The following is a 57671-nucleotide window of genomic DNA, read 5'->3' on the forward strand; positions in this document are numbered from 1 at the left end:
CGCCGGGGCCGCCGGGACCGCCGGGACCGCCGGGCGGTGCGGGGTAACCGGCGCCCGGGCCGCCGCCGACGCCGGGGCCGCCCGGGCCGGGGCCCATCGGCGCACCGGGGCGCGGCCCTGCCGGGCCCTGGGCGTAGCCCTGCTGCGGGGGCCCGTCGAAGCGCGGGCCGCCGGCCTGGACCGGGGCGGGACCGGGACCACCGGGACCGGGACCCATCGGCGCACCGCGACCGGGGCCCATGGGAGCGCCGGGACCGGGACCCATGGGAGCGCCCTGGCCGGGAGCCATCGGCGCACCCGGACCGGGACCCATCGGCGCACCCGGACCGGGACCCATCGGCGCACCCGGACCGGGGCCCATCGGCGCGCCAGGACCGGGGCCCATCGGCGCACCGGGGCGCGGCCCTGCCGGGCCCTGGGCGTAGCCCTGCTGCGGGGGCCCGTCGAAGCGCGGGCCACCGGCCGGAGCCGGAGCCGGTCCGCGCCCCGGGACCGGGGCGGGAGCCTGCCCCGGGGCGGGCGGGGAGCCCGCCTTGCGCGGTGCGAACCAGTTGCTGGGCACGCCTTCGCCCGGACCCGGCTCGGGCGCGGCCGGCGGGGCGACCGGCTCGGGCGCCTGCCCGGCCTCGCCTTCGGGCATGGTCTGGCGTACGACCACGGGCGGAATCGGCCGCGAACCCGGGATGTTGATCCGGATCCGGGTCGTCAGCTGGGTCTCCGTCTTCGGCCCGTCGGAATCGGGCGCGGACGGCTTCGCGGGCGGTGCGGTCACTGAACTCTCCTCCGGAATGGTCGCCGCACCCGGACGGGGGGCACTGCCGTGGTCGGATACTGGCCTGATCCGTACGGAGCCGCGCCCGAGGGGTGGGCGGCTCCGCCGGGCCCGTTGGGCCCGGAGGACGGACTGTCAGTATCACGACTCAAAGCAGGTTCTCCCGATCGGCTCCGCCGCCCGTCATTGGGTGCGCGGGCAGCTCGGCGGCCGGTCCACCATACTGGCCGCCGCCCTCGCGCACCCGGCCGCCGGGAACGAAGGGTTCCCCTTGACCTCCTGTGCGCCCCCTCCGCACCCCTCCTGAGCACCTGTCGCCCGGCCGCGGCGGGTCCGTGGACGCGGCGTCCGAACCGCTCGTCAAGGCGTCGTGCGCGGCCGACGCCGCGTCACTTGGCGTTCCTGGCGGCCGAAAGCGGCCGGTCCTCCGGAAGGCTCATCGTGGCGCACATCACAGCGAGCACCACTCCACCCAAAAGGTAGACGTACATGCTGATTCCGGACGAACCGAGCAGGAAGTCCCCCTCCGGCCGCGGCACGCCGAGGATGACGTAGGAGAGGAACCAGCCACCCGTGGCCGCTCCGACGCCGATGCCGGTACCCAGGGCGATCCGGCCGCCGAGGAACAGGCCGAAGAGCGCGAGGAGCGCGAGCGCCAGTCCGCCCGGGAACCACAGGTCGACGACGAGCCAGCCGGCGACGCCGACCACCACCCCTGCCGCCAACAGGCCCAGCAGGGCGCCGATCCGCCCCGCGTTCCACGCGCCGGTCATTCCCGCACCCCCGCGAAGAGGTCGCGCTCGCGCTCGCCCGCCGGGGCGCCCGGCGTGCCCACGGCCAGCTCGTAGTACTCGTGGGTGAACAGCGGTTGCGCCAGGTCGTTGGAGAGGGCGAAGAAGGGCCCGTCCACGGCGATCTGGGTGGCGTGGGCGCGCATCGCGGCGGTCTTGGCGGCCACGAACGCCTGCTCGGCGGCCTCGTCCCCGCCGATCTCGGCGGTGATCCGCTCGTCGGCGACCACGCCCGGCACGTCGTCCGGCGTGGCCGGCTCCGGGAAGGGCACCTCGCTCCCGGCCTCGTGCAGCCGGGCGAAGCCCTCCTCGACGACCGTGCGCGGGACCCGGTTCCAGTAGAGCTTCTCGATGGCGTGCGGTGCGCCGAGGTCCCGGCGGTAGGCGGGTTCCGCGGCCAGTTCGGCGGCGCGCGTGGCGACGCGGTGGGCCTGGATGTGGTCGGGGTGGCCGTAGCCGCCGTCCGGGTCGTAGGTGACGAGGACCTGGGGGCGCAGTTCGCGGATCACCTCTACGAGGTACCCCGCGGCCTCGTCCACGTCGGCGGACCAGAACGCACCGGGCCGGTGGTTCTGTTCGGCGCCCATCATCCCGGAGTCCCGGAAGCGGCCGGGGCCGCCGAGGAACCGGTGGTCGGCGACGCCCAGTTCCCTCATGGCCTCGGCGAGCTCGCCGATGCGGTGGGCGCCGAGGGAGTCCTCGCGGTCGGCCGTCAGGTGGGCGAGGTCGGCCGGGATGACCTCACCCTCCTCGCCGAGCGTGCAGGTCACCAACGCGACATGGACGCCCTCGGCCGCGTACTTGGCCATGGTGACGCCGTTGTTGATCGACTCGTCGTCCGGGTGCGCGTGCACGAGCAGGAGCCGACGGGCGGGAAGACCGTTCATGGGCCCACCCTACGAGGACCAGAGGACCCGCCGCCCGGAACCCCACGCGGCGACCCCTGCGGCACCCGGAACTTGAGGCCGTTAGAACTTGAGGCCGCTGATCATGCTCGCCACGTTGTTGGTCAGCTGGGAGAGCGTCGGAGCCACGGTCGAGCTCGCCAGGTAGAAGCCGAGCAGTACACAGACCACTGCGTGACCCGCCTTCAGGCCCGAACGCCGGACCAGCAGGAAGACGACGACTGCCAGCAGCACCACGGCCGAGATCGATAGTGCCACGGCGTTTCACCTCCACGTCGAGCGGACATCGGGTTCGCGTACTCGCAACTCGGTGCTCGGCAGAGTCATACCCACCGTGCGCTACGGATCATAACTATCCGTACCCCGACATCGATCGATTCCGGCAGCACGAGGGGCGCATGCCGCGCACGTCCGGGGTCACAGGAGTGCCGGCCGGGGAAGTTGTACGCCTCCCCGGCCGGCTGTCGGCACCCGCACGGCCGCACGGGATCAGGCTGCCGGGCCCAGATCTCGGGACAGAAACGGTCAAGTTGCCTACGTGTTAACCGAGTTGCCGGTCCACCGGGTGCCGTTCACAGCTGTGGCGAGAAATGAGCGGTCACGGGGGCCCGTGGCTCACTCCTTGGTCGGCGGTCCCGACGGCGGTCCCGGCTGCGGTCCCGACTGTGATCCCGAAGGCGGTCCCGGCGGCGGGCCCGGCGGAAGGACGGCCCGCTCGGATGCGAAATGGCACGCCGAGGGGTGGGCCGTCGGGCCGCCCGGGAGGAAGGCCGGGATCTCCAGCAGCGGGACCTCCGAAGCGCAGCGCGCCTCGGCCTTCCAGCAGCGGGTGCGGAAGCGGCAGCCCGAGGGCGGGTTCGCCGGGGAGGGCACGTCTCCGGAGAGGATGATCCGCTCGCGGCCCGCGCGGGCCTCCGGGTCGGGAACCGGAACGGCGGAGAGCAGCGCCTGGGTGTACGGGTGGGTGGGGTGGTCGTAGATCTGGGTGTCGGTGCCGATCTCGACGATCCGGCCCAGGTACATGACGCCGACCCGGTCGGAGATGTGGCGGACGATCGAGAGGTCGTGCGCGATGAACACGTAGGAGAGGTTGAACTCGTCCTGGAGGCGCTCCAGGAGGTTGACCACCTGGGCCTGGACGGAGACGTCGAGGGCGGAGACGGGCTCGTCGGCGACGATGATCTCGGGCTGGAGGGCGAGGCCGCGGGCGATGCCGATGCGCTGGCGCTGGCCGCCGGAGAACTGGTGCGGGTACCGGTTGATGTACTCCGGGTTGAGGCCGACCACGTCCAGGAGCTCTTGGACCTTGCGGCGGCGGTCGCCCTTGGGGGCGACCTCCGGGTGGATCTCGTACGGTTCGCCGATGATGTCGCCGACCGTCATGCGCGGGTTCAGCGAGGTGTACGGGTCCTGGAACACCATCTGGATGTTGCGGCGGACGGCCTTCAGGGCGCGGCCGGACAGCTTGGCGAGGTCCTCGCCCTTGTACGTGATCGCGCCCGCCGTCGGGCGTTCGAGGTTGACCAGCATCTTGGCGACGGTGGACTTGCCGCAGCCCGACTCCCCGACGATGCCGAGGGTTTCGCCGGCCCGCAGGTCGAAGGAGACCCCGTCGACGGCCTTGACGGCGCCGACCTGCTTCTTGAAGAGGATGCCCTGGGTCAGCGGGTAGTGCTTGACCAGGTCCTCCACCACGAGGATGGACTCAGCCACCGAGGCACTCCTTCCAGAAGAAGCACGCACTGGCGCGGTCCGGTCCGACCTCGGCCAGCGGCGGTACGTCGGTGCGGCAGACGGCCTGGGCCATCGGGCAGCGCGGGTTGAAGGCGCAGCCGGGCGGGATGGCGAGCAGGTTGGGCGGCAGGCCCTTGATGGCGTAGAGCTCCTGGCCCTTCTGGTCCAGGCGCGGGATGGAGTCCAGCAGGCCGCGGGTGTACGGGTGCGCGGGGTTCCTGTAGATCTCGTGGACGGGGGCCGCCTCGACGATCCGGCCGGCGTACATGACGGCGATCTTGTCGGCCACGTCGGCGACGACGCCGAGGTCGTGGGTGATCAGGATCAGGCCCATGTTCAACTCGCGCTGCAGCTCCGCGAGGAGGTCCATGACCTGGGCCTGGACGGTGACGTCCAGGGCGGTGGTCGGCTCGTCCGCGATGATGAGCGAGGGTTCGAGGGCCATCGCCATGGCGATCATGATGCGCTGGCGCATGCCTCCCGAGAACTGGTGCGGGTAGTCCCCCACCCGCTCCCGCGCCGCCGGGATCTTCACCCGGTCCATCAGCTCGACGGCCTTGGCCCGGGCGTCCTTGCGGGACATCCCGCGGTGGACCTCGTACATCTCGCCGAGCTGCGCGCCGACGCTCAGGACCGGGTTGAGGGAGGACAGGGCGTCCTGGAAGATCATGGCCATCTCGGCGCCGCGGACCTTCCTGCGCTCCTCCTCCTTCATCTTCAGCAGGTCCCGGCCCTTGAAGAGGATCTCGCCGCCCGCGATGCGGCCCGGGGGCATGTCGAGGATGCCCATGACGGCCTGGGCGGTGACCGACTTGCCGGAGCCGGACTCGCCGAGCACGGCGAGGGTCTCGCCTTCGGCCACGGAGTAGTTGACCCCGTTGACGGCTTTGGCGACTCCGTCCCGCGTCTTGAATTCCACGTGCAGATCGCGCACTTCGAGCAGCATGTGCGGGGCTCCTCAGCGCAGCTTGGGGTCGAGGGCGTCGCGCACCGCGTCGCCGAGCATGATGAACGCGAGCACGGTGATGCTCAGCGCGCCCGCCGGGTAGAGCAGCATGTGCGGGGCGTTGCGGATCTGGGAGGCGGCGTTGGAGATGTCGATGCCCCAGGAGACCGTCGGCGGGCGCAGGCCCACGCCGAGGAAGGACAGGGTGGCTTCCAGGGCGATGTAGGTGCCGAGCGCGATGGTGGCGACGACGATGACGGGTGCGATGGCGTTGGGTGCCACGTGCCGCAGCAGCATCCGGCCGTTGCCGGCGCCGAGCGCCCGCGCGGCCTGGACGTAGTCGTTCTGTTTGGCGGTGATGACCGAGCCGCGGGCGATGCGGGCCAGTTGGGGCCAGCCGAGCAGCACGATGAAGCCGACGACGGGCCAGACGGTGGTGCTGGTGACCACGGACAGGAAGACCAGACCGCCGAGGACCACGGGGATTCCGAAGAAGATGTCGGCGACCCGGGAGAGCAGTGAGTCGCCCCAGCCGCCGAAGAACCCGGCGAGCCCGCCGAGCGCGGAGCCGAGGAGGGCCGCGCCGAGGGTGGCGCAGATGCCCACGGTGATGGAGGCGCGGGCCCCGTAGACGGTTCGGGTGTACACGTCGCAGCCCTGGGTGTCGTAGCCGAAGGGGTGGCCCGGGGAGGAGCCCTGCTGCGATTTGGACAGGTCGCACTGGAGCGGGTCGCCGCTCGCGATGAGCTGGGGCCAGATGGAGATGACCACGAGGAAGAGGATCAGGAGCGTGGAGACGAGGAAGACGGGGTTGCGGCGCAGCTGGTGCCAGGCGTCGGACCAGAGGGAGCGGGCCTTCTCCTGGGGGCCTACGGGGGCTCCCCCGAGCTCCTTCTCCAGTGACTCCCCCTCTTCCAGGGCGAGATCCATGGCCCCTCCCTGGCCGGTGGGGGCGATGGACTCGTGGGGGCCGGGTCCCAGCGGATCGTAGGCGGCGCGCTCGGGCTCGGGCTCAGGCATAACGGATCCTCGGGTCCAGGACCGCGTAGAGCAGGTCGACGAGCAGGTTCGCCAGCAGGAAGACGATCACGAGGATGGTCACGAAGCCGACCACCGTCGGGGAGTTGTTGCGCAGGATGCCCTGGTAGAGCTGGTAGCCGACCCCGTGGATGTTGAAGATCCGCTCGGTGACGATGGCTCCGCCCATCAGGGCGCCGATGTCGGTGCCGATGAAGGTGACCACCGGGATCAGCGAGTTGCGCAGCAGGTGGCGGGTGACGACCCGGCGCCGGGGCAGGCCCTTGGCCACGGCGGTGCGGATGTAGTCGGCCTTGACGTTCTCGGCGATGGAGGTCCGGGTGAGCCGGGTGACGTAGGCGAGGGAGACCAGCGCGAGCACGATGCCGGGCAGGATCAGCTCGTTGAAGGGGGCGTCCGGGGAGACGGTGGGCCGCACCCAGCCCCATTTGACGCCGAAGAGGAACTGGAGCAGGTAGCCCGTCACGAAGGTGGGCACCGAGATCACCACGAGGGTGAGGACGAGCACGCTGGTGTCGACGGACTTGCCGCGCTTGAGGCCGCTGATCACGCCGAGGGTGATGCCGACGACGATCTCGATGGCGATCGCGACGATGGTCAGGCGCAGGGTCACCGGGAAGGCCGAGGCCATGAGTTCGGTGACCTTCTGGCCGTTGAAGGCGGTGCCGAAGTCGCCCTTGAAGATCTGGCCCATGTAGTGCAGGTACTGCTTCCACAGGGGCTGGTCGAGGTAGAGGTCCTTGCGGATGCGTGCGGCGGTGGCGGGGTCGGGGGCCTTGTCGCCGAAGAGGGCGGCGACCGGGTCACCGAGCGCGTACACCATGAAGAAGATCAGGAACGTGCTGCCGATGAACACGGGGATCATCTGGAGCAGTCGCCGGATCACATAACGTCCCATGGACTGCTCCAGGATCGATCCGCGAGAGGGGTCAGCTGACCTTGATCTGGTCGTACACGGGGACGCTGAACTGGTTGAGCGCCACGTCCGAGATCCGCTCCGAGTGGCCGGCGCTGCCGTTCTGGTACCAGAGCGGGATGGACGGCATCTGGGCGGCGAGGATCTTCTGCGCCTCCTGGAACGTGGCGGTCGCCTTGGCGGTGTCGCTCTCCCGGTTGGCCTCGTCGACGAGCTTGTCGAAGTCCGGGTTGCTGAACTTGCCGTAGTTCGAGGAGGCGCCGGTGTAGTACAGCGGCTCCAGGAAGTTCTGGATCAGCGGGTAGTCGGCCTGCCAGCCGGAGCGGAAGGGGCCGGTCAGCTTGAAGCTGCTCTGCTGGTTGCGGAAGTCGGCGAAGGTGCCGACGGGGTTGACGGTGCAGACCGGGCCCTCGCCCAGGGCGTTGTTGATGCTGTTGCAGACGGCGTCCATCCAGTCGCGGTGCGAGCCGGTGTCCACGTTGGAGGTCAGCGTGACCTTGCCGCCGGGCAGTCCGCCGGCCTCCTGGATGAGCTTCTTGGCCTCGGTGGGGTTGAAGGAGCAGGCCTCGCCGCAGGCGGTGGCGGAGAAGCCGCCCTTGTCGCCGAGGGCCGGTGAGGTCCAGTCCTTGGCCGGGGTGCGGGTCTCGCGGAAGATCTGCTTGGTGATCTCGTCGCGGTTGATCGCCATCGAGATGCCGCGGCGGACCTTCTCCATGCCCTCCTTGCTCCACTGCGGGTCGTACAGCGGGAAGGTGAGGGTCTGGATGATCAGGGCGGGCTGGTTGATGTAGCGGTCGCCGAGGTCGTTCGCGACGTTCTTCAGCTGCTGCGCCGGGATGTCGTCGACCAGGTCGAGGTTGCCGGAGATCAGGTCGGTGTAGGCGGTGTTGTTGTCGGTGTAGACCTTCAGGTCCACTCCGCCGTTGACCGCCTTGTCCTCGCCCGTGTAGGCGTCCCACTTGCGCAGCTTCATGCCGGTGCCCTTGGTGTACGAGTCCACCGTGTAGGGGCCGTTGCCGACGGGCTTCTTCAGCCAGCCCTCGTGGTCGGTGAAGAAGGACTTGGGCAGGGGGGAGAACGCCTGGTAGCCGAGGGTCTCGGGCCAGGTGGAGAACTTCTCCTTGAGGGCCACCGTGAAGGTCTTGGGGTCCTTGACGACCAGGCCGGACATGGTCTTGGCCTTGGGGTCGCCCTTCTCGGGGTGGACGTCCGCGTAGCCGACGATGTCGGAGAAGAAGGGCGAGTTGTTCTGCTTCTTGCTGACGTCCGCGCCGTAGTTCCATGCGTCCACGAAGGACTGCGCGGTGACGGGCTCGTCGTTGCTGAACTTCCAGCCGTCCTTCAGCGTGATGGTGAAGTTCTGGCTGTCGGTGGTCTCGATCTTCTCGGCGAGGAAGTTCTTCGCCTCGCCGGTCTTGGGGTCGTACCGCTTGAGCCCCCGGAAGATCATGTCGAGGACCTTGCCGCCCTGGACCTCGTTGGTGTTGGCGGGCTCCAGCGGGTTCTGCGGGTCACCCCACGAGGAGCTGACGATTCCCGCCTCGCCGCCCCCGCCGCTGTCGCTTCCGCCGCCGCAGGCGGTCGCCGCGAGGGCGACGGCCGCCGCACATGCGGCCCACTTGGCGTGGGTGGCTCCGCGCATGGAGTGCCTCCTCATGGATCCCAAGACTCACTTAGGGGCCAATGTCACCCTATGTGGGGTCCCGCACACTCCTGGTTGGACCGATTGCACCCTCGCGCCCCTCGCCTGTCACCCCTGCGAGTGCAAAGCGGGGGGCTCCCGGCGCGGGGTCACAGCGTCAGCTCCCAGGTGACCACGGCGTAGTGCACCCCCATGCCGTGCGCCTCGTACAGGGCGAGCGCTCCGGTTTCGTTGGCGACGTCCACGCCGAGACCCACGGTGGAGCGGCCGCGCGCCGCGTGGGCGGCGAAGCCGTGGCGCAACAGGAAGCCGCCGACGCCCCGGCCGCGCGCGTCCCGGCGCACGCCGAGGTGGCTGACCCAGCCCATGCTGGTGCGGTCGTCGCGGGTCAACAGGACCCCTACGTCGCCCAGCTCGGGCAGGCTCGCGATCCACACCAGCGACCAGTCCAGGCCCCGGCCGTCGATGTGGTCCAGCCAGGGTTCGTACGGGCGGTCCACGTGGCCGAAGTGCTCGGCGAAGGTTTCCTCGATCAGGGCGTGGGCGCGGCGGCGCTCCGCCTCGTCGCCGTCGCAGGGGCGCAGGGTGAGCCCCGCGGGAGGGGCCGGGGGCAGCTCGGCCCGGTCCACGGCGCGGGTCATCACGTGGTAGCGGCGCACGGTGCGGTAGCCGCGGCCCGGCAGCAGGTCGGCGTCGAGGGTGGGCGCGACGTTGAGCTGGAGCCGCAGGAAGGCGCCGGGTGCACCCGCGGCGAGTTCGCGGGCCCGGACCTCCATCAGCTCCAGCAACCGGACGGCGGCGGCGCGGTGCCCCGGCAGGACGTAGTGCTCGGCGTCGACGCGGCCCGGGCCCGAGTCGGCCCACACCAGGGCGTAAGCGACGAGCCGGCCGCCCTCGAAGGCGAGCCAGGAGTCCCTCGCGAGGTCGACGTCGGGGTGGTTCAGGTCGGCCTCGACGGCGGCGAGGTCGGTTTCCGGGCGGCCGATCTCGATCAGGTCGACGGCGTTGAGGAGGCCGCAGATGTCCTCGGCGTCCGAGGGCCCGGCGGGCCGCAGGGTCAGCAGGTCGCTCATCGGACCACTCTCGGACCGGCGGGGGCGGGCCCGCAACCGGCTTTCCCCGCGCGGTGGGTGCGCGGGCGGCGCGCGGACCCGTGCGCACCCCGCCGCGCACGCGCAGGCGCCCGGTACCGGGGAGATCCGGTACCGGGCGCCTGCGGTGCTTCGTGCGACGCGGGATCAGACCGCCAGGACGGCCTTCTCCTCGGCGAAGTGGCAGGCCGACTCGTGCGCGGCCAGGGACTTGACGCCCTTGAAGCGCTCCGGGACGGCGAGCAGCGGCTCCTCCGTGGAGCACTTCTCCTCGGCCTTCCAGCAGCGGGTGCGGAAGCGGCAGCCCGACGGCGGGTTGGCCGGCGAGGGGACGTCACCGGTGAGGATGATCCGCTCGCGGCCCTCGCGGGCGGCCGGGTCCGGCACCGGCACCGCGGAGAGCAGCGCCTGGGTGTACGGGTGGGTCGGGTGCTCGTAGATCTGCTCGTCGGTGCCGATCTCGGCCATCTTGCCGAGGTACATGACGCCGACGCGGTCCGAGATGTGCCGGACGATCGACAGGTCGTGCGCGATGAAGATGTAGGAGAGGTTGAACTCCTCCTGCAGCTTCTCCATCAGGTTGATGACCTGGGCCTGCACCGACACGTCGAGCGCGGAGACCGGCTCGTCGCAGATGATGATCTCCGGGTTGAGCGCGAGGCCGCGGGCGATGCCGATGCGCTGGCGCTGGCCGCCGGAGAACTGGTGCGGGTACCGGTTGATGTACTCCGGGTTGAGGCCGACGACGTCCAGGAGCTCCTGCACCTTGCGGCGCCGGTCGCCCTTGGGGGCCACCTCGGGGTGGATGTCGTAGGTCTCGCCGATGATGTCGCCGACCGTCATGCGCGGGTTCAGCGAGGTGTACGGGTCCTGGAACACCATCTGGATGTTGCGGCGGACGGCCTTCAGGGCGCGGCCGGACAGCTTGGTGATGTCCTGGCCCTTGTAGAAGACCTCGCCGGCGGTGGCGCGTTCCAGGTTCATCAGCAGCTTGGCGACGGTGGACTTGCCACAGCCGGACTCGCCGACGATGCCCAGAGTCTCGCCCTGGTACAGGTCGAAGGAGATCCCGTCGACGGCCTTGACGGCGCCGACCTGCTTCTTGAACAGGATTCCCTGGGTCAGCGGGAAGTGCTTGACGAGGCCCCGGACCTGGAGGATCGGCTCGCGCGCGGGGGCGTTGGTGAGCTCAGCCATGGAGCTGCTCCTTCCAGAAGTGGCAGGCGCTCTGACGGCCGGCCAGCTCGCTGCCGTCCTGCTCGCTGACGGGCTGCAGGGCGGGGATCTCGGACCGGCAGATGTCCTGCGCGGCGATGCAGCGCGGGCTGAACGAGCAGCCGGTGGGCAGGCGCAGGAGGTTCGGCGGCAGGCCCTTGATCGCGAAGAGCTCCTGGCCCTTCTGGTCCAGGCGCGGGATCGAGTCCAGCAGACCGCGGGTGTACGGGTGCGCCGGGCGCTTGTAGATCTCGTGGACCGGAGCGGTCTCGACGATCCGGCCCGCGTACATGACGGCGATCTTGTCCGCGACGTCGGCGACCACGCCGAGGTCGTGGGTGATCAGGATCAGGCCCATGTTGAGCTCGCGCTGGAGCTCGGCGAGCAGGTCCATGACCTGGGCCTGGACGGTGACGTCCAGGGCCGTGGTCGGCTCGTCCGCGATGATCAGGTCGGGCTCCAGCGCGATCGCCATGGCGATCATGATGCGCTGGCGCATACCGCCGGAGAAGTGGTGCGGGTAGTCGTCGACCCGCTGGGCCGCCGCCGGGATCTTGACCTTCTCCATCAGTTCGATGGCCTTGAGCCGGGCGTCCTTCTTCGACATGCCCTCGTGGACGCGGAACATCTCGCCCAGCTGGTAGCCGACGGTGAGCACCGGGTTCAGGGAGGACAGGGCGTCCTGGAAGATCATGGCGATCTTCCGGCCGCGCAGCTTGCGCCGCTCCTCGAAGCTCATCTTGAGCATGTCCTGGCCGCGGAAGAGGATCTCGCCCTGCGGGATCTTGCCGGGGGGCATGTCGAGGATGCCCATGATGGCCTGCGCCGTCACGGACTTGCCGGAGCCGGACTCGCCGAGCACGGCGAGGGTCTCGCCGGCGCTCACCGAGTAGTTGACGCCGTTGACTGCCTTGGCGACGCCGTCGCGGGTGTGGAACTCGACGTGCAGGTCGCGCACTTCGAGGAGCGGCGTCTGCGGGTCCCCGTCACGCGGGGAGGGAAGGCTGGAGGTGTTGTCCATGGTGATCACTTACGCCCTCCTCAGCGCAGCTTGGGGTCGAGGGCGTTGCGGACCGCTTCGCCGAGCATGATGAAGGCGAGGACGGTGATGCTGAGCATGATCGAGGGGTACAGCAGGATGTGCTGGGCCACTCGGATCTGCGAAGCACCAGCGGAGATGTCCACGCCCCACGAGATGGTCGGCGACGCGAGGCCCAGACCCAGGTAGGACAGGGTGGCCTCGGCCGCGATGTAACCGCCGAGCGCGATCGTGGAGACCACGATGACCGGGGCCATGGCGTTCGGCAGGATGTGCCGGAACAGGATCCGGGTGGTGCCCGCGCCCAGCGCCTTGGCGGCGTGCACGTAGTCCGCCTGCTTCACGGTGATGACCGCTCCGCGCATGACGCGGTTGATCTGCGTCCAGCCGAGGAAGGCCAGGGCGAAGACGACCGTCCACACGGTGCGCTCGGTGAAGGCCTGGAGGACGACCATCGCGCCGAGCAGGAAGGGGATGCCGAAGAAGACGTCGGTGATGCGCGACATGATCGCGTCGGTGACACCGCCGAAGTAGCCGGCGATCATGCCGGTGATGCCGCCGAGCACGGTGACGATCGCGGTGACGGCGATCGCGACGATGACCGAGGCGCGGGTGCCGTAGATGAGGCGCGCGTAGACGCTGCGTCCCTGGCCGTCCCAGCCGAGCCACTCGGGAGAGCCGACCTTGCCCAGTTCCGGCTTGCCGAGGAAGTGGTGGACCAGGTCGCCCTTGGTGGGGTCGATGCTGGTGAACCAGCCCGGGAAGGCGGCGATCACGAGGAGTACGAAGATCAGCGCCGAGGAGACGACGAAGTACGGGTTGCGACGGAGGTCGGCCCAGGCGTCGCCCCAGAGGCTGCGGGCCTTCTCGGCCTTCACCGGCTCCACCGGGGCGCCGGGCGCCGCGGAGGTTTCGGCCGCCACGGTGTCGGTCTTGGTCAGATCAGGCATACCGGATCCTCGGGTCCATGACCGCGTAGAGGAGGTCGACGAGCAGGCTGGCTATCAGGTAGACCACGACGAGGACGGTGACGACACCGACCACGGTCTGGCCTTCACGGCGGACGACCGATTCGTAGATCAGACCGCCGACGCCGTGGACGTTGAAGATGCCTTCGGTGACGAGGGCACCACCCATCAGGGCGCCGATGTCGGTGCCGAGGAAGGTGACCACGGGGATCATCGAGTTGCGCATGAGGTGCACACCGATGACGCGGCGCTTGGGCAGGCCCTTGGCCACGGCGGTGCGGACGTAGTCCGCGCGCAGGTTCTCGGCCATCGAGGTACGCGTCAGGCGGGCCACGTAGGCGAGCGAGAGCGAACCCAGCACGATGGCCGGCGCGAGCAGTTCGCCCCAGGTCTCGTCGTTGCTGACGTTCGGTTCGATCCAGCCGAGCTGGAAGGCGAACACCGACTTGACGATGAAGCCGAGGACGAAGACCGGCATCGAGATGATCAGCAGCGTGAGGATCAGGATCAGGTTGTCGACCAGCTTGCCGGCCTTGAGGCCGGCGACGATCCCGAGGGCCAGGCCCAGGACGATCTCGATCGCGAACGCCAGGAAGGCCAGGCGCAGGGTGACCGGGAAGGCGGCCCCGACGACTTCGGTGATCTCACGACCACTGCGGATCTGGGACCCGAAGTCGAAGTGGAACAGGATGCCGGTGATGTAGTTCCAGTACTGCTGCCACAGCGGCAGGTCCAGGCCGTGCTGGTGGCGCAGGGCGGCCAGCGTTGCGGGGTCGGTGCCCTTGTCCCCGAAGAGTCCGGCCACGGGATCGCCGGGCAGGCTGTACACCATCAAAAAGATGAGCAGGGTCGTCCCGAAGAAGACCGGGATCATCTGGAGCAGTCGTCGTGCGACATAGCGCCCCATCATGCCTCCGTAGAAGATGCGGCAGGCGCAGCCGGACGGGCCCTTTCGCCACGCACGCGCGTGACGGTTCCGTCACTGCGTCGCGAAAGGGCCCCCCGGGCGCTGCATGTTAGGCCCGGATGTGGGCCGGCTCCCCGCCGGCCCACATCCGTCGAAAGGAATTACGCGGTAGGACTTACTTCTTGACCTCGACCTGGTCGAGGATCGGGTCGCCGTCCTGGGCGTACTTCACGTTCTGGACCTTCTCGGAGTAGCCCGCGTTGACCTTGTAGTACCAGAGCGGGATGGAAGGCATGTAGTTGACGAGGTCCTTCTCGATGGCCTGGTAGGCCTTCACGGACTCGTCGAGCGTCGCGGCGCTGTCGGCCGCGGCGATCTTGGCGTCGAGCTCGGGGCTGGTGAAGCCACCCTGGTTGCCGCCGGCGCCCGTACGGAACAGGTCGCTGATGAAGTTGGCGTTCACCGGGTAGTCGAGGACCCAGCCGGAGCGGTAGATCGACTTGACCTGCTTGGACTTGCGGGCCTGGAGGTCGGCCTGGAAGTCCGGCTTGGCGTCGCCGGTGCACTTGACGCCGGTGGCCTGGGTGATGCTGCCGCAGACGGCCTCGACCCATTCCTTGTGACCGCCATCCGAGTTGAACTGGATGAAGATCTCGTTGTTCGGGACGCCGCCGCCCTCGGCGATGAGGGCCTTGGCCTTCGCCGGGTCGAACTTGGTGACGTCACCGGAGCCGGTCGGCGTGTAGCCGAGGACGCCCTTGGCGACCCAGCCGGTCGCCGGCTCACGGGTGCCCTGGAGCACGGTCTTGGTGATGGTGTCGCGGTCGATCGCCATCGACAGACCCTGGATGACCTTCGGGTCGACCTTCTTCGGGGTCTTCCACTGGTCGGCGTAGTACGCGATGGCCAGCGTCTGGACGGCGGAGTACGCCTGGTCCACGGCGCGGTCACCGAGGTCGGCGCGGTAGACCGGGAGGTCCTTCGGGCTGATCTGACGCAGGACGTCGACGTTGCCCGACTTCAGGTCCTCGTAGGCGGTCTCGAGGGTGGTGTAGTTCTTGAGAATCACACCGCCGTTCTTCGCCTTGTCTTCGCCCTTGTAGTCGTCGAAGCGCGTGAGCTCGATCTGCTTCTTGTGCTCCCACGACTTGAACTTGTACGGGCCGTTGCCGACCGGCTTCTCACCGGCGGCCGCGGGGTCCGCGTAGAACGAGGCGGGCAGCGGGGAGAAGACCTCGTAGCCGAGCTTGTACGCGAAGTACGGCACCGCGTTGGCGAGCTCGATGGTGAAGGTGTTCTCGTCGACGATCTTCAGACCCTCGAGAGCGTCACCGGTGGGCTTGGCGCCCTCGGCCTCGGGGTGCAGGGCCTCGAAGCCCTTGATGTCGGCGAACCAGGACGCGTTGCCCTGCTTGTTGTTGATGTTCGCGGCCCAGTTCCACGCCTTGACGTAGGACTCGGCGGTCACCTTGGTGCCGTCGTGGAAGGTCCAGCCCGGCTTCAGCTTGACGGTCCAGAGCTTGCTGTCCGCGCTGGTGACCGACTCGGCGTTGACGTTGACGATCTTGCCGTCGGCGTCGTAGTCGACCAGCTGGGAGAACAGACCCGACATCGCGATCGAGCCGTTGGACTCCATCGTGTCGGCCGGCTGGAGAAGCTTCTCCGGCTCGCCAACCTCGATCGAGTAGATGCCGTTCGGGTCAACCTCACCCTTGGCGCCGGCGTCCTTGCCATCACCGCCGCCACAGGCAGTCGCTGCCAGGGCGACGACAATCGCGCCCGCTACCCACTTGGCGCTCTTGGCACCGCGCATGGGTTTCCTCCTCATGAGTCCACTGTCTGATGTGAAGGACACAGGTGTGCTTCGCCGACACCCCTGACGGCGATAGGACCGGTGTCCCGAGTGTGCTCGTGAGTCGACGCTCCCCACAGCGTGTGACCCATTGACCCGAGCTCAATGGAGCCATCCTCAGGGACTGCTTGACCGTAAACCACACTTAAGTGGTCTCGTTTTCACAACATCGCACTACGGCTAAAACCCGAAATCCGGACAAACGGATAGGAGACAGACATGAACGAAACGGACTGTTAGCTCTTCTTCCGGAGTGTCACGGTCGGTATGCGGACACCGGACCGAAACAATCCGCTTGACAAAAGCGAACAGCCCCCTTCGTCACGGTGTACGTGACGGAGGGGGCTGTTCACAAAAGCCCGTACCGGGCAGGACCCGGGTGTGACCCAGGTCCTACGCGACTACTTGCCGGACTTGGCGCGCGAAGCGGTGCGCGAGCGGTCCTTCTGGTCCAGGACGACCTTGCGGATGCGGACGGCCTCCGGGGTCACCTCGACGCATTCGTCGTCGCGGCAGAACTCCAGGGACTGCTCCAGGGAGAGCCTGCGCGGGGGCACCACGTTCTCGGTGTTGTCCGCGGAAGCCGCACGCATGTTGGTGAGCTTCTTCTCCTTGGTGATGTTCACGTCCATGTCGTCGGAGCGCGAGTTCTCGCCGACGATCATGCCCTCGTACACCTCGGTGCCGGGCTCGGTGAACAGGACACCGCGCTCCTGCAGGTTGATCATCGCGAACGGCGTGACCGAACCGGAGCGGTCGGCGACCAGCGAACCGTTGTTACGGGTCACCAGCGGGCCGAACCACGGCTCGTGGCCCTCGTGGATCGAGTGGGCGATGCCCGTACCGCGGGTGTTCGTCAGGAACTCGGTACGGAAGCCGATGAGGCCGCGCGACGGGACGACGAACTCCATGCGGACCCAGCCGGAGCCGTGGTTCGACATGTTGTCCATGCGGCCCTTGCGGACGCCCATGAGCTGCGTGACCGCGCCCATGTGCTCCTCGGGGACGTCGACCGTCATGCGCTCGACCGGCTCGTGCACCTTGCCGTCGACGATCTGCGTGACCACCTGCGGCTTGCCGATGGTCAGCTCGAAGCCCTCGCGGCGCATCTGCTCGACCAGGATGGCGAGCGCGAGCTCACCGCGGCCCTGGACCTCCCAGGCGTCCGGGCGCTCGGTGTCGAGCACGCGGAGCGAGACGTTACCGATCAGCTCGCGGTCCAGACGGTCCTTGACCTGGCGGGCGGTGACCTTGCGGTCCTTGACCGCGGACTTGGCGTCCGCGCCCTTGCCGCTGCCGCCGCGGCCGACCATCGGGGAGGTGTTCGTACCGATGGTCATGGAGATCGCCGGCTCGTCGACCGAGATCAGCGGGAGCGCGATCGGGTTCTCCGTGTCGGCCAGGGTCTCGCCGATCATGATGTCGGGGAAACCGGCGACGGCACAGATGTCACCCGGGCCCGCCACCTCGGCCGGCTTGCGGGTGAGCGCCTCGGTCATCATCAGCTCGGTGATGCGGACGTTGGAGATGGTGCCGTCACGCTTGATCCACGCGACGGTCTGGCCCTTGCGGAGCTCGCCCTGCTCGACGCGCACCAGCGCGATGCGGCCGAGGAAGTTGTCGGCGTCCAGGTTGGTGACGTGGGCCTGGAGGGGCGCCTCGTCGTCGTACACCGGGGCCGGCACGTGGGCCAGGATGGTGGAGAAGAAGGGCTCCAGGCTGTCGCTGTCCGCGGGGACGGTGCCGTCCTCCGGCTTGGTCAGCGAGGCCACGCCGTCACGGCCACAGGCGTAGACGATCGGGAACTCGATCTGCTCCTCGGTCGCGTCCAGGTCCAGGAACAGGTCGTACGTGTCGTTGACGACCTCGTCGATCCGGGAGTCCGGGCGGTCCGTCTTGTTGATGCAGAGGATGACCGGCATGTTCGCCTGCAGGGCCTTGCGCAGGACGAAGCGGGTCTGGGGCAGGGGACCCTCGGAGGCGTCCACCAGCAGGACGACGGCGTCCACCATCGACAGACCGCGCTCGACCTCACCACCGAAGTCGGCGTGGCCGGGGGTGTCGATGATGTTGATCGTGATGGGCGCCCCGCCGTCCTTGGGGTGGTACTTCACCGCCGTGTTCTTGGCGAGGATCGTGATGCCCTTCTCACGCTCCAGGTCGTTCGAGTCCATCATGCGGTCGTCGAGGTGCTGGTGGGCGGCGAAGGCACCGGCCTGCTTGAGCATGGCATCGACGATGGTCGTCTTGCCATGGTCGACGTGGGCGACGATGGCGACGTTACGGATGTCGTGGCGCGTGGGCACTTCGGCGCTTCTCCCGGGATCGTGGATGGCGACGCGTACGGTCCGGCACGCGCGCCTCGACCGGGCGGAAAACCTGCCACGGCCTTACCCCATCGTACGTCGGCTGGCGGGAACTGCCTGCCGGGGGGTCTGTCAAGAGGCCGGACGACTGAGCAGGACCGGGTCCTGGGTGGGGGGACTCGATCACGGGTGGAACCGGTAAACACGCGGGTCAACGGGTATCTACGACCTTGCCCGCCGGGTGATCCGGCGGGCAAGGGACTTGAGTCACATCTGAGCTTGAGACCTTCGAATCAACCCCGGATGCACCCGTTCGTCATCACTTCTTCGCCTTGGTTCCTCGTCGTGGTTCTTCCGGGTGCTTCGCCTTAGTTCTTCGGGTTCTTGTCCTTGGCCGCGGCCGGCTTCTTCCAGCCGATGTCCTGGTAGCGCGGGGCTCCGAGGCCGAAGGCTCCGGCATTGGCCAGACCCGGCTTCACGGCCACCAGCTCGGGGCGCTGGTAGAGCGGGATGGACCCGGCCGTCGCCCAGATCCGGGCATCGGCCTTGCGCATCAGGTCGCGGGAGGCCGCCTCGTCCAGCTCGCCGAGCGCCTGGTCGAAGAGCTGGTCGATGTGGTCGGTGCCGACCCGGGTGTAGTTCTGCTCGACCAGCAGCGAGCCGTCCGCGGCCGGCTCCGGCTTGGCGAAGATGGGCCGGGCGTCGGTGGCCGGGTAGGCGGTCGCGGGCCACGAGTAGAGCGCCAGGTCGTACTGGCCCGAGGCGATGTGGTCCTTGAAGAAGCTCTCGTCCGCCACCTTGGTCAGCTCTGTCTGCACACCGACCTTCTGCAGCATCTGCGCGATCCGCTCTCCGACCGTGCGCAGCGCCTCCGAACCGGGGCCGGCCGGCAGGACGAAGCGCAGGGCGAGGGGCTTGCCGTCCTTGGCGAGCATGTTCCCGGAGGTGCGTACGGCCTGCTTGGCGGGGGCCGGGGCGGTGCTCGCCTTGGCCGGGTCCGCCGGTTCGGCGGCGGCCTCGGCGTCGAGGGCCGGGCTGCGCTTGCCGTCGTCCACGGCGTCGGCCTGGGCCGCGGCCTGGGCGCGCAGGTGCTGCTCCTGGAGGTCCGCGAACGGCTCCGGGGCGAGCACCGGGGAGGGGCGGTTCTGCGCGCCCCGGCCGTCCTGCCCGCTCGCCGCGAAGGCGTCCGCGTCGACGATCTCGCCGTCGTGGGCGGAGCGGTACCGGCCTTCGGGCAGGTCCGCGCCCGCCGGGTCCTCGGGGCCCTCGGGGCGGTCTGGGCTGTCGGCGGGGAGGGTGTCGCGCAGGGCGGCCACGGCCCGGGCGGCGTCCCCGGGCTTGCCGTCGTCCTGGCCGACGATGTAGAGGCCGTCGTTCCCGGTGCCCGGGCCCGCGGCGGGGCCCGCGGCCGGGCCCGCGGGAGTCTTGGAGTCGTCCGTCTCCTTCGCGGCCTCCGCGCCGGCCTTCGCGCCCGCCGGCTCGGTGATCTTGCCGCCGCGGCGCCAGCCGGCGTCCGCGAGCAGGGCCTGCGAGGCCTGGGTGTCCTGGCCGCCGAGGGCGTCGCTGTTGTCGGCGTACGCCTGCTGCCCGGCCAGCGCGAGGTGGCTGCCCACCGGCTTCGCGGGCAGGCCGAGCGGCTTCAGGACGATGTCGGCCAGCGCCTGGCGGTCCAGGGCGCGGGCCACGGCGCGGCGTACCCGTTCGTCGGCGAGCGGGCCGCTCGCCCCGTTCATGGCGAGCTGGGTGTAGGCGGGCTCCAGGGACTTGCGGACGGTGAAGCCGCGCAGGGCGCTCTGCTCCTCGGCGTACCGCTTCACCGACTCCGCGTGCTTCTGCCGGGTGGCCTGCGCCTCCTTGGCCTTGTCCTCGTCCAGTCCGAAGGCGAGCGCCCACGACAGGGTGGCCTGCGCGGCCGTCACCGAGGCGGCCGGGCCGTGGGCCCCGTCGGCCTTGGCGGCGTCGCGGCGGGCCAGGGCGATCCGGTCGGCCCCGGTGCGGTCGATCTCCGCGAGGTCGAGCTTGCCGGCGGCCAGTGCGGCCGGGCGTTCGGAGCGGGGCACCGCGGTGAGGACCAGGGTGTCGAGCTTGGCGGGACTGCCCCACCAGCGCGGGTTGCGGGTCAGCGAGGCCGTCCCGGTCTTCTTGTCGATGGCGCCCAGTCCGAAGGGTCCGGCGGTGACCTTCAGGGCTCCCCGGGCCCCCTCGTTGAAGCTCTCCGGGGTGCCGGTGACCTGCTTGGGATAAAGGGGACTGAACAGGGAGCGCCAGTCGGCGTACGGCCTGACGAAGGTGACCTTGACCTCCAGGTCCGTCTTGCCGCGCTCGATCTTCTCGATCCGGTCGTAGCCGGCGTTGCGCGCCGTCCAGTACGCGGAGTCCTTGCCGTTCAGGGCCCGCCACTGGGCGACGAAGTCGGCGGCGCCGATCTCGCGGCCGTCGCTCCAGACCGCCTGCTGGTTGAGCTTGTACAGGACGACCTGCTTGGGCTCCCGCTCGACGACCTCGGCCTTCTCCAGGTAGTCGGGATTGGCCACCGGCCGCCCCTTGCCGTCCAGCACGAACAGCTGGGGCAGTACCGCCCCGGCGATCCGGTTGGTGGTGGTGTCCGCATCGGCCTGGAAGGCGTTGAGGGTGCCCGGCATCGAGTCCACGGCCCACCGCAGCACCCCGCCGTCCTTGACCTTGTCGCGGGTGGCGGCCGCGATGTCCTGCCCGGCGGCGGCCGGGCCGCCCTCGTCTTCACCCGCGCCGCAGCCCGCGAGCAGCGGCAGTGCAAGAACTCCCGAGGTCAGGAGCGCCAAGGACCTGCGCCTTCTCTGGGACATGGGTGGTACCTCCGGGACGGGGCGTGGGGGGAGCCGTGAAAGGGGATGTTTTGATCACGTTCGGCGGTATATGGAGCTGATCACACTGGGTGCCGAAACCCACTGAAATCGACACCCCGCCGTACCCGTCGCAGCCGACCCCCGCCACGCCGCGAACCCCACCCGTGCGGACCAATCCGGCTTGCGTTCCGGGCGGGCGTTCCTCCGTAAGAGGGATGAAAATGGGGGCAGGGAGGGGCGCACGGTTCGCGCCTGCGCGCCCGCAATCGCTGCACGTCCCTTCACAACGGGGGACGGGAGGCGCGACACTCGCAGGCGCACATGAGCGTTGCCACCGCACTCAAGCGGAAGTGAGGGCAAATCATGTCCCTGCAAGACGATTTGACCGCCGTACGGCGCAACCTGAACGAGCTGGTCCGCTCCGTGGAGCAGCTGGAGAGGGATGTCGCGCGGCAGGCGCCGGCCGCCTCCCGGCCTCCCGGCGCGGGCCCGATGGTCAGCGTCCCGGACACCCCGTACGACAGCACGCTGTGGACGGACTCCGACGACGAAGGTCTCGGCGCCCGCGACCGCCGCGCTCCCTGACCCACCCGCTCCCGCACACCCCGCGACCCCGCCGGACCCGGTCACCCGCAGCGACGGCGGCCGGGTCCCCGGGGCACCCCTCATCACTCCACCCGGAGTCCCTCTTGGCCACAGGCACCCAACCATCCCCACAGCGGCCCGGCGGCGTCCACGACGCCTCGCGGGCCGCGATCGCGGCCCGGCACCTGCGGACCGACCGGTGGTGGCTCTCCCCCGCCGGCACCGCGGCCGGGCTGCTCGCCTTCATCGTCTACTCGACCTGGCGGGCCTTCGCCAACGCCGACTACTACGCGGCGCCGTACGTCTCCCCGTTCTACTCCCCGTGCCTCGCGGAGAACTGCGCCGAGATGCGCGGCGGCCCGAACCTCGACCTCTTCGGCAGCTGGTGGGGCCTGTCCCCCGCGCTGCTGATCCTGGTCTTCCCGCTCGGCTTCCGGCTGACCTGCTACTACTACCGCAAGGCCTACTACCGGGGCTTCTGGGCCTCGCCGCCGGCCTGCGCGGTGGCCGAGCCGCACGCCTCGTACAGCGGTGAGACCCGCTTCCCGCTGATCTTCCAGAACATGCACCGGTACTTCTTCTACGCGGCGCTGCCGGTCGCGGGCATCCTCACCTACGACACCGTGCTGACCTTCCGCGACGAGCACTACGCGTGGGGCCACATGGGCCTGGGAACCGTGTTGTTCCTCGTCAACATCGGGCTGATCTGGGCTTACACGCTGTCCTGCCACTCCTGCCGGCACATCATGGGCGGCCGCCTGAAGCACTTCTCCAAGCACCCGGTCCGCTACCGGCTGTGGGGCTGGATCAGCCGCCTCAACACCCGTCACATGCAGCTGGCGTGGGCCTCGCTGATCAGCGTGGCCCTGTGCGACTTCTACGTGTACCTGCTGGCCAGCGGCGCCTTCACCGACCCGAGGATCTTCTAGTGACCCAAGTGGAACGGCAGCAGTGGGACGTGGTCGTCGTCGGGGCCGGCGGCGCCGGGCTGCGCGCCGCGATCGAGGCGCGCGAGCGGGGCGCCCGTACGGCCGTGATCTGCAAATCCCTCTTCGGCAAGGCCCACACCGTGATGGCGGAGGGCGGGATCGCCGCCTCCATGGGCAACGTCAACGAGGGCGACAACTGGCAGGTCCACTTCCGCGACACGATGCGCGGCGGCAAGTTCCTGAACCAGTGGCGGATGGCGGAGCTGCACGCCAAGGAGGCCCCGGACCGGGTCTGGGAGCTGGAGACCTGGGGCGCGCTCTTCGACCGCACGCCCGACGGGAAGATCTCGCAGCGCAACTTCGGCGGGCACGAGTACCCGCGGCTCGCGCACGTCGGCGACCGGACCGGGCTGGAGCTGATCCGCACCCTCCAGCAGAAGATCGTCCAGCTCCAGCAGGAGGACTTCAAGGAGTACGGGGACTACGAGGCCCGGCTCAAGGTCTTCCAGGAGTGCACGGTCACCCGGGTTTTGAAGGACAGCAGTCTGAAGGGCGGGCAGCGGGTCTCGGGGGCCTTCTGCTACGAGCGGGAGACCGGGCGGTTCTTCGTCCTGGAGGCCCCCGCGGTGGTGCTGGCCACCGGCGGCATCGGGAAGTCCTTCAAGACCACGTCCAACTCGTGGGAGTACACCGGCGACGGCCACGCGCTGGCGCTGCTCGCCGGGGCGCCGCTGCTGAACATGGAGTTCGTGCAGTTCCACCCGACCGGCATGGTCTGGCCGCCCTCGGTGAAGGGCATCCTCGTCACCGAGTCGGTGCGCGGCGACGGCGGGGTGCTGCGCAACAGCGAGGGCAAGCGGTTCATGTTCGATTACATCCCGGACGTGTTCAAGGAGAAGTACGCGCAGTCCGAGGAGGAGGGCGACCGCTGGTACGAGGACCCGGACCACAACCGGCGACCGCCCGAGCTGCTCCCCCGCGACGAGGTGGCCCGTGCCATCAACTCCGAGGTCAAGGCCGGGCGCGGGTCCCCGCACGGCGGGGTGTTCCTCGACGTGTCCACCCGGATGCCGGCCGAGAAGATCAAGCGGCGGCTCCCGTCGATGTACCACCAGTTCAAGGAGCTGGCGGACGTGGACATCACCGCCGAACCGATGGAGGTCGGCCCGACCTGCCACTACGTGATGGGCGGCATCGCGGTCGAGTCCGATACGGCCGCCACCCTCGGGGTGCCGGGGCTGTTCGCCGCCGGTGAGGTCGCCGGCGGGATGCACGGCTCCAACCGGCTCGGCGGGAACTCCCTCTCCGACCTGCTGGTCTTCGGCCGCCGGGCCGGGCTGCACGCGGCCGAGTACGCGGCGCGCGACGCCCCGGCCGTCGGCGGGCGGCCCGAGGTGTCCCAGGCGCAGATCGACGCGGCCGCCGCGGAGGCGCTGGCCCCGTTCCATGCCGCCGAGGGCGCGGAGAACCCGTACACCCTCCACCAGGAGCTCCAGACGGCCATGAACGACCTCGTCGGGATCATCCGCCGCGAGGGCGAGATGGCCCAGGCCCTGGAGAAGCTCGCGGGCCTGCGCGTACGGGCCGCACGGGCCGGGGTCGAGGGGCACCGGCAGTTCAACCCGGGCTGGCACCTGGCCCTGGACCTGCGCAACATGCTGCTGGTCAGCGAGTGCGTGGCCCGCGCGGCCCTGGAACGCACCGAGAGCCGGGGCGGGCACACCCGCGAGGACTGCCCGGCGATGGAGCGGTCCTGGCGGCCGGTGAACCTGCTGTGCCGGCCCGTCGACCCTGCTCCCTCGGATCCGGCCGCGGACCGGATCGAGCTGACCCGGGTGCGCACCGATCCCATCCGATCCGACCTGCTCGCGCTCTTCGAGAAGGAAGAGCTGGTCAAGTACCTCGCCGAAGAGGAGCTCTACGAGTGAGTACCTACGATGCCGCGTTCCGGATCTGGCGGGGCGACGCGGAGGGCGGTGAGCTGCGCGACTTCACCGTGGAGGTGCACGACGGGGAGGTGGTGCTGGACATCGTCCACCGGCTCCAGGCCACCCAGGCGTCCGACCTGGCGGTGCGGTGGAACTGCAAGGCGGGCAAGTGCGGTTCGTGCAGCGCGGAGGTCAACGGGCGGCCGCGGCTGATGTGCATGACGCGGATGTCGACCTTCTCCCGCGAGGAGACGATCACCGTGACCCCGCTGCGCGCCTTCCCGATCGTCCGCGACCTGGTGACGGACGTGTCCTTCAACTACCAGAAGGCGCGCGAGGTGCCCGCGTTCGTGCCGCCCGCGGGGGTGGCGCCGGGCGAGTACCGGATGCAGCAGATCGACGTGGAGCGCTCGCAGGAGTTCAGGAAGTGCATCGAGTGCTTCCTGTGCCAGGACACCTGTCACGTGGTGCGTGACCACGAGGAGAACAAGGGGGCCTTCGCCGGTCCGCGCTTCCTGATGAGGGTGGCGGAGCTGGACATGCACCCGCTGGACGCGGCGGCCGAAGCGGGCCTGGACCGCAAGCGCACGGCGCAGGAGGAGCACGGGCTCGGCTACTGCAACATCACCAAGTGCTGCACGGAGGTCTGCCCCGAGGGGATCAAGATCACCGACAACGCCCTGATCCCGCTGAAGGAGCGGGCCGTGGACCGCAAGTACGACCCGCTGGTGTGGCTGGGGAGCAAGATCGGGCGGCGTTCCGGCACATAGCCGCCCCCAGCTGTTCACTTCGCACGACAGAATGCCCCCTGAGCAACGTCGTTGACGTCATGTCAGGGGGCTTTCGCGGTGCGGGTGGGGGATCAGCTGGCGGGCCGGTACCGCCTCGAACAGCGGCTCGGCAAAGGCGGCTTCGGCGAGGTGTGGCGGGCGCACGACACGGCGCTGGACCGGGCCGTGGCGGTGAAGGTGCTCCTGGAGACGGCCATGGCCGACGAGGCCGTCGCCCGCTTCCGGCGCGAGGCCACCATCGGGGCGCGGCTCCAGCATCCCGGCATCACCGTCGTGCACGACGTGGGACAGGAGGAGGGCCGGCTCTTCATCGTGATGGAGCTGCTGGAGGGCGAGGACCTGCGCAGCACGCTGTCCCGGGTGCCGGGCGGGCTGCCGGTGCCGGTGGCGCTGGAGCTGGCCGCCCAGGCCGCGGAGGCGCTGGCCGCCGCGCACGAACGCTCCGTGATCCACCGGGACTTGAAGCCGGCCAACCTCTTCCTGATGCCCGGCGGGCGGGTCAAGATCTGCGACTTCGGCATCGCGCACTCCTCGGACGCCACGGCCGGCTGGACGGTCACCGGCCGGATCTTCGGGAGCCCGCCGTACATGGCCCCCGAGCAGTGGCGGGGCGAGCGGGTGGACGCCCGGTGCGATCTGTACGCGCTGGGGTGCGTGCTGTACGCGCTGCTGAGCGGGGAGCCGCCCTTCGGGGAGGGCGAGGTCCCCTACGTCCTGATGCGCCGGCACATCGAGGACCTGCCGCGCTCGCTGCGGGAGACCGGTGCGGTGGTCGCGCCGGAGGTGGAGCGGCTGGTGCGGCAGCTCCTGGAGAAGGACCCGGCGGACCGGCCGCGCTCGGCGCAGGCCGTGGCCGCGGCGATACGTGTCCTGGCGGGGGGCGGGGCCCCGGCGGGGCACGGGGCTCCGACCGGGAGCGGGGCGCGGGACGGGTCCCTGCCCGGGAGTGACGGCCGGAGTGGGGCGGACGGGGGCGGGAGCGGAGGCCGGGGCGGGCCGGGGGCGGGATCCGGGGACGGGTCCGGGCCTGGGTCCGGGCCTGGGCCTGCGGACGGGTTCGACGCGGATGGCCGGGGTGGCATCGAGGTCGGGACGGGGTCCGGGGTCGGGAACGGGTCCGGCCGCGGGGGCGGGGCGGAGGCCTGGCCCGGGGGCGGGTACGGCGCGGAGGACCAGGCCGGGGTCCGGGCTGGGTCAGAGGTCAGAGCCGGGGTCGGAGCCGGGGGCGAGGCGGAGGAAGAGGCCGTGCCCGGAGGCGGGTACGGCGCGGAGGACCGGGCCGGGGTGCGGCCCGGGGCAGGGGTCGGAGCCGGGGGCGGGGCGGAGGCAGAGGCCATGCCCGCAGGCGGGTACGGCGCGAGGGACCAGGCCGGGGGCCGGCCCGGGGCAGGGGTCGAGGTCGGAGCCGGGGGCGGGGGCGGGACGGAGGCAGAGGTCAGGCTCGGAGGCGGGTACCGCGCGGAGGGCCAGGTCGGGGGCCGGCGCGGGGCCGGGGACGGGATCCGCGGGGGGTACGGCGTGGACGAGCGGGCCGTTGGGGGCGAGCCCGGGGACGGGGACGGCGTGCGCGCCGGGTTCGGGGCTGTCGGCGGGGGCGCGTCGGAGATCCGGGGCCGCGGTGAGGAGGAGTCCGGGGTGGGGGCCGGGGAGGTGCCTGCTGACGTGCGGGCGTTCGTGCGGGAACTGCTGTTGGAGGCCGAGGTCGGGCTGCGGGCGTTGGAGCCCGGGGACGAGGCGCGCATCGACGTGCTGACCGTGGCCGCCGACGCCGCGGCGCGCTTCGACGCGGAGCTCGCGGGGCGGCTGCTCGGCGACGCCGAGATCGCGGCGTGGGAGGGCGGCCGGGGCGACGGGGCGCGGGTGGCCCGGCTGCTGACCCGGCTGGCCAGGGCCACGTCCACCCGCGCCCCGGCGCGGGCCCGGCGGCTGCTGACCGACGCGCAGCAGGCGCTGTTCACGGTGTTCGGCTCCGACCGGGAGGGCCCGCTGTGCGAGGTGGCGGAGGAGCTGGCCGTGGTCGCCCCCGGGCAGGCCGCCCGGATCGCCGCGGACCACTTCGCGGAGGCCCGGACGGACAAGCGGCTCCGGGCCCGCGTCGCCACGGCCGTCGCGGCGGCCGATCCCGCCGAGGCCGAGCTGCAGTTGGCGCTGATCCCGGACGCCGGGCAGCGCGGGGCCGCCACCTACGACATGGTGGTGGCCGTCGCCCCGCACGACGTGGCGGCGGCCCTGCGGCTCAGCGAGCGCATCGGCTCCGCCGGGGGACGGCTGCTGGCGCTGTGCCAGGTGGCGCGCGACCGTTCCGGGTCCGGGGACCCGGCGGGCGGGGCCCGGGCGCTGGAGCAGGCCGAGGAGGAGCTGCCGCGGTTCCTGGAGGAGCGGGCTGCCTGGCTCCGCGAGGAGGCGGCGCAGCACGCCGGGGAGGGCCGCTCGGACCGGGCGGACCGGCTGCGGAAGCAGGCCGACGCCCTGCTGGGCGGCCGCCCCGCGGAGGCCGCCGACGCGAAGACCGACCACGCCCTGGCCTCACTGGCCGCGGCGCGGGCCTACCGGGACCAGGACGCCCGGCCGCCGCTGGACGAGGCGGCGGCGCGGGAGTGGGCCGGCCTGGCCCGGAACCGGCCGGACCCGGCGCAGCGGTCCCTGCAACTGGCCCTCGGTGCCCGGCTGTCCGTGGGGACGGGCCGGGTGCCCTGGCTGGCGGAGGCCACCGCCGACGCCGGGAGCCCGCCGCCGTTCGGGATCAGGGCCCTGGGCGGCCCGGACGCGGGCGCCGGGTTGCGGCTGCCGGGGCCCGGGCCGAAGCGGCGTACCGAACCCGGCGCCCGCGCCTGGCAGACGGATGCCCGGCCGGACGCCGCGTACGCCGCCGGCGCACACGTGGTGTCGCGGTCGGGGCCCGAGGTGGGCTGCGTACGGGCCGGGGAGGGTACGACCCGCTGGACGGCCCGCTCCGACGAGGGCGTGGGCCCGGCCGCGCCCCCACTGCCCGGGACGGGGCCGCTCCTGGTGGCCTGCACGGCGGACGCGGCCACGGTGTACGTCGAGGTCCGGCGCGCCGGCGCGCCCGGGGTACGGCTGCTGGCGCGCGAGCCGCGCGACGGGCGGGTGCGGTGGTGGCGCGACCTGCCCGGCACGGAGCCGCTGTCCGGTACCGGAGGCGCCCGCCTCCCCGGGCCGCGGCCGCTGCGCGCCGTGGGTCCGGTGCTGGTGCACGGGGCGCCGGGGGACCTGACCGCGCTGCGGGCGGCGACGGGAGAGGTCCTGTGGCAGCGCCCGGTTCCCGACCCGACGACGCGCTCCCCCGCCGCGGTGGGCGACTGCCTGGTCCTCGCGGACGATCTGCGGCTGCGGGCGCTGCACCTGCCGACCGGCCGCCCGGTGTGGTCCTTCCAGCGGTCCCGCCCCACGGCACGCACGCTGCACGATCCGCGGCTCGCCGGGAGCGGCCTCGTCCACCTCCTGGACGAAGGCGCGGTGCTGGCCCTGGACCAGGGCTCCGGCCGGGAGGTGTGGCGCAGCGCGCCGGGCGTACCGGCGGAGGGCCTGCTCGTCGAACACGGCACGGTGTACGCGGTCTCGCACGCGTCGGAGGGCCGGGAGAGCCGGGACGGCCATGACACGCTCCACGCGCTCGATGCGGTGACGGGCGCGCTGCGCTGGATGCGCCAGGTGGCCCGGTGCGGCGGGGCGGGGTGCGGGTTCGAACTGCTGGGGCTGCGTCCGGGCGGTCTGTACGTCAAGGTCCCCCAGGGCGGCCGGCGCGGTCTCATCGGCCGCTCCTCGGACCCGTACGTGGTGGTCCTGTCCCCCGCCTCGGGCCGACCGCGCCGGTATTGGGACCACCCGCCGCTGGCCGCGGCCGGCGCCCTCCTGGTCGGCGACCACCTCGTCCTCTCCCGCCCGGAGCTCACGGCGTACGGCCTGCCCTAGGGGCTGTCGTGGCCCGCAGTCTCCGGGTGCGGGAGGGTGAAACCGCCCATACTCTCCCAAATGTGACTCCGCCGAGAAGCAGCACGAAGAGACGCACCACCGCCGAGATATCCGTCCGGACCGGCCTCGCCCTCGCGGCCGCGCTGCTCGCGCTCACCGGCTGGGCGACGGCCACCGCTCCGGCCGCCCGGGCCGACGACCCCGTCACCCTGTCCCAGCAGGGGCAGATCACCGACCGCGTGGGCGCCCTGGGCGACCGCAAGCCCGAGGTCACCGCCGCGCTGGACAAGCTGTACGCCGACCGGAAGGTCCAGCTGTTCGTCACGTACGTGCGCGACTTCTCCGACCGGTCCGCGCAGAGCTGGGCCGACGCCACCGCCCAGAAGAACGGCCTCGGCCAGAACGACGTCCTGCTGGCCGTCGCCACCGGGGCCCGGCAGTACGCCTATTCGGCCGATGTCGACTCCGGATTCACCAAGGAGCAGCTCGCGGCGGTCGCGCAGACCGCCATCGAGCCGGCCCTCAAGCAGAACGACTGGGCGGGCGCCGCGATCGGCGCCGCCAACGGCTACGACGCGGTCCTGGGCGGACAGCCCGTACCGGTCCCGGCCATCGTCCCCGGCGAGGCCGACCCCGGAGGCGCCGCGGCGAGCGGCGGCGAGAGCGGCGCCGGGGACTTCGTCCTCCCGGTGGTCGCGGTCGGCGCGGCCGGCGCCCTCGGGGCGTACGCGTACACCCGCCGCAAGCGCAAGCAGGCGGGCGGCGGCAGCGGCGGCTCGAAGACCACCGGCTGGTCGGGACAGGGGCCCGGCCCCGTTCCGCTGCCGGAACTGGACGCCAAGGCCAAGGCCCTGCTGGTGGAGACCGACGACGCGATCCGCACCAGCACCGAGGAACTCGGCTTCGCCACCGCACAGTTCGGCGAGGAGGCGGTGGCGGCCTTCACGCAGGCGGTGGAGTTCGGGAAGGGCGAGCTGACGGCCTCCTTCCGGCTGCGCCAGCAGCTCGACGACGCGTACCCGGAGGACGACGCCACCCGCCGCCGGATGCTGGACGAGATCGTGGCCCGCTGCACGGAGGCGAGCCGGCGGCTCGACGCCGAGTCGGCGGACTTCGACCGGCTGCGGGACCTGGAGAAGAACGCCCCGCAGGCGCTCGCGACCGTGGAGGCCCACTTCCGCGCCCTGACGGGCCGTACGACCACGGCGGAGGCGACCCTCACGGCGCTCGGCCGCCAGTACGCGGACTCCGCGGCGGCGCCGGTGGCCTCCAACCCCGAACAGGCCAAGGACAGGCTGCTGTTCGCGACGACCAGCCTCGGCGAGGCCCGCGCCGCGATCGACACCGGCGACAACGGCAAGGCCGCCGTGCACGTCCGGGCGGCCGAGGGCGCCGTGGACCAGGCGACGACCCTGGTCGACGCGGTGGAGCGGCGCGCGCAGGAGCTGGCGGAGGCGGCCGGGAAACTGCCGGGCGCGCTCAACGAGACGGACACGGACCTCGCCGACGCGAGCGGGCTCCTGACCGGCACCGCCGAGGGCACCTCGACCGCCGATCTGCGCGGCCGGATCAGCCGGGCGCAGGCCGTACTGGCCGACGTACGGCAGGAGCAGAGCGCCGGCCGGTACGACCCGCTGGACGCGCTGCGCCGCGTGGAGGAGGCCGACGCGGCCCTCGACGAGGCGCTGGCCGGGGCCCGCGAGCGGGAGTCGGGCCGGCAGCGGGCCGCGGCCCTGCTCGATCAGGCGCTGCTCACGGCGCGCAGCGCGATCGGCGCGGCCACGGACTACATCACCACCAGCCGGGGCGCGATCGGCAGCCAGGCCCGTACCCGGCTGGCGGAGGCGCAGCGCCACCTGGAGCGGTCCACGTCCCTGGCCGGCTCGGACCCGGCGGGCGCGCTCGCCGAGGCCCAGCAGGCGGACTCGCTCGCGCGCCAGGCGCAGCAGCTGGCCGAACAGGACGTACGGGGCTACCAGAACCCGTACGGCGGTGGCGGCCGGCAGCAGGGCGGCGGCATGGGCGGCGCGGTGCTCGGCGGGATCATCCTCGGCGAGATCCTGGGCGGCGGCCGCGGCGGAGGCGGCTTCGGCGGCGGGGGCTTCGGCGGCGGCTTCGGCGGGGGCGGCGGACGCGGCCCCGGCTCCTTCGGCGGCGGCGGCACCCGCGGCCGCATGGGCGGCGGCGGCCGCTTCTGACGCACGCACTCTCCCCTTTCCCCTTCCTTCCCTTCCTTCCCAAGGAGACGGACCACATGAGCAAGCAGAGCATCCTCGGCCGCGTCACCCAGCTCGCCAAGGCCAACATCAACTCCCTGCTGGACCAGGCGGAGGACCCGCAGAAGATGCTGGACCAGCTCATCCGCGACTACACGAACAACATCTCCGAGGCGGAGCAGGCCGTCGCCACCACCATCGGCAACCTGCGGATGCTGGAGGCGGATTACAAGGAGGACGTGGACGCGGCCGCGGAGTGGGGCGGCAAGGCCCTCGCGGCGAGCAAGAAGGCCGACGAGCTGCGGGCGTCCGGGTCGGCGGCCGACGCCGACAAGTTCGACAACCTCGCGAAGGTCGCGCTCGGCCGCCAGATGCAGTCGGAGAAGGAGGCGAAGACGGCCGCGCCGACGATCGCCGCCCAGACCGAGGTGGTCGACAAGCTGAAGGCCGGCCTGGACTCGATGAAGACCAAGCTGACGGAGCTGACGGCGAAGCGCGACGAACTGGTCTCGCGGGCCAAGACCGCGCAGGCGCAGAACACGATGATGGACGCGGTGAAGAACATCGACGTACTGGACCCGACCAGCGACATCAACCGCTTCGAGGAGAAGGTCCGCCGCGAGGAGGCCATGGCCCTGGGCAAGCAGGAACTGGCCGCCTCCTCCCTGGACGCCCAGTTCGAGTCCCTGGACGACCTCGGCAAGACCTCGGAGATCGAAGCCCGCCTGGCCGCCCTGAAGGCCGGCCGGGCCGCCTGACGGTCCGGCACGACGTGGCGGGCCGTCCCTTCCGGGGGCGGCCCGCAGCCGGGTCTCACCAAGGGCTGCGGATCTTGACGCCCAGGGCGCGGACCCGTTCCCGGCCCTGTTCGGGGAGTCTCAGCAGGAGGTCCTCGCCGACGACACCGTCCCGCCGCCAGATCCCGTAGAGGGTCTCCAGCGCGGCCTCGGAGACCTCCGGGTCCTGGTCCGCGGCGGCGCCCATCAGGGCCTCGACGACGATCCTGGAGCGGAGCGAGCCGACCGCACGCGCGATCGCGACCCGTCGCTCCGCCGGGACCTCCGGGTCGGTGAGCGAGCGCAGCACGTCCGCCGTGTCACGGGCGTCGCTGTAGGGCAGTACGGCGGTCACGTAGGTCAGCTGGGTGGCCAGCAGGATCAGGAACAGGTGCGGTGTGATCAGGAGCATCGGCAGCGCCGGGACCAGGACGAGCAGCACCATCCAGCCGCCCCGGATCTTGAACGGGCCGCCGCTCGGCGGCTCGTACCGGCGCCCGGCCAGCGGGACGATGACGAGCATGGTCCCGACCGTGAGGAGGGGCACCAGGATCAGCACCAGCCGCAGCGCCATCGCGAACTCGACGCCGGCGGCCCCCTTCTCCATGGAGGCCACCGCCCACGCCACGGCCCCCACGCCCGCCAGTGCGGTCACGACGTACCGCCACAGTGCGGTCCACAGCCACTTGCCCGCGCTCATTCGCTCTTCCGTTCGTTCCCCCGTGTGACGCGGCCCCGGACGGGTCGCGCTCACTCTTACGCGCTCACTCTTACGCGCTCACCCGTACGCGCTCACCCGTACATGCTCAGCAGTTGTTCCGCCGAGAGTTCCGTCACCGATTCGGCCACCGCGCCCGGGAGCGGGAGCTCGAACCAGACCGTCTTGCCGCGGTGGGTGCGGCGGGTGCCCCAGCCGGCGGAGAGCAGGCCGACCAGTTGGAGGCCGCGGCCGCCCTCGTCGGTGTCGCGGGCCCGGCGGCGGCGGGGCTGGACCAGGTTGGCGTCCCAGACCTCGCAGACGAGGGTCCGGTCCAGCAGGAGGCGCAGTCGGATCTCTCCCTCGCCGTACCGCAGGGCGTTCGTGACGAGCTCGCTGACCAGGAGTTCCGTCGTGTCCAGGAGTCCTTCCAGGCCCCACGCGGGCAGCTTGGCCCGGGCCAGTTCGCGGGCCCGGCCCACCGACCGGGCCTCGCGCGGGAGCTGCCAGTCGCCGACGGCGTCCACCGGAAGGCCCTGGACCCGGGCCATCAGCAGCGCGATGTCGTCCTCGCCGTGCCGGGTGTCCAGCGTGTTCAGGACGTGGTCGCAGACCTCCTCCAGCGGGCGCGCGGGGTCGGCCAGCGCGTCGCGCAGGCCCCGTAGGCCCTCCTCCAGGGGGTGGGTCCGGGATTCGACGAGGCCGTCGGTGTAGAGCGCGAGCAGTGCGCCCTCGGGGAGTTCGACCTCGACCTCCTCGAAGGGTTCCCCGCCGACGCCCAGGGGCATTCCGGTGGGGATCTCCAGCAGCAGTCCGGGGCGGGGCGTGCCGCCCTCCTCCACGGGTTCCACCAGCACCGGCGGCATGTGGCCGGCGTTGGCGATGGTGCAGCGGCGGGTGACCGGGTCGTAGACGGCGTAGACGCACGTCGCGAGGTACACCTCCGAGCGGTCGGCGTCCCGCGAGTGCAGTGCGGCCCGGGAGGCCTGTTGGGAGCCGCCGGGCGCGCCGAGGCCCCGGGCGATCTCGTCCAGCGCGGTCAGCACCTCGGCCGGTTCCAGGTCGAGCAGCGCGAGGGTCCGTACGGCGGTGCGCAGTTCGCCCATGGCCACGGCGGCCCGCAGTCCGCGGCCCATGACGTCGCCGACGACCAGCGCCGTGCGGTGCCCAGGCAGTTCGATGACGTCGAACCAGTCGCCGCCGACCTCGGTGGCGGCGTTCCCCGGCAGGTAGCGGCAGGCGATGTCGAGTCCGGCGGCCTCCGGGTCGCCGGGGGGCAGCAGGCTGCGCTGGAGTATCAGCGCGCGTTCGTGTTCGCGCCGGTAGAGCCGGGCGTTGTCGATGCAGACGGCGGCCCGCGCGGCGAGCTCCACCGCGACCGCCCGGTCGCGTTCGCCGAAGGGCTCGCTGCCCTTGGTGCGGGAGAACTGGGCGAGTCCGACCACCGTGTCGTGGGCGACCAGCGGGACGACGAGCGTGGACTGTACGAGGTCCCCGGACTCGGGCCCGCCGCCCTCCACCAGCCGCGGCCGCGCCGTGCGCAGGGCGAACGCCCCCGGCGAGCCGGCCGGGTAGCGGTGCACCTCCCCTACGGAGACCAGCGCGCCCGGACCCGACAGCGGCGCGTCCGACACGGCCGAGGAGAAGGCCACCCGCCGCAGCGGCGCCGAGGGCGCGCGTCCCGTGCCCTGGCCGGGCAGGGCCGGCAGGCCGGGGCCCTGCGGGCGGGCGGGGCGGTCGTCGTCGCCGAGCAGCAGCCCCTGGTAGAGGTCGACGGCGGCCAGGTCGCAGAAGCCCGGGACGGTGACGTCGAGGAGTTCGCGGGCGGTGGTCTCCAGGTCGAGGGAGTTGCCGATGCGGTGTCCGGCCTCGTTCAGCAGGGCCAGGTTGCGCCGGACCCCGGCGGCCTCGCGGGCGGCGAGGTGGCGGCGGGTCACGTCGATGCCGATGCCGGCGACTCCGATGGGGCGGCCGGTGCCGCCGTGGACCCGGTAGAGGTTGATGGACCAGTGGCGGTTGTCCCGGCTGCCGGGGGCGGCGCCGGTGATCTGGAGGTCGTTGACCGAGTCCCCGGTCTCCAGGACCCTGCGCAGTGCTTCGGCCATCCGGTCGGCCTCGTGCGCGGGCAGGTAGTCGTGGACGGTGCGGCCGCGGTGTTCCTCGGCGGCGCCGCCGAAGACGGTGGCGAAGCGGCGGTTGGCCCGCTGCACGGTGAGGTCCGTGCCGAAGAGCAGGAATCCGAAGGGAGATTGGCCGAATATCGCCTGCGAGGCGGCCAGATCGGATTCGATCCGGCGCAGCGCACGGACGTCGACCACGACACAGAGCGCGGCCCGCTCGGCGGCTTCGGTCTGGGTCGGCATCACATAGATCTCAGCCACCCCGTGCGCACCATCGCCGCCGGGGATCCGGAAGGGGATCAGGCCCGTCCATTCCTTGCCGTCGAGAATCTCGGCCACTCGGCGGTGTGCGCCGGCGCGCAGCTCCGGGGGCATGAAGGCGTCGACGGGGTCACGGCCGACGGCCTCGGCCGCGGTCAGCCCGAAGAGTTCCTCGGCGCGCAGACTCCACTGGTCGATCAGCCCGTCGGGCCCGATCGAGAAGGAAGCGACCTTTATGTAGTCATATATCGAGCCAGGCGGGCTGCTGTGCCACAGGGAGTCGCGCCAGGTCTCCCCAGACGCTTCCCCGGGCACACGGGCCTGATGTGCCTGTACAGGTATCTCGCTCACGCGACCGTCCCCTCCAGCTCACCGCAACCGGACCGGCCATGACCGAAGTATTCAGCACCACGGCGCTCTACGACACGGCCTTCGCGATCACAAAAAGATCCCGTTGTTTTCCAGCCAAGCCGTGTGATCGTCGGCTGCCCCTCACCTTGTTACTCACCAGGAAGAGCCAATTCGAACCACACGGTCTTCCCCGACTTCCCGTGCCGGGTCCCCCAGCGCTGTGCCGACACGGCCACCAGGTGGAGTCCGCGACCCCCCTCGTCGTCCGGTTTGGCGACGCGCTCCCGGGGTGGATCCGGAAGCGGATCCGAAACCTCCACGAGAAGCGCCGGACCCGAGGGAGCGTCGGCGACGGCCGGATTGCGCCGTACGAGACGGACTCCGATGGGGCCGGAAGCGTACCTCAGGGAGTTGGTGACCAGCTCGCTGACCAGCAGGACGGTGACATCACCGACGGCGTCGAGACCCCAGTCGCGGAGGGTGCCGCGCACCGCGTGGCGGGCGGTGCGGACGGCACCCGGTTCGGCGGGAAAGGCCCATTCGGCGCATTCACCGTCAGTGTCGATCACGCCGATCACTTCCCGGGCCGGCTGGCGACCCCAGTCCGGTTCGAGGGGGAACAGAACCTCGGGTACACGTACGAGATAGGGATTAATAGCGACATACCCGATATTCACGGCGTCGTACCACTCGGCCCCCCACCGACCGGCGCACTGTGGCGCAGACGGCCTAGCGCGTGCGCGTCACGCGCCCCCGCGAACTCCGGGGACGCCGCGTACTCCCGGAACGCCGCGAGCCTCGCCAACGCCGGCGGACGCGCTCAGCCGGCGGCCGCGCTCAGCCGGCGCCCCGCCTCGGCGACGGCCGGGCGGTCCTGGTCGAGCCAGTCCACCGAGTCCAGCTCCTCGGGCCGGAGCCAGCGCAGCTCGTCGTGGTCCTCCAGCGGGAGCGGATCGCCCGAGAGCAGCCGGGCCGTCCACACGTGCAGGACGAGGCCGGGCTTCAGCGGCCACTCCCCCGGGATCCGCTCCAGCGCCTCGGTCTCCACGCCGAGCTCCTCGCGCAGCTCGCGCACGAGCGCCTCGGGTACGGATTCACCCGGCTCGGCCTTGCCGCCGGGGAGCTCCCAGCGGCCGGCGAGCTCCGGGGGCGCGCTCCGGCGGGCGGCCAGCAGGCGCCCCTCATGACAAAGGGCTCCGCCCACGACCACTCGTACAGTCATGGGCGGAGCCTATGGCAGCGGCGACGGGTGCGCCGCACTGCTCAGTTCCTCGTGCCGGTCCGGCCTGCGGTGCTGTCCTGGCCGAGCCGCTCGATCCAGTAGAGCTGCTTGTGCCCTCTGCTTTCGAGGCTGTCGGCGACCTTCTGGGCCTCGGCCCGGGTGGAGTACCGGCCGACCCGGTAGCGGTTGCCGTTGTCGTCCTCACGTATGACCAGCCACGGGAGCAGGGCACCGCTGTCGTTCATCGCGTTTCACCCTCCGCCGACGTGCCTGCCCGGGAAACCGCATTGCGCATATGCCCGAGCGTACGCCCGACCTTTACTCAGCGGATACGGTTTTTCACGAAGAGGTACCTCACAGGCGTACGCATCCGGCCATGCGTACGAGTGGGCCGTGCGCGCCGGTTCAGAGCCCGCGCACGGTCGGCAGCGGCAGGATCACCGCTCCGCCCGGGCTCGCCTTGCGGCACACGTCCCCGCAGGTGGCGTCGAGGGAACAACAGAGCGAGCAGATCGGGCCGGAGACGACGGGGCAGTCGGCGATGTCCGGGAGCTCGTACGCGGACTCGCAGACGGCGCAGAGGTGCGTGGCGGTGACGTCCTCGACCACCACGTCCGGGCCGTTGACCGTGTTCGGCCTGGCCAGGTAGTACTTCCCTTTCGTCGCCCAGGCGATCAACGGGCAGAGGACGAGCGCGAGTCCGGCCGCGATGAAGGTGGAGAAGGCCTCCGCGTATGTCCCGAAAAGGCCGAAGAAGGCGAGGATCGAGACGGTGGAGGCGATCACCATCGAGCCGAAGCCGGCCGGGTTGACCGAGTAGAGGTAGGCCCGCTTGAACTCGATGTACGGCGGGCTGAGCCCGAGCCGCTTGTTGATCACGAGGTCCGCGGCGACGGCGACGATCCAGGCGATGCCGACGTTGGAGTAGAAGCCCAGCAACTTGCCGAGCATCGCGAACATGTTGAGCTCCATCAGCGTCAGCGCGATGCCGAGGTTGAGGAAGATGTACCAGACGCGGCCGGGGTGGCGGTGGGTGACCCGGGAGAAGAAGTTCGACCAGGACAGCGAGCCGCTGTAGGCGTTCGTGACGTTGATCTTGATCTGGGACACGATGACGAACAGGGCGGCGACGGGCAGGGCGAGACCGCCGAGCCAGGGGCGCAGCGCCTCCAGTTGCGGGGCGATCGGCTCCAGCGCGTGGGTCTTGCCGACGGCCTCCAGGGCGACGAAGGCGAGGAAGGCGCCGCCGAGCTGCTTGGCGGCGCCGATGATCACCCAGCCGGGGCCGGCGGCGAGCACGGCGAGGTTCCAGCGGCGGCCGTTGGCCGGGGTCTTGGCGGGCATGAACCGCAGGTAGTCGGCCTGCTCGCCGATCTGCGCGATGAGCGAGAGCGCGATGCCGGTGCCGAAGCCGAAGCCGATCCAGGAGAAGCCGGAGCCGGCTCCTTCCGTCCCGCCGAAGTGCGCGAAGGCGCCCCAGGCGTCGGGGGCCTCGAAGGCGAGCACGAGGAAGGGCAGGACCAGCCCGATCAGCCAGATCGGCTGGGTCCACGCCTGCACCTTGGCGAGGGCGCCCATGCCCTTGAAGACGATCGGGATGACGATGAGCGTGGTGATCAGGTACCCGATCTCCACGGGCAGTCCGACGGCCTGGTGCATGGCCTGGGCCATGATCGAGCCTTCGAGCGCGAAGAAGATGAAGGTGAACGAGGCGTAGATGAGGGAGGTGAGGGTGGAGCCGAAGTACCCGAAGCCCGCACCTCGGGTGACCAGGTCCATGTCCAGGCCGTACGTGGCGCAGGCGCGGGCGATGGGGATGCCGGTCAGGAAGATGACGACGGCGGCCGCCAGGATCGCGGCGGCCCCGCTGGTGAAGCCGTAGGCGAAGACGATGGAGGCACCGATGGCGAAGTCGGCGAGGTAGGCGATGCCGCCGAGGGCGGTGCCGGCGACGGTGCCGGGGCCCCAGCGGCGGAAGGAGTGGGGCGCGTACCTGAGCGAGTAGTCCTCGCGGCTCTCGTCGGCGGCGAGTTTGGCGTAGCTCCGGCGGGGTGGCTGCGCCGCGGGGGCCGTGGCCGGGGTGGCGGTATCGGTCATACCGCCGGAAGGTAGGCCCGGCATGTGACGGCCCGTCACCCTTGGGCATTGCCCGGGGGTTACGCCCCCGGACCCCACGTGACGACGGGGTTAAAGCCCCGCGACCCCCTGTCCGCGTTCCGGTGCGGCGCCGTTGCCGGGGGCTCCGCCCCCGGACCCCCGCTCCTCAAACGCCGGAGGGGCTGGGGGGAGGGGCTGGGTTGTCGCCGGAGGGGCTGGATCGTCGCCGGTGTCAGCCGCATGTACGGGCAGTGCCGCCGGGCGTAGCGGCGGGCCGGCGCCCGGCGCTGCGCTCCCGGACTGCCCTGCGGGCAATCCAGCCGGCCAACGGCCACGTACGGGCTGGCGCCGGGCAAATCCAGCCCCTCCGGCGTTTGAGGAGCAGGGGTCCGGGGACTGGTCCCCGGCAGCGGCGCCGCACGGTGCATGGGGCCGCGCGCCCCGGGGCCGCCGCCCGCCCGGGCCACCGCACGCCCCCCGGGTTCACCTCACCGGCAGGTGGTACGCCAGGCGGTAGCGGTCGGCCGGGATGACGACGTCTGCCGTTTCCACGGCGCGGCCGGACGCGAAGTACGTGCGCCCGATCACCAGCACCACATGCCCCGGCACCCCGCCGAGCTGCATGTTCTCCTCCGCGAGGCCGGGCCGCGCGCCGACCTCCTCGACCACGTTGTCCACGACCACGTCGATCGCGGCCATCCGGTCCACCACCCCGGACCCGCCCAGGGGGCCCTCCTCCGGCAGCATCACCGGGCTCCGGCCGGTCACGGCGAGCGGCTCCCAGGAGGTCGACAGCATCATCGCCTCGCCCGCGTCGCGGTAGACGTACCGCGTCCGCATCACCCGCTCGCCCGGCTCGATGCCGAGCCGCTTCGCGATGTCGGCCGGGGCGGCGGCCTGTTCGCTGCTGGAGTCCCAGGTGCCGCGCGCGCCCGCATCCGCCTGTTCCTGCCGGAAGGGGGTCGAGACCCCGCCGGTGCGGTAGCCGGAGCGGGCGACGCGCCGCGGGACGGGTTGCTCGCGCACGTAGGTGCCGGATCCGGACCGGCCCTCGACCAGCCCCTCCGCCATGAGGACCTTGCGCGCCTCCAGGGCCACCGTGTCGGAGACCCCGTACTCCTCACGGATCCGGGCCTGCGAAGGGAGCCGGGCGTGCGGAGGCAGGGACCCATCGACGATCTTCCGTCGCAGATCCCCGGCGACGCGCAGATAGGCCGGCTGCTCGCCGAAAGTCACAGGCCACTCCCATCAGGTTGACAGACAGCTACACCCTGGCAACCGACGGTTGTCCATCGCAAGCAAGGGCCAGAGTTTCACCCGAAGTGATGAAGCCAGGTCACTCAAACCCACGCGTCACACGCGTTACGCGGACTCCCGGGAAGGGCTCCGGGCGGGACCGGGTGAGGTGCCGGGCGGAGGACCCGACCCGCCCCCCTCGCGCCCCTCGTCCCCCTCGGGTCCCTCCAGCCACTCGGGCACCGTCGTCGACAGGCCGTACGCCCCGCGCAGCGCCTTCTCCAGCTCGACCGGCAGCGCGGCGGTCGCCCGGTCCCACGCGTCCAGGAACGCGTCCTCGGTCTTCGCCCGCTCCGCCTGCTGCCACGCGAGCCGTGCGACCTCCAGCCGCTCCCGCTGCACCCCGGCCGGACCGGCCAGTTCGGGCCGCTCCTTCACCGTGTCCAGGAACCGCGACTCGGCGCCCAGTGCCGCATCCATCGTCCACGCCCAGCCGTTGTAGGCCTGCAGCGCGTCGGCCACCTCTTCGTCCGGCTGCTTCCCCAGCGCCTCGTCCACCTCCTTCATGACCTTCAGGAAAGCCACCTGCTCGGGCGTCAGCTTGCCCGCATCGTTGCGCAGGCTGCCGCGGTGCTCCCGGTCCGGGGTGCCGATCACGCACACGATCCGCCGGTCCCCGTCGCTCCAGCTGCGGCGCGAGGGGGCGAAGTAGTACAGCTCCGCGTAGGCCGGCAGGGCCCAGGTGTCCATGGCGTACGCGTCCTGCGCGCTCCAGCACTCCTCCGAGACGATGTTCCTCATCCGCTCCGCCCCGGGGAAGCCCGGCTCGCTCATCGAGGTCGCGGAGGTGACCTCCGCGTCGTGGATCTCGGTGCAGTCGATCCGGAACACGAGGGGCGCCTCGGCGAGCAGGTCACCGCCGGCGACGTTGAAGCAGTGCCCGACGCGCAGTTCCGAGGCGTCGACGAGCGTGCCCTCCACGTCCTCGCGGAGCTGCGCCGCGCGCCGGGAGCCGCTCCGTTCGTCGAGGGTGTCCAGGGCCCGTCCGAGCACGGGGACGGCGACGGCGACGACGAGGCTCATCACCAGCGACACCACCAGCCCCCAGACGGCGAGCGCCTTGCCCCGTTCACCGTTCTTCCCGACCTGCACGAGGGCCACGATCGCGAAGACGATGCCGAGCGGCGGGAAGCAGAGCAGCCCGACGAGCAGGGAGGCGAGCGCGAAGCCGTTGAGCGGGCGCGGCCCGTACGCGTACCCCTGCGGGGGCGGGGCGGGCCACTGGTGCGGGGGCTGCGTGCTCACGGGACTCCAGGAGGGAGGCGAACGAATGCGCGAATGGTACGCAGCGGGGGGGGGCGTCGAAACGGCCGCCCCCGCCGGGTTCATCGCGTCACTGCCGCGCCCGGGTCAGAACGTGGGGCTCAGAACTGGAGCGCCCAGGAGTCGATCTTTCCGGTGTCGATGTTCGCGTTGTCGTTGACCCGGAGCTTCCACACGCCGTTGGCCACCTCGGAGGAGGCGTTGACCGTGACGGACTTGATGATGTTGTCCGCGCTGCCGCCGGAGCGGTTGTGCAGGTTGTACAGGGTGCCGTCGGGGGCGACCAGGTCGACCTTCAGGTCACCGATGTAGGTGTGCTTGATGTCGACCGAGACGCTCAGCGTGGCCGGGGCGTTGCCGGAGATCCCGCTGACGGTGATCGGCGAATCGACGGTGGCGTTGTCGGCGATCGCGTAGTCGGCGGTGTTCTCGAAGCGGGTGCCCGGGTTCGGCGGGGTGGTGGAGTTGCCGATGTTGAGCAGCCGGTTCGGGGAGCCGGTGCCGGGGCTGGTCACGACGTTCGGCGTGGCCGCGTTCACCAGGGCCGTGGAGACCTGGGCCGGGGTGGCCGTCGGGTTGGCCGCGAGGTAGAGGGCGGCGGCGCCGACCACGTGCGGGGTCGCCATCGAGGTGCCGGAGATGGTGTTCGTGGCGGTGTCGCCGGTGCCCCACGAGGAGGTGATGTTGGAGCCGGGGGCGAAGAGGTCCAGGACGGCGCCGTAGTTGGAGTAGCTCGCCTTGGCGTCGGTGTTGGTGGTGGCGCCGACGGTGATGGCCTCGGTCACGCGGGCCGGGGACTTGGTGTTCGCGTTGGTGGACTCGTTGCCCGCCGCGACCCCGTACGTGATGCCGCTGGCTATGGAGTTGCGCACCGCGGTGTCCAGCGCGGAGTCCGCGCCGCCGCCGAGGGACATGTTCGCCACGGCCGGCTTGACGGCGTTGCGGGTCACCCAGTCGATGCCGGCGACGACCTGGGCGGTCGTACCGGAGCCGTTGTTGTCGAGCACGCGCACGCCGACGATCTTGGCCTTCTTGGCCACGCCGTACGAGGTGCCCGCGACGGTGCCGGCGACGTGCGTGCCGTGGCCGTGGCCGTCCTGGGCGGTGTTGTCGTTGTCGATGGCGTCGAAGCCGTCGGAGGCGCGGCCGCCGAGGTCCTGGTGGGTCTTCCGGACGCCCGTGTCGATGATGTACGCCGTCACGCCCTCGCCGGCCTTGTCCGGGTAGGTGTAGCTCTGGTTCAGCGGCAGGGCCGCCTGGTCGATCCGGTCCAGGCCCCAGGACGGCGGGTTCGGCTGGGTGGTGTCGACGGTGAACACCCGGTTCTGCACGACCGACTTGACGGCGGGGTCGGCCGCCAGCTTCTTGGCCTGCGCCTCGGAGACCTCGATGGAGTAGCCGTTGAGGGCCGCGCTGTAGGTCCGGTCGATCCTCGCGCCGTACCGCTTGGCCACGGCCTTGCCGCTGTCGGCCGTGGAGCGGGCGGCGGAGTCGTTCAGGGTCACGATGTAGCTGCCGGAGATGGTGCCCTCCGCGCCGGCGTTCTCGATGACGCCCTGCGGGGCGAGCGGGGCCGCCGAGGCGGGTAACGCGAGTGCGGCTCCGAGGGCGAGGGCCAGTGTGGCGGTCGCTCCGATGCCGGTGATCTTCCGGCGGGTGTGACGCGTCGCGGACATGTGAGGGGTCCTCCTCATAGGTGGTGCGCTGCGGGGGGTGCGCGGCCGTCGGACCTGTCGTCAGGGCATGACTTTTAGCCATGCTCATGACAATCAATTCGGCCCAACGATGCGCCGCTGACGAAAGGTTGACCCACGGAGTCGCTCCACCACAAGAGGACAACGAACGCGTAACATCCGTGCCATACCTCGGCCATGAACGAGCAAAGGCTCACCGCACATGACGCACGCACTACCCGGCTACGTCTGCTCCGAAGACGGCACCCGTGCCGACGCCCGGACGGCTCCGTGGTGCTGCCCGCTCTGTGCCGGCCCGTGGGACCTCGACTTCGCCCCCGACCCGGCCGCCGTGCTGGATCCCGCGGCCGGGCCCCACTCGCTCTGGCGCTACGGCTCCGCACTGCCGCTGACGGGGGCCTTCGCCGTCACGCTGGCGGAGGGGAACACCCCGCTGGTGCCCCTGTCGGAGCGGGTGCACGCCAAGCTCGACTTCCTGATGCCCACGCTGTCCTTCAAGGACCGCGGCGCGGTGATGCTCGCGGAGGTCGCGCGCCGGCTGGGGCCCGAGCGGGTGGTGGCCGACAGCAGCGGCAACGCCGGTACGGCCTTCGCGGCCTACTGCGCACGGGCCGGGCTGAGCTGCGAGGTCTTCGTGCCGGAGGGCACCTCGGCGAAGAAGACGGAGCAGATGCGCGCGCACGGCGCGACGGTGACGGTGGTGCCGGGCGGACGCGAGGCGGCGGCGGTGGCGGCCCGCGAGGCGGCCGACCTGCCGGGGGTGTTCTACGCCAGCCACGTCTTCAACCCGTACTTCCTGCACGGCACCAAGACGTACGTCTACGAGATCTGGGAGGCGCTGGGCGGCCACCTGCCCGAGGTGATCGTCGTCCCGGTCGGCAACGGCACGCTGCTGCTCGGGGCCGCGCTGGCGGTGGAGGAGCTGACCCGGCGCGGGGTCCGCCCGCCGACACTGATCGCCGTCCAGTCCGCGGCCGTCGCCCCGCTGGCCTCCGCCTTCCACGCGGGCGCCGAGAACGCCGAAGCCGTCCCCCAACTCCCCACCCTGGCCGAGGGGATCGCGATCCCGGCTCCGCCGCGGGCCCGCCAGATCCTGGCGGCCGTCCGCGCGTCCGGCGGTACCTTCCTGACCGTCACCGACGAGCAGGTCCGCGCATCCCAGCTCGACCTGGCCCGGCGCGGGCTCTTCGTGGAGCCCACGGCCGCCGCCTGCTGGGCCGCGGTCGGGCCCACCGCACCCGACGACCCCCTCCGGGGCCGCACCGCGGTCGTCCCGCTCTGCGGCGCGGGCGCCAAGACGGGCCTGGCGGCGCCGGCGGCCTGACCGGAGCGGCCCGGTCCGGGGACCCCTCGATGGGTGCAAGGGCCAACGACATAGGCTCCGCGTCATGCGCACCCCAACGGCCCGTGTCTGGATCGCCCTCGCCCTCGTCTACGTCGTCTGGGGTTCGACCTACCTCGGCATCCGGATCGTCGTCGAGACCATGCCCCCGTTCCTCTCCGCCGGGGCCCGCTTCATCACCGCCGGACTCCTCCTGGCCGCCATCGTCGCCTGGCGCGACGGCCCGGCCGCCCTCAAGGCCACCGGCGCCCAGGTGCGCGCGGCCGTCCTGGTCGGGCTGCTGCTGGTGCTCGGCGGCAACGGCCTCGTCGTCCTCGCCGAGACCTCGATCCCCTCCGGGCTCGCCGCCCTCCTGGTGGCCGCCGTCCCGATGTGGCTGGTCGTCCTGCGCGCCGGCTCCGGCGACCGCCCCTCCCCCCGCACCGTGGCCGGGGTGCTGCTGGGCCTCGGCGGGCTCGCCGTCCTGACCAGTCCGGGGCTCGGCGGGGAGATCGCGCTCGGCGGGGTGCTCCTGGTGCTGGCCGGCTCCGTGTGCTGGTCGCTCGGCTCCTTCTCGGCGGCGAAGCTGACCCTGCCCGCGAACCCCTTCACCGGCAGCGCGTACCAGATGCTCGCGGGCGGCATCGGCGGGATCGTCGTCGGCCTGTGCCGCGGCGAACAGCACGGGCTGGACCTCACCTCGTACTCCACCAGGTCCTGGCTGGCCCTCGGCTACCTCGTGCTGTTCGGCTCCCTCGTCGGCTTCACCGCGTACGTGTGGCTGCTGCGCGCGGCTCCGCTCTCGCTCGTGGCCACGTACGCCTACGTGAATCCGGTCGTGGCCGTCGCCCTCGGCTGGCTCATCCTCGACGAGGCGCTGACGTGGCCGATCGTGCTCGGCGGTGCGATCGTCGTGGCGGCGGTGTGCGTGATCGTCAGCACGGAGCGGCGGGGCTGAGTCGTCACTCGTCCTTGTCGAAGGAGACGGAAAAGAGGTTGCCGCCCATTTCGGCGTGGAGCTCCGCGTCCGGCTCCCCGAGACCGGCGGCCAGTACCGCGCCGAAATCGCTCGGCATGAACCTCGTGCCTCGCGCGAGGGTCATCAGGAGACAGGGAACACGGAAGTGCGGCAACTGGACATAAGCGAAGACTGCTTCCCCGTAGCTGTTGGTCGTCTGGAGTTGGATGAGGACGGTCTCGTCCGGTGTCCCGAAGCCCTCGACCTCGGGTTCCGCCAGTGGCGCGGATCCGGCCTCGGCCGCGGTGCGCGTGAGTTCTGCCAGACGTCGCAGCAGATTCGCTCGGCGCTCCTCGGGCACCGCGTTCCAGGAGGCGGGGACGAGTTGTCGAGCGACGGAGTAGAGCGGCAGGAGCACGGTGGGGCGAGCGGTATCTGCCCGATCTGCGATCAGGTCGAGGGTCAGGGTGGGTGGCCATGACGCCAGCACCTTCTGGGCGCGGGTCCGGACTGAATAGTCCTCGTCGTCGAGGAGCTCAGCGACCGGGGCGAAGAGGGCGGGATCGCCCGGCCGGTCGGGCAACAAGGTCAGCCCCGTGTGCCTGACCCTGGGGTCTGGATCGGCCAGCAGGCTTGGGAGTCTGGCGGCAAGGGCACCTCCGGGACGGCGGGCCTCGTGTGGCATGCCGACGCTCCCAAGGGCCGCAGCGCGAAGGTCGGGGTCGGGGTGCGCAATCAGGCCGAGCAGGGCTTGGGTGACTTCCGGGGTGAGGGTCTCGCCGAGGGCGAGGGCTGCTGCCCGCACGATGGTGGGCCGGTCATCGGACAGCAGGACGAGCAACTCGCGCACAATGGCCGGATCATCCGTGCCTCGGAGCCGAACGGCAGCGGCGGTCGGGTTGTCGTTGCCGGTGACCGAGGCGAGAAGGGCGTAGGCGTCGCGGCCCGGCGGGTCGTCCTTGCGGCCGTCGGTGTCGTGCTTCACAGGCTCCGGACCGGCGGACGGAGTGGCTGCGTCGAGAAGATCCGCGGCCAAGTGGGCCAGCACGGTGGTGGGGTCGGCGGTCAGTGCACGCAGGGCTTCGAAGGCCCGCGGGTCCTGTCCCGTCGCAAGGATCTCCGCCGCCGTCATGCGTACCGCTATGTCCTCATCGAGGGTGGCCGCCTTGACGAGCCCCGTCAGCACCCTGTCGTCGGTGTGGCGGTGACGAAGAGCGCACACGGCGTTGAGCCGTACCGGTATCGCCGGATGCTCCAGCAGATCCAGGACTTCCGGCAGTACGAGGTCCACAGCACCGGTGGCCAGAGCGTCCCCCGGCCCGGTGACGGTTGCGTCCGGGCTGAGAACACCTTCCAGCAGAGCCCGGGCCACCCTTTCTCCGTCTCGTCCGGCCAGGGTCCTCCAGGCATCCTGGAGCGGGGTGCCGGGTACGACGATTTCGACCAGGAACGCCTCGACCTCGTCGGTCCTCACCATGGACAGACCGTGCAGGGCCGCAGCGGTCACCCGGGGGTCGTCCGAGGTGCGGGCCAGGTCCAGCACCTCGGCGGTGACGACGGGGGGCAGGTTGGGCAGCCATCTGCGCAGGAAGTCGACGGTTTCCGTCCGCTCCGATTCCGGTATGAGCAGGTCCGTGACCCGGCGGGCTGCCTCGGTCGCTAGGTGGGGCGGGACGGAACGGTGGTCGGGCAGCTCCCCGAGGATCCGGAGGGCGACGAACAGCGCGCCATGGAAGGGGTCCAGGGGGCGGTGCAGCAGGTGCTCGACCATCCGCATCACGGTGGCCGGCCGGTTCTGGCGGGCGAGGATGCCGCCTGCCATGCCCATGGCCGTCCGCCAGTCGGGGTCCAGGCAGCGATCGTCGGTCAGCGCCTCGATGAGCTCCCCCGCCGGCAGCTCCGACAGGTGTACCGCGACGAGGAACACGGCGAAGTACCGGTGCACGAAGAGGTACGGCACGTCCGCGCCGGGGCGGTGGTCGGCGGCGGGGGCCAGCATGCCCGCCTCGACGGAGAACAGCCTCAGCGCGCCCGCCGGGTCGTAGCCGGCCCCCGCCAGTTCCCGGGAGTGGCCCCGCAGCACCGTGAGGATGCGCTGGCCCGACATGCGGTCCCGCCAGCCCTCGGGGTCCGAGGCGAAGGCGTGGGCCAGGGGTGCCAGCACGCTGATCAGGCGGTCCACCTCGGCCGGTTCGACCACCGGGGTCGTCGGCCAGCGGTTCTCGGCGCCCAGGAACCGGCGCACCACCCGCTCCAGCACGGCGGACGGCTGCGCGGGGAGGTCGTCTCCCTCTTCGGCCAGACCGCACAGCAGGGCCGCCATGAGGGGCGCCTCGACCAGGGCCGCGACGGCGGCGTCGTTGGCCACGCGCTCCCGCAGGGCGGCCGCGGCCGGGGCGGACAGCCCCCACAGGTCGATCAACCTGTCGACCTCCGCGCGGCCCAGCGGCAGGAGCTGGGCCTCCACCGTCGAACGGGACGAGGTCGGCGGCCCCGTGTAGCCGGCCACCCTGCTGGTCACCAGCAGGCCGCCGCCGATCCGCTCGCTCCAGAGGGACAGCAGGTGGTCCACCCGGCCCCGCTCCGCGCGTCCGGGCAGTTCGTCGAGGGCGTCCACGAGAAGGGTGGCCCGGCCTTCGGCCAGCAGGGCGGCGAGGGTGTCCCGTAGGGAGGCGGGCACCGGATGCCAGACGGAGAGGCGGTCCACGAGGGCTTCGACGAGGCGGTCGTGGGGCAGGGCGGCGAGTTCGTCGGCGCGTAGGGGCACGGGGATCTCCGGTGGAGCGGGATCGGTCCCCTCCCCCAGTGCGTCCAGGGCCGTACGGGCGCGCCGTGCGGTCTCCGAGCGGATCAGCCAGGACTTGCCCATCCCCGCGTCGCCCAGGACGACGAGGTGGCGGTACTTTCCGGCGGCCTCGGACCAGGCCACGGGGGTGGGGTCCGCGGCGTGGCGTACGCGGACGGAGCGCGGGAGGGCGAAGAGGTCGAGGCCCTCGGGCACGTAGCGCGGGCGCCCTTCGTGCCGGGCCCAGTGCTCCAGTGCGGGGAGGAGGCCTTCGAGGTACGTGCGCAGGGGGTCGACGGGAGGCATCCGGCCCGGGGCCGGGCGCGGCGGTGCGTCGGCGCGGGCGGCTGCGGCCTGCTTGCGGAGGCGTTCGGCCTTGGCCGGGTCGCCATCGAGGGCCTCCACCACGAGGTGGAGGTTCCCCTGGGAGATCAGGCGACGTCCGGTGAAGAACGGTGAGAGCGTGCTCGCGGCCAGCCCGACCTGCCGGCCCAGGTCCGTGAAGGAGGGCCGGCCGGCCACCCGGTGGATGTCGTCCAGGTATTCGAGCAGCGCACGGAAGGGCCCGTCGGACGGCCAGTGCTCTTTCCCGAACGTCGCCATGTGCGCCCCTCCTCGCCCGGACCCCCGCCCGGTCCTCCCGTCGGCCCGGCGTTCGCGGACCGTACGCGCAGCGGATCGCCGTGGCCGGACGTCTGTGCTGGTCACGACCCCGCCGCCGGACGTGCCGCGGCCCTCGCGTACGCGTTTCGTCGCCACTTCCTTCCCCGCCGTCCGGGCGCCAACACCCTTGATTCAGCGGGCAGATCGGCCCGTCATCGCGAGAGGGGCGTCACCGTGGACGACTGGCAGACGTGGGTGCAGCAGCCACCGGGATCATCGGGCTGGTCAACGCGGCCGTGCGGCTCGGCGGCATGGTCCTGCGCCGGCGCGCGGCCGCCCGGAGGGGGTCCGCGCCGACCGGCGCGGTGGAGCGCGGGCCGGGTGGGCGTTGACCGTGCGCGGCCGGGGGCTCCCGCCCCCGGTTCCGCGGGACCGGCCGCGTTCCGTGTCCGTGCGCGGCCGGGCCGCGTCAGCCGCCCTGCTTCGCCGCCCGCTCGTACAGGGCCTTCGCGCGGTCGTCGAACAGGGCGGCCGTGGAGTCCACGTCCGTGTCCCCGCCGCTCAGCACCCCGATGAGCTGGCCCGGCCGCCCCGGCCCGCCGCGGTCGGCGATCCACGGGCTGCCGCTCGTCCCCGTCCAGAACCCCGAGCAGTTGATGTAGAGCATCGCGGGGTCGTCCTCGTCGTGCCGGCTCTGCGTCGTACAGGCGACGGGCTTGTTCTCGGGGTTGTGCTCGGACTGCGGATAGCCGACGACGGTCACCTCCCGCTCGTAGCCGGAGGTCCACACGGGCTTCGGGGCCTCGCCGCGTCCGACGACCTCTTGCAGGCTGCGCCCGTCCGCGTCCGGTTCGACGCTGAGGAAGGCGAAGTCGGCGGTGTCCTCGCCCCACTTCGTCCAGCGCTCGTCGACCTGGACGGAGCGCACCTTCCACACGCCGAGCGGCCGCCGCCCGGAGCCCTCCCCGGAGAAGGCGGGGGCGAAGGCCAGCTCGCCGATGGCCAGCCCGTCGTGCGCGGCCTCGCCCGGCCGCCCGTCCTCGCCGGCGGGGGCCACGCAGTGCGCGGCGGTGGCGACGACGTTGCCCCGCGGGCTGTCGACGACGCTGGCCGTGCACCAGTGCTCGCCGTTGGCCATGAGCACGCCGACGGTGGGGAAGGGGAGCGCGCCGCGTTCCTCGTAGCCGCCGGAGTCCCTGACGAACACCACGGCGAGCAGCGCGACGGCCCCCGCGAGGGCGGCCGAGACGATCCCCTTGAGCCCGGTGCTCACCGCGGGGCGGCGCCGTTCGCGCCGCCGCTCGGGGCCGGCCGGGGCTTCGGGGTGGGTGCGGACATCACCTTGCTGATCCACTCCAGTGCGCCCTCCCTCATCCCGCGTACGTAGGACTTCCCGTTGTGCTCACCATCCTGGATCACCTGCAGCGTGGTGTGCACGGGACCCTTGCCGTAGTCCTTCATGAACCGCTCGGCCTTCTCCCGGCCGGATTCCTTGGTGCCGATCTGGAAGTTCACGTAGACGTCCGGGCCGCCCGCCGCGATCAGCTTCGCGGCGAGCTTCTCGGGGTTGTTCTCGTCCATGGCCTGCGTGTTTCCCTTCCACAGCGGGGAATCGGGGACGATGTCGACCCCGCTCGCGATGGCCGCCTTGAAGCGGTCGGGGTACTTCAGGACGTGCTTGAAGGCGCCGAATCCGCCCGCCGAGGAGCCCATGTAGGCCCACCCGTCGCGGGAGGTGAAGGTCCGGAAATTGGCCTTCGTGAAATCCGGGACGTCTTCGACCATCCAGGTGCCCATCTTGGGCTCTCCGGGGATGTCCGAGGCGTCGAAGTGGTGCTTGGTGTCGGCGTTGTGCACCGGCATGACCAGGATGAAGGGCAGGCTCTTGCCGGACTTCGCCCCGTCGCTCACGGCCTGCTGGAGGCCGAGGCCGGGGCCCGTCCCCCAGTAGTTCGTGGGGTAGCCGCGGCCGCCGGGCAGGGAGATCAGGACCGGGAAGGCGCTGTCGGCGTACGCCGGGTCGTCGTACTCCTTCGGCACCCACACCCAGACGTCGCCCGTGAACCCGGACTTCTTGCCCGTCAGGGTGGTCTTGGCGATCTGGGTGCCGTCCGGCAGCCGGGAGGTCCGGACGAACTCGGCCTTCGGCCCGGTGGGCATGCGTACGCCGGGTGCGGACCCGGTGTCGGCGGCGGTGGAGGCCGCGGTCTTGGACTTCCCGAAGGAGACGGGATCGCCTATGTCCGAGAAGAGGCCGTAGTGGTACGCGGCCGCCCCGCCGCCCGCCAGGAGGGTGAGCCCGAGCCCCCCGCCGATCAGGGTCAGGCGCAGCCGGCGCTTGGGGCGGCCGGCCCCGGGACCGGCGGCGCCGCCGGTCCCGGTCCCGGAGGCGCCGCCGGTCGTGGCGGCGCTCCCGGTCGTGGTCGCGCCGTCCCCGGTGGTGGCGGCCCTGTCACCCTGCAGGTCTTGGTGCACGGATCGTTCCCGTTCCTTCTCCGGCGCCCCTTGGGAGCGTGGGTTGGACCGTTTGGTCCCCCTTACATCCATAACAGAGGTATGAACGACCGGATGGGTTGCCCGGGACGGGTGGACGTGTCGAGGGCCACGCGGGTCACGCGGGTCAGCTCGTTTCGGGCTTCGGACCCTTCAGGACCTTGCTGACCCATTCCAGTGAGCCTTCCTTCATGCCGCGCACGTAGTGCCAGCCGTTGTGCTCGCCGTTCTGGATGTCCCGGACGGTCATCTTGACCGGGCCCTTGGCGTACTTCTGCTGGAACTGCGTCATGCGCTCCTTGCCGCTCTCCTTGGTCCCGATCTGGAAGTTGATGTAGACCTCGGGACCGCCCGTGTCGATCAGCTTCTGGGCGAGCTTCTCGGGGTTGTTCGCGTCCATCTCCGCCTGGTGGCCCTTCCAGAGCGGGGAGTCGGGGACGATCTCGCCGCCGCTCGCGATCACGGCCTTGAACTTGTCCGGGTGCTGGAGGACCTGCTTCATGCCGACGAAGGCGCCGGAGGAGGAGCCCATGAAGGCCCAGCCGTCGCGGGACTTGTACGTACGGAAGTTGGCGCGGGTGAAGTCCGGGACGTCCTCGGCGATCCAGGTGCCCATCTTGGGCTGCCCGGGTATGTCGGAGCCGTCGTAGTAGTACTTCGCGTCCGGGTTGAGCACCGGCATGATCACGATGAACGGGAGGCTGGTGCCGGCCTGGACGCCCTCGCTGATGGCCTTCTGGAGGCCGAGGCTGCGGTCGGCCCAGTAGTTGGCCGGGTAGCCGTTGCCGCCGGGGAGCGCGATGAGCACCGGGAAGCCGCTCTTGGCGTACTTCGGGTCCGCGTACTCCTTCGGCGTCCACACCCAGACGTCGCCCTCGAAGCCGGACTTGGCTCCCTTGAGGCGGGTCTTGGCGATGATCGTGCCGTCGTCGAGCTTGGTGGTCTGCTTGAACTCGGAGACCGGGCCGGTCGCCGGCTGTACGTCCGGGTCGCCGGTCGGCGCGGGCGGGCTCGCGGGGGTCTGGCCCGGGTTCCCCTGCGCCCCCGCGTCGGCCGGGGGCGGGGTCTTGCCGAAGCTCACCGAGGAGCCGTCGCCGGAGAACCAGTCCAGCTTCCAGGCGGCGAAGCCACCGCCGCCGAGGACGAGCACGAACGCGACGGCCGCGCTGGTCCACAGCACGCGGCGGGACCGGGTGCGGCCGGAGCGCCGCGGGGGCTCGGGTATGTGCGGGGGGACGTACGGCTGCTCCTGCCGGTACGAAGGGTCGTACCGGTACGACTGGTCCTGCGGGTAGGGCTGGTACGGCTGGTCATCGGGCCGCGGGCGCTGCGGGTCCTGGTGCACGAACTTCGCTCCGAACGGTCATGACTGCCCCCCGGTGGGACAGAAGGGACTGGGATCCCCCTAGTCCTGATGTGTGAATCCCCCGGAAAGTTCCAAATCAGCGCAAAATCATGATCCGGATTCCGCGCACCTCGCCCCGGCTCACTTCAGCGCGTCGAGGACGCCCGCGCACCGCCCGAGCAGCCCGATCAGCAGCTCCCGCTCCTCACGGGCAGCTTCAGCCTCAAGACATCGCTGCCGACTAGGCGGGCAGTTCCTGCTCACCGTCGACATGACGGCCGGCGACCGGTACCGCAGCGCCCCGGTCTCCGACGCGGTGTCCCGCGTGGCCCTGACCGGCGGGGACGTCAACTTGACCCGGTCCTGAAGACCCGGGCTTGGAGGTAGGGCGCCACTGGCTGTGGTGTGGCCTCCTCCGTCCAGGCCACCTATGGGGTGGCTGGGACGCGTGACTCACGCCCCGCAGTCCACACGGCTTCACCCTTGCGGTTGATGTTGTGGGACGCGTTGTCGTCCGCGTGCATGATGACGCCACAGGCGCGGCACGCGAACGTTGCTTGATCGACTCGGTTCTTCCGGTCGATGTGGCCGCACTGGGAGCATTGCTGGCTGGTGTACGCCGGATCGACGTACACCAGCGGCACCCCGGCCCGCAGCGCCTTGTAGGCGATGAACTGGCCGAGCTGGTGGAAGCTCCACGCATGCAGTTGTGTCCGCTGGTCCTTGCGGAGCCGTACCCGGTCGCGGATGCCCGTCAGGTCTTCCAGGGCGATACCGCGTCCGGTGCGTTCAGCGGTGGTGACGATCTTCTTCGAGATGACGTGGTTGATGTTCGCGACGTGCCGCGACTCTTTGCGGCCGCGGAGCTTCAGGCGCCGCTTCGCGGACTTGGTCCCCTTGGCCTGCAGCTTCGTGCGCAGATCCTGCTGCCGCTTGCGGTGCCGGTTCACACCGCGCCCGGCAGCCCGGTAGCCGGTGGATGTGGTGGCGATGTTGACGATCCCGAGGTCCACACCGATGAACCCGGACGGGTTCTCGTTGACCGGAGCCTCGGAGATTTCACACACCGCGACCAGGTAGAACACGCCGCCGCGTTCGATCAGGTCCGACTCGCCCTTGCGGTACTCGCAGAGCATCTTGAGCGCGTTCGCGGAGCAGGCGAAGCGGACGTTCTTGAGCCGTCCCGCCGTGGTCCAGATACTGACGGTCCGTGCGTGGTACTGCCAGGACAGGCACCGGTCGTCGAATGGCTGAGCCGCCTCCGGCCGGAACATGACTGGTTTCGACTCCGTCTTCACCCGGCGCTTCGATCCGGGCCTGCCGAGATTCCCGGCCCGGAGGTTCGCTTTCAGCGTGGTGTACGCGTCGCGCACCTTCTTGATCGTGTGCTGCGCGACTTGCGCCCCGAGACCGGAGGCCTTCAGCTCGGAGTAGGTGTGCTTCCGCAGTTCGTACTCACGCGGTACACCGTGCTCGAACGCGACGGCGGACACCCAGTTGGCCCGTTCGTTGACGACGCGCAAGGTCGCTGACAGCGCGGATGCCTGCGCGGCATCCGGCATCAGCTTCACCTGTACACCGATCTTCACGCAGAAGACGCTAGAAGGACCGGCCGGAGCGGATCAAGTCAAGGCCAGAACGGTTACACAGCGCACTCCGGCGCGCCGACCCCCTTCGCCGTCGCCTCGGTCCGCGGATTCTGACCCGCGGGCAGATCCCGTCAGCGAGTCCCCCCGGGACTCCGTCAGCCGCGCAGGTAGGCCAGGACGGCGAGGACCCGGCGGTGGGATTCCTGGGCCGGGGGCAGGTCGAGCTTCATCAGGATGTTTCCGATGTGCTTGCCGACCGCCGCCTCCGAGACGGTGAGCCGGCGGGACACCTCGGCGTTGGAGTGCCCCTCGGCGACCAGGGCGAGGACCTCCCGCTCGCGGGCCGTCAGCCGTTCCAGGGGGTCGCGGCGGCGGCTGATGAGCCGGCGCACCACCTCGGGGTCGACCACGGTCCCGCCGGCCGCCACCCGCGCGACGGCGTCGAGGAACTCCTCGACCTGCCCGACGCGGTCCTTGAGCAGGTACCCGACGGCCGTCCCGTCGCCGGAATCGAGCAACTCGGCGGCGTACGAACGCTGTACGTACTGGGAGAGGACCAGGACGGGCAGGTCCGGCCGGGTCTCGCGCAGCCGCACGGCCGCCCGGAGTCCCTCGTCGGTGTGGTCCGGGGGCATCCGCACGTCGGTGACGACGATGTCCGGCCGGTGCTCGGCGACGGCCGCTTCGAGCGCGGCCGCATCGCCGACGGCGGCCACCGTGCGGTGGCCGAAGCGGGCGAGCAGGCCGACGAGGCCCTCGCGGAGCAGCACGGAGTCCTCGGCGAGGACCACGCGCAGGCCCGCCGGGGGGCCGGCCGGATCTACGGCGACGTCGGTGCCTTCGGGGTCTTCGGTGCCTTCGGTGCCTTCGGAACGCAATGGATCTCCACACGCAGCAGGGTCGGGCCTCCGGGAGGACTGGTCAGGGTCAGTCTGCCGTCCACGACGGACACCCGGTCGGCGAGTCCCGTGAGTCCGCTCCCCCGCCCCGCGTCGGCGCCGCCGCGGCCGTCGTCGGCCACCTCCACGGTGAGCCGGGTTCCGTCGTGCCGGCCGGTGACGGTGATGCGGCCCGCCCCGCTGTGCTTGGCCGCATTGGCCAGGGCCTCGCTGACGAAGAAGTACCCGGCGGACTCGACCGGTTCGGGCAGCCGGCCGGGGAGGTCGAAGTCGGTGTCGACCGGGATCGGCGAGCGGTCGGCGATGTCGGCGACGGCGTCGGGCAGGCCCCGGTCGCTGAGCACCTGCGGGTGGATGCCGTGGACGAGCTCGCGCAGCGAGGTCAGCGCCAGCCCGGCCTCGGCGTGCGCGGCGGCCAGTTGCGCGGCGAGCGGGCTGCCGGGCGGGGCGTCGAGCCGGGCCAGGCCCAGGGTCATGGACAGCGCGACGAGCCGCTGCTGCGCGCCGTCGTGCAAGTCTCGTTCGATGCGCCGCCGTTCGGCGTCGAAGGCGGCCGCCAGCCGGGCCCGGGAGCTGGTCAGTTCGGTGACCTTGACGGCCAGGTCGCCGGGGCCGGGGCCGAGCATCAGCCGGGCCAGGGCCGCGCGGGCGGCCGCCACCGCGCCGAGCGCGTAGAGGAAGAGCGGCAGGAGGAGCAGGCCGGCGGCGGCGCACAGCAGGGCCTCGGGGTAGCCGGTGATGCCGTGGATCTTGAGGGGGTTGGCCTGTTCCCCGTCGAGGGCGAGCAGGACGGGCGTCGCCAGGAGGTCGGCGGGCAGGAGGAGCGCGGTGCCCACGGCGAGCAGTTCCAGCGGCCACAGCAGGGTGGCGGCGAGCACCGCGTAGCCCAGTTCCCGCCAGGTCGCCTGCTCGCGGAAACGGGTGCGGGCCCACGCCGCGAGCCCCGTACGGTCCGGATCGCGGTGCGGGTCGGGCAGCGGCGCGGAGCCCGGGTCCCACAGCCGCAGCCGGCGGCGCTCGACGGCCGCGAACGGTACACCGGCCAGCGCGAGCGCGGCGAGCAGCGGAAGCCCCACGAGGACGACGGCGAGCACCGCCCCGGACACGGCGAGCAGGGTCAGCACGGTGAACGCGAGCGCGCCGATGATGCCGCCGGTGAGCAGGTAGGCGGCGGCGCGCCACGGCTTGGCGGTGCGCAGGTACCGGCCCGGGAGGGGGAGGGAGAGCGGCATGCGTCCCACCGTAGGCGGCGGGCGCGGGGGGCGCGGTAGGGCTGGCCATACCTCCGGGACTCGTCCCTGCCCCGCTGACCGGGGGCCGTGCGGCCGGTTGGCTGGGAAGCATGCTGAAGATCGCGTTGAGGTCGCTGCGGCGGCGCTGGATGACACAGGTGGGAACGTTCGTGGCGGTGGCCCTGGGGGTCGCGCTGATGACCGTCATGGGGCTGGGGCTCGCCGCTTCGGCGGCGCTGCCGGCGGGCGCCGAGGTGGTGGGCCTCAACTCGATGCTCGGCACCGCGGGCGGGGTGAGCTCGTTCGTGGCGGCCTTCGTGGTGGCGTCGACCTTCTCCTACGCCGTGGCCGCGCGGCGGCGCGAGCTGGGGCTGCTGCGGCTGGCCGGGTCGACGCCGGGACAGCTGCGGCGCCTCGTGATGACGGAGGCGGCGGCCGTCGGGCTGGCCGGGTCGGCGGCCGGGATCGTCCTGGGCCGGGCGGGTGCGCCGCTGATGGCCCGCTGGACGGTGACGCAGGGGCTGGCGCCCGCCGGGTACGCGATCGGCGACCAGGCCTGGCCGCTGCACACGGCGTTCTGGACCGGGCTGCTGGTCGCACTGTCGGGGGCGTACGCCGCTTCCCGGCGGGCGGGCCGGGTCGGTCCGCTGGAGGCGCTGCGCGAGGCCGTGACCGACGAGCGGCCCATGACCCCGGGGCGCTGGGCGGCCGGGGGCGGGCTGCTGCTGTGCGCGGTCGCCTTCGTGGCGTGGCGGCTCGGGTCGGACCCGGGCTCGCTGCTCAAGCGCAAGACGTACACCTGGCAGCCGATGCTGCTGATCTCCGCGTGCGGGATGCTGGCGCCGGTGCTCGTACGGCCCGTCGTGCGGCTGCTGATGTGGGTCCCGGTCCGGCTGACCTCCTACGCGGGCCGGGTGGTGCGGGCGAACGCCGCCGCCGGGATCCGCCGGACGGCCGCGGTGGCGGCGCCGGTGCTGGTGATGGTCGCGCTGACCGGATCGCTGCTGGGCGCGGCCTCGACGGTGACCGGGGCGAAGACGGCGGAGGCCCGTGCCCGGACCGGCGCGGACTACGTGCTGACCGGCGGGCGGCTGCCGCACTCCGCCGATCTCGCCGATCTCGCCGATCTCGCCGGCGTCCCGGCGGCGCGCGTCCTCGCGGTGGCGGACACCCGTCTGACGGTGCTGGAGGAGGGGTTCGTGAAGGTGCCGACGGAGGCCTCTGCGGTCGATCCGGCGGCGCTGGCGGAGGTCTCCCGGCTGCCGGTGGTGGCGGGCTCGGTCGCGGACCTGGACGACGGCGGCATCATCGTCACGGAGGAGTGGTGGCAGCACCGGGTG

Annotated in this window: 43 protein-coding genes and 1 pseudogene (1 of these 44 running past the window's edge); 11 read left to right on the forward strand and 33 right to left on the reverse strand. The window is 71.6% G+C overall.

Features of this window, described 5'->3' with window-relative positions; translation table 11 throughout:
- From ACFRU2_RS27675 to ACFRU2_RS27755, 17 genes and pseudogenes are all read right to left on the reverse strand, one after another.
- Positions 1–772 (reverse strand): annotated as a pseudogene (locus tag ACFRU2_RS27675) (hypothetical protein); the annotation flags it as partial.
- A 389-nt stretch (positions 773–1161) separates the two neighbouring features.
- A complete protein-coding gene (locus ACFRU2_RS27680) occupies positions 1162–1545 on the reverse strand; it encodes a DUF6113 family protein (protein ID WP_382976854.1) in 384 nt (127 codons plus the stop codon).
- Positions 1542–2450 (reverse strand): N-acetyl-1-D-myo-inositol-2-amino-2-deoxy-alpha-D-glucopyranoside deacetylase, encoded by a 909-nt coding sequence (mshB, locus tag ACFRU2_RS27685; RefSeq protein ID WP_382976857.1) that lies wholly within the window; start codon positions 2448–2450, stop codon positions 1542–1544. Before mshB ends, ACFRU2_RS27680 begins: the two co-directional genes overlap by 4 nt.
- An 81-nt stretch (positions 2451–2531) precedes the next feature.
- Positions 2532–2726 carry a hypothetical protein gene (locus ACFRU2_RS27690; RefSeq protein WP_250741735.1) on the reverse strand — a complete coding sequence of 65 codons (195 nt, stop codon included), beginning with the start codon at positions 2724–2726 and terminating at the stop codon, positions 2532–2534.
- Between the two features lie 357 nt (positions 2727–3083).
- Positions 3084–4181, reverse strand: coding sequence for an ABC transporter ATP-binding protein (locus ACFRU2_RS27695; RefSeq protein WP_382976860.1), 1098 nt, complete (start codon positions 4179–4181; stop codon positions 3084–3086).
- Positions 4174–5148, reverse strand: coding sequence for an ABC transporter ATP-binding protein (locus ACFRU2_RS27700; protein WP_382976862.1), 975 nt, complete (start codon positions 5146–5148; stop codon positions 4174–4176). Before ACFRU2_RS27700 ends, ACFRU2_RS27695 begins: the two co-directional genes overlap by 8 nt.
- Before the next feature lie 12 nt (positions 5149–5160).
- Entirely contained in the window at positions 5161–6168 is a 1008-nt protein-coding gene (locus ACFRU2_RS27705; protein ID WP_382976865.1) for an ABC transporter permease, read from the reverse strand.
- Complete coding sequence (locus ACFRU2_RS27710; protein WP_382976867.1) at positions 6161–7084, reverse strand: ABC transporter permease; 924 nt, start codon at positions 7082–7084, stop codon at positions 6161–6163. The genes ACFRU2_RS27705 and ACFRU2_RS27710 overlap by 8 nt, the downstream gene beginning before the upstream one ends.
- Before the next feature lie 31 nt (positions 7085–7115).
- On the reverse strand, positions 7116–8744 hold the full coding sequence (locus tag ACFRU2_RS27715) for an ABC transporter substrate-binding protein (protein WP_382976870.1): 1629 nt from the start codon (positions 8742–8744) through the stop codon (positions 7116–7118).
- A gap of 149 nt (positions 8745–8893) precedes the next feature.
- Positions 8894–9817, reverse strand: coding sequence for a GNAT family N-acetyltransferase (locus ACFRU2_RS27720; protein WP_382976873.1), 924 nt, complete (start codon positions 9815–9817; stop codon positions 8894–8896).
- A gap of 165 nt (positions 9818–9982) precedes the next feature.
- Positions 9983–11032 (reverse strand): ABC transporter ATP-binding protein, encoded by a 1050-nt coding sequence (locus tag ACFRU2_RS27725; protein ID WP_382976876.1) that lies wholly within the window; start codon positions 11030–11032, stop codon positions 9983–9985.
- Positions 11025–12071, reverse strand: a complete 1047-nt coding sequence (locus tag ACFRU2_RS27730; protein WP_382977285.1) for an ABC transporter ATP-binding protein — start codon at positions 12069–12071, stop codon at positions 11025–11027. Before ACFRU2_RS27730 ends, ACFRU2_RS27725 begins: the two co-directional genes overlap by 8 nt.
- Before the next feature lie 20 nt (positions 12072–12091).
- On the reverse strand, positions 12092–13039 hold the full coding sequence (locus tag ACFRU2_RS27735) for an ABC transporter permease (RefSeq protein ID WP_382976879.1): 948 nt from the start codon (positions 13037–13039) through the stop codon (positions 12092–12094).
- Positions 13032–13964: an ABC transporter permease gene (locus ACFRU2_RS27740; protein WP_382977288.1), complete on the reverse strand. Its 933-nt coding sequence runs from the start codon at positions 13962–13964 to the stop codon at positions 13032–13034. Before ACFRU2_RS27740 ends, ACFRU2_RS27735 begins: the two co-directional genes overlap by 8 nt.
- Positions 13965–14139: 175 nt before the next feature.
- Complete coding sequence (locus ACFRU2_RS27745) at positions 14140–15777, reverse strand: ABC transporter substrate-binding protein (RefSeq protein ID WP_382976882.1); 1638 nt, start codon at positions 15775–15777, stop codon at positions 14140–14142.
- A gap of 440 nt (positions 15778–16217) precedes the next feature.
- Positions 16218–18122 (reverse strand): translational GTPase TypA, encoded by a 1905-nt coding sequence (typA, locus tag ACFRU2_RS27750; protein ID WP_382976885.1) that lies wholly within the window; start codon positions 18120–18122, stop codon positions 16218–16220.
- A gap of 368 nt (positions 18123–18490) precedes the next feature.
- The gene (locus ACFRU2_RS27755; RefSeq protein WP_382976888.1) at positions 18491–20947 is read right to left on the reverse strand and encodes an ABC transporter family substrate-binding protein; all 2457 of its coding nucleotides are present in this window, start codon (positions 20945–20947) and stop codon (positions 18491–18493) included.
- Positions 20948–21310: 363 nt separating this feature from the next.
- On the opposite strand from ACFRU2_RS27755, the gene ACFRU2_RS27760 reads away from it, so the two are divergent.
- From ACFRU2_RS27760 to ACFRU2_RS27790, 7 genes are all read left to right on the forward strand, one after another.
- The gene (locus tag ACFRU2_RS27760) at positions 21311–21532 is read left to right on the forward strand and encodes a hypothetical protein (protein ID WP_382976891.1); all 222 of its coding nucleotides are present in this window, start codon (positions 21311–21313) and stop codon (positions 21530–21532) included.
- Between the two features lie 104 nt (positions 21533–21636).
- A complete protein-coding gene (locus ACFRU2_RS27765; RefSeq protein ID WP_382976893.1) occupies positions 21637–22461 on the forward strand; it encodes a hypothetical protein in 825 nt (274 codons plus the stop codon).
- Positions 22461–24389, forward strand: coding sequence for a fumarate reductase/succinate dehydrogenase flavoprotein subunit (locus tag ACFRU2_RS27770; RefSeq protein ID WP_382976895.1), 1929 nt, complete (start codon positions 22461–22463; stop codon positions 24387–24389). Before ACFRU2_RS27765 ends, ACFRU2_RS27770 begins: the two co-directional genes overlap by 1 nt.
- Positions 24386–25159 carry a succinate dehydrogenase/fumarate reductase iron-sulfur subunit gene (locus tag ACFRU2_RS27775; RefSeq protein WP_382976898.1) on the forward strand — a complete coding sequence of 258 codons (774 nt, stop codon included), beginning with the start codon at positions 24386–24388 and terminating at the stop codon, positions 25157–25159. The genes ACFRU2_RS27770 and ACFRU2_RS27775 overlap by 4 nt, the downstream gene beginning before the upstream one ends.
- Before the next feature lie 84 nt (positions 25160–25243).
- On the forward strand, positions 25244–29113 hold the full coding sequence (locus ACFRU2_RS27780; RefSeq protein WP_382976901.1) for a protein kinase: 3870 nt from the start codon (positions 25244–25246) through the stop codon (positions 29111–29113).
- Positions 29114–29256: 143 nt separating this feature from the next.
- A complete protein-coding gene (locus ACFRU2_RS27785; RefSeq protein ID WP_382977291.1) occupies positions 29257–31311 on the forward strand; it encodes a TPM domain-containing protein in 2055 nt (684 codons plus the stop codon).
- Between the two features lie 56 nt (positions 31312–31367).
- Positions 31368–32087: a PspA/IM30 family protein gene (locus ACFRU2_RS27790; protein ID WP_382976903.1), complete on the forward strand. Its 720-nt coding sequence runs from the start codon at positions 31368–31370 to the stop codon at positions 32085–32087.
- A 55-nt stretch (positions 32088–32142) separates the two neighbouring features.
- Here the strand turns inward: ACFRU2_RS27790 and ACFRU2_RS27795 are convergent, their stop codons facing one another.
- From ACFRU2_RS27795 to ACFRU2_RS27835, 9 genes are all read right to left on the reverse strand, one after another.
- Entirely contained in the window at positions 32143–32805 is a 663-nt protein-coding gene (locus tag ACFRU2_RS27795) for a hypothetical protein (protein WP_382976906.1), read from the reverse strand.
- A 92-nt stretch (positions 32806–32897) separates the two neighbouring features.
- Positions 32898–35498 (reverse strand): SpoIIE family protein phosphatase, encoded by a 2601-nt coding sequence (locus ACFRU2_RS27800; RefSeq protein ID WP_382977294.1) that lies wholly within the window; start codon positions 35496–35498, stop codon positions 32898–32900.
- A 185-nt stretch (positions 35499–35683) separates the two neighbouring features.
- Complete coding sequence (locus ACFRU2_RS27805) at positions 35684–36112, reverse strand: ATP-binding protein (RefSeq protein ID WP_375948101.1); 429 nt, start codon at positions 36110–36112, stop codon at positions 35684–35686.
- Positions 36113–36354: 242 nt separating this feature from the next.
- A complete protein-coding gene (locus ACFRU2_RS27810; protein WP_382976909.1) occupies positions 36355–36756 on the reverse strand; it encodes a (deoxy)nucleoside triphosphate pyrophosphohydrolase in 402 nt (133 codons plus the stop codon).
- A gap of 41 nt (positions 36757–36797) precedes the next feature.
- A complete protein-coding gene (locus ACFRU2_RS27815; protein WP_254382854.1) occupies positions 36798–37001 on the reverse strand; it encodes an SPOR domain-containing protein in 204 nt (67 codons plus the stop codon).
- 160 nt (positions 37002–37161) lie between these two features.
- Positions 37162–38853, reverse strand: a complete 1692-nt coding sequence (locus ACFRU2_RS27820; protein WP_382976911.1) for a purine-cytosine permease family protein — start codon at positions 38851–38853, stop codon at positions 37162–37164.
- A 483-nt stretch (positions 38854–39336) separates the two neighbouring features.
- Entirely contained in the window at positions 39337–40089 is a 753-nt protein-coding gene (locus ACFRU2_RS27825) for a GntR family transcriptional regulator (RefSeq protein ID WP_382976913.1), read from the reverse strand.
- Positions 40090–40215: 126 nt separating this feature from the next.
- Positions 40216–41394, reverse strand: coding sequence for a DUF4190 domain-containing protein (locus ACFRU2_RS27830; protein ID WP_382976916.1), 1179 nt, complete (start codon positions 41392–41394; stop codon positions 40216–40218).
- A gap of 119 nt (positions 41395–41513) precedes the next feature.
- Positions 41514–43088: a S8 family peptidase gene (locus ACFRU2_RS27835; RefSeq protein WP_382976919.1), complete on the reverse strand. Its 1575-nt coding sequence runs from the start codon at positions 43086–43088 to the stop codon at positions 41514–41516.
- Positions 43089–43308: 220 nt separating this feature from the next.
- Between ACFRU2_RS27835 and ACFRU2_RS27840 the strand changes: the two genes are divergently transcribed.
- Together ACFRU2_RS27840 and ACFRU2_RS27845 are read left to right on the forward strand one after the other, a co-directional pair.
- Positions 43309–44430, forward strand: coding sequence for a threonine synthase (locus ACFRU2_RS27840; protein WP_382976922.1), 1122 nt, complete (start codon positions 43309–43311; stop codon positions 44428–44430).
- Positions 44431–44494: 64 nt separating this feature from the next.
- Positions 44495–45385, forward strand: coding sequence for an EamA family transporter (locus ACFRU2_RS27845; RefSeq protein WP_382976925.1), 891 nt, complete (start codon positions 44495–44497; stop codon positions 45383–45385).
- A gap of 4 nt (positions 45386–45389) precedes the next feature.
- Here ACFRU2_RS27845 and ACFRU2_RS27850 read toward each other — a convergent pair whose 3' ends face one another.
- Positions 45390–48773 (reverse strand): NACHT domain-containing protein, encoded by a 3384-nt coding sequence (locus ACFRU2_RS27850; protein ID WP_382976928.1) that lies wholly within the window; start codon positions 48771–48773, stop codon positions 45390–45392.
- 251 nt (positions 48774–49024) lie between these two features.
- On the opposite strand from ACFRU2_RS27850, the gene ACFRU2_RS27855 reads away from it, so the two are divergent.
- On the forward strand, positions 49025–49165 hold the full coding sequence (locus tag ACFRU2_RS27855; protein ID WP_382976931.1) for a hypothetical protein: 141 nt from the start codon (positions 49025–49027) through the stop codon (positions 49163–49165).
- Positions 49166–49242: 77 nt separating this feature from the next.
- Here ACFRU2_RS27855 and ACFRU2_RS27860 read toward each other — a convergent pair whose 3' ends face one another.
- From ACFRU2_RS27860 to ACFRU2_RS27885, 6 genes are all read right to left on the reverse strand, one after another.
- On the reverse strand, positions 49243–50046 hold the full coding sequence (locus ACFRU2_RS27860) for a trypsin-like serine peptidase (RefSeq protein WP_382976934.1): 804 nt from the start codon (positions 50044–50046) through the stop codon (positions 49243–49245).
- The gene (locus ACFRU2_RS27865; protein ID WP_382977296.1) at positions 50043–51104 is read right to left on the reverse strand and encodes an alpha/beta hydrolase; all 1062 of its coding nucleotides are present in this window, start codon (positions 51102–51104) and stop codon (positions 50043–50045) included. Before ACFRU2_RS27865 ends, ACFRU2_RS27860 begins: the two co-directional genes overlap by 4 nt.
- A 289-nt stretch (positions 51105–51393) precedes the next feature.
- Positions 51394–52611, reverse strand: a complete 1218-nt coding sequence (locus ACFRU2_RS27870) for an alpha/beta hydrolase-fold protein (RefSeq protein ID WP_382976937.1) — start codon at positions 52609–52611, stop codon at positions 51394–51396.
- Positions 52612–53039: 428 nt separating this feature from the next.
- A complete protein-coding gene (locus tag ACFRU2_RS27875; protein ID WP_382976940.1) occupies positions 53040–54200 on the reverse strand; it encodes an RNA-guided endonuclease InsQ/TnpB family protein in 1161 nt (386 codons plus the stop codon).
- A 155-nt stretch (positions 54201–54355) separates the two neighbouring features.
- Complete coding sequence (locus ACFRU2_RS27880) at positions 54356–54991, reverse strand: response regulator (protein WP_382977298.1); 636 nt, start codon at positions 54989–54991, stop codon at positions 54356–54358.
- Positions 54992–55020: 29 nt separating this feature from the next.
- Positions 55021–56331 (reverse strand): sensor histidine kinase, encoded by a 1311-nt coding sequence (locus ACFRU2_RS27885; RefSeq protein WP_382976943.1) that lies wholly within the window; start codon positions 56329–56331, stop codon positions 55021–55023.
- A gap of 110 nt (positions 56332–56441) precedes the next feature.
- On the opposite strand from ACFRU2_RS27885, the gene ACFRU2_RS27890 reads away from it, so the two are divergent.
- Positions 56442–57671, forward strand: the 5' portion of a protein-coding gene (locus ACFRU2_RS27890; RefSeq protein WP_382976946.1) for an FtsX-like permease family protein. Its footprint extends 696 nt past the window's final position; only the first 1230 of its 1926 coding nucleotides appear in the window; it begins with the start codon at positions 56442–56444; its stop codon lies beyond the right edge, outside the window.

Origin of the sequence: Streptomyces sp. NPDC056883, assembly GCF_042788835.1 — a bacterium.
Lineage (GTDB): Bacteria > Actinomycetota > Actinomycetes > Streptomycetales > Streptomycetaceae > Streptomyces > Streptomyces stoeckheimensis.

Bases quoted from the DNA above. Each gene is read 5' to 3' on its own strand.
- ACFRU2_RS27680 (WP_382976854.1), bottom strand. From the start codon at position 1,545: ATGACCGGCGCGTGGAACGCGGGGCGGATCGGCGCCCTGCTGGGCCTG.
- mshB (WP_382976857.1), bottom strand. From the start codon at position 2,450: ATGAACGGTCTTCCCGCCCGTCGGCTCCTGCTCGTGCACGCGCACCCG.
- ACFRU2_RS27700 (WP_382976862.1), bottom strand. From the start codon at position 5,148: ATGCTGCTCGAAGTGCGCGATCTGCACGTGGAATTCAAGACGCGGGAC.
- ACFRU2_RS27705 (WP_382976865.1), bottom strand. From the start codon at position 6,168: ATGCCTGAGCCCGAGCCCGAGCGCGCCGCCTACGATCCGCTGGGACCC.
- ACFRU2_RS27710 (WP_382976867.1), bottom strand. From the start codon at position 7,084: ATGGGACGTTATGTGATCCGGCGACTGCTCCAGATGATCCCCGTGTTC.
- ACFRU2_RS27715 (WP_382976870.1), bottom strand. From the start codon at position 8,744: ATGCGCGGAGCCACCCACGCCAAGTGGGCCGCATGTGCGGCGGCCGTC.
- ACFRU2_RS27720 (WP_382976873.1), bottom strand. From the start codon at position 9,817: ATGAGCGACCTGCTGACCCTGCGGCCCGCCGGGCCCTCGGACGCCGAG.
- ACFRU2_RS27725 (WP_382976876.1), bottom strand. From the start codon at position 11,032: ATGGCTGAGCTCACCAACGCCCCCGCGCGCGAGCCGATCCTCCAGGTC.
- ACFRU2_RS27730 (WP_382977285.1), bottom strand. From the start codon at position 12,071: ATGGACAACACCTCCAGCCTTCCCTCCCCGCGTGACGGGGACCCGCAG.
- ACFRU2_RS27735 (WP_382976879.1), bottom strand. From the start codon at position 13,039: ATGCCTGATCTGACCAAGACCGACACCGTGGCGGCCGAAACCTCCGCG.
- ACFRU2_RS27740 (WP_382977288.1), bottom strand. From the start codon at position 13,964: ATGGGGCGCTATGTCGCACGACGACTGCTCCAGATGATCCCGGTCTTC.
- ACFRU2_RS27745 (WP_382976882.1), bottom strand. From the start codon at position 15,777: ATGCGCGGTGCCAAGAGCGCCAAGTGGGTAGCGGGCGCGATTGTCGTC.
- ACFRU2_RS27755 (WP_382976888.1), bottom strand. From the start codon at position 20,947: ATGTCCCAGAGAAGGCGCAGGTCCTTGGCGCTCCTGACCTCGGGAGTT.
- ACFRU2_RS27760 (WP_382976891.1), top strand. From the start codon at position 21,311: ATGTCCCTGCAAGACGATTTGACCGCCGTACGGCGCAACCTGAACGAG.
- ACFRU2_RS27790 (WP_382976903.1), top strand. From the start codon at position 31,368: ATGAGCAAGCAGAGCATCCTCGGCCGCGTCACCCAGCTCGCCAAGGCC.
- ACFRU2_RS27795 (WP_382976906.1), bottom strand. From the start codon at position 32,805: ATGAGCGCGGGCAAGTGGCTGTGGACCGCACTGTGGCGGTACGTCGTG.
- ACFRU2_RS27810 (WP_382976909.1), bottom strand. From the start codon at position 36,756: ATGACTGTACGAGTGGTCGTGGGCGGAGCCCTTTGTCATGAGGGGCGC.
- ACFRU2_RS27815 (WP_254382854.1), bottom strand. From the start codon at position 37,001: ATGAACGACAGCGGTGCCCTGCTCCCGTGGCTGGTCATACGTGAGGAC.
- ACFRU2_RS27820 (WP_382976911.1), bottom strand. From the start codon at position 38,853: ATGACCGATACCGCCACCCCGGCCACGGCCCCCGCGGCGCAGCCACCC.
- ACFRU2_RS27835 (WP_382976919.1), bottom strand. From the start codon at position 43,088: ATGTCCGCGACGCGTCACACCCGCCGGAAGATCACCGGCATCGGAGCG.
- ACFRU2_RS27840 (WP_382976922.1), top strand. From the start codon at position 43,309: ATGACGCACGCACTACCCGGCTACGTCTGCTCCGAAGACGGCACCCGT.
- ACFRU2_RS27845 (WP_382976925.1), top strand. From the start codon at position 44,495: ATGCGCACCCCAACGGCCCGTGTCTGGATCGCCCTCGCCCTCGTCTAC.
- ACFRU2_RS27850 (WP_382976928.1), bottom strand. From the start codon at position 48,773: ATGGCGACGTTCGGGAAAGAGCACTGGCCGTCCGACGGGCCCTTCCGT.
- ACFRU2_RS27885 (WP_382976943.1), bottom strand. From the start codon at position 56,331: ATGCCGCTCTCCCTCCCCCTCCCGGGCCGGTACCTGCGCACCGCCAAG.